The organism is Burkholderia anthina (genome assembly GCF_902498995.1).
Taxonomy (GTDB): Bacteria; Pseudomonadota; Gammaproteobacteria; order Burkholderiales; family Burkholderiaceae; genus Burkholderia; species Burkholderia anthina.
The window spans coordinates 1-56,694 of sequence record NZ_CABVLY010000034.1; the positions used below are offsets into that span (position 1 = coordinate 1).

Consider the following 56,694-nt stretch of genomic DNA (forward strand, 5'->3'; position numbering starts at 1 on the left):
GGCAGGCCGCGACGAGCGCGGCCGCATCGGCTTCCAGGGCCAGATCGGCGTCGAGCACGGCCGCGCGGCGGCCCAGCGCGGCGACGTCGGCGACGAGGGCGTCGGCGGCCGCACGCGGCGTGCCGGGGCTGCGCTGCAGTGCGACGTCCCAGCCGCGCCGGGCGAATGCCGTCGCGAGTGCCCGACCGATCGACGCGGCGTCGGCCGCGCTGCCCAGCGCGCCTGCGACGAGCGCGATGCGCGGGGGCGACGTATCGGCTGAAACGGTCATTTACAATGCCGGGATGAACCCGAAAGCTCACGAACCCGCTAGTTTACCTGCTCCTGGCCCTGACGCGCTTGCGCAGTCCGAAACCCTTGCCGCGCAATTGCGCGACGAGATCGCGGCGGCGGGCGGCTGGCTGCCGTTCGACCGCTTCATGGAGCGCGCGCTGTACGCGCCCGGTCTCGGCTATTACAGCGGCGGTGCGCGCAAGTTCGGGCGCCGCGCCGACGACGGCAGCGACTTCGTGACGGCCCCCGAGCTGTCGCCGCTGTTCGCGCAGACGCTCGCGAATTCCGTCGCCCAGGCGCTCGCGGCGAGCGGCACGCGCAGCGTGATGGAATTCGGCGCGGGCACCGGCAAGCTCGCGGCCGGCCTGCTCGCGGCGCTCGACGCGCTCGGCGTCGCGCTCGACGAATACCGGATCGTCGACCTGTCGGGCGAACTGCGCGAGCGGCAGCGCGACACGATCGCGGCCGCGGCCCCGGCGCTGGCGGACAAGGTGCGCTGGCTCGACGCGCTGCCCGAGCGTTTCGACGGCGTCGTGATCGGCAACGAGGTGCTCGACGCGATGCCGGTGCGGCTGTTCGCGAAGGCGGGCGATGCGTGGCTCGAGCGCGGCGTCGCGCTCGACGCGCGGCACGCGTTCGTGTTCGACGACCGGCCTGCCGGGCCGGCCGGCCTGCCGCCGGTGCTCGCGACGCTCGACGTCGACGACGGCTACGTGACCGAGACGCACGAAGCCGCGCAGGCGTTCACGCGCACCGTGTGCACGATGCTCGCGCGCGGCGCGGTGCTGCTCGTCGACTACGGCTTTCCCGCGCACGAGTACTACCACCCGCAGCGCGACCGCGGCACGCTCATGTGCCACTACCGGCACCACGCGCACGACGACCCGTTCCTCTACCCGGGCCTGCAGGACATCACCGCGCACGTCGAATTCACCGGCATCTACGAGGCGGGCGTCGGCGCCGGCGCGGATCTGCTCGGCTATACGTCGCAGGCGCGCTTCCTGCTGAACGCGGGCATTACCGACGCGCTGGCCGCGATCGACCCGTCCGACATCCACGGCTTCCTGCCGGCCGCGAACGCGGTGCAGAAGCTGATCTCGGAGGCCGAGATGGGCGAGCTGTTCAAGGTGATCGCGTTCTCGCGCGGCATCGACGGCACGCTCGACGCGTTCGCGCGCGGCGACCGCTCGCACGCGCTCTGACGGAGGGCCGCATGCTGCGCTGGCTGATGACGTCGTTCGTCGCGGTGATGATCCTGACGCGCTGCTGGCCGTGGCTCGGCAAGCTCGGCATCGGGCGGATGCCGGGCGACGTCACGCTGACGCTCGGCGGGCGGCGTTATCCGTTCCCGTTCATGTCGACGCTGGTGCTGACGATGCTGGTGGCGATGGTGGCGCGGCTGCTCTGAGCCGCGTCGAAGCAGGCGGCGCGCGCAGGCAGGCCGCGGCGCCCGCGATGGCGCTGCGCGTTACAGTTCGATTTCGCCGAGGATCCGGTGCGCGAGCGCCTTCGCCTCGTCGAACGCCTCTTCCTCGCTCGGGCTCGTCGAGTGGACGTCGTAGCGCATGTTCTCCGTCTCGTCGCCGTCGTCCCGGGCGAGGATCACATAGCCCTGGAACTGCCCGTTGCCCGCGTGCTGCGTATGCGCCTTGGCCGTGTAGATGCCTTTGGTGAACGTGTTCGTGTCCATCGTGCCTCTCCCGCAAAAGGACACTTCATCGTAGCACTGCGGCGCAGCATGTACAGCGCCGCTAATCGGTGACCGATCAGCGCGCCGTCATCGTTCCGTCACCGTTCGAGCAGCGCGACGACTTCGTCGAGCGTCGGCGCGTGCGCGCCCGTGTGCCGGCACGCGGCGGCTCCCGCGGCGAGCGCGAACGCGAGATGTTCGGGCCACGTGCGTTGCGGCGCGGCCATCAGGCTGAACAGCATGCCGCCGATCGACGCGTCGCCGGCGCCGACGGTGTCGACCACTTCGACGCGCGGCGGGCTGGCCTCGTGCACGCCGCCGTCCGCGTAGAGCGTCGCGGCCTGCGCGCCGCGCGTGACGAGCACGGCCGCCCGCGGATTCAGCGCGCGCACCGCTTCGACCGCGTCCGGGCCGTCGCCGCCGAACAGGTGGCGCAGATCCTCGTCGGATACCTTGACCAGATCGGCGAGGGCCGCCATCTTCTCGAGCGTCGGCCGGTACGCGGCCGTCATCAGGTTCCGGTAGTTCGGATCGAAGCTGATCTTCACGCCGCGCGCGTGCAAGTCCTCCGCGAGCGCGACGAGCGTGCCCGCGAGCGGTTCGCGCACGAGGCTGATGCAGCCGAAATGCGCCCATTTCACGTGCTCGGTCCAGCCGGCCGGCAGCCGCGCCGGGTCGAACGCGAGGTCCGCGCTCGCGTCGCCGATGAAGAAGTACGCGGGCGGCCGCGTCTCGTGGACGATCGCGAGCAGCGGTGCGCGAGGCACGCGCTGCAGGAAGCGCAGGTCGAGCCCGGCCGCTTCGCTGGTGCGCCACAGCACGTCGGAGAAGCAGTCCTCGCCGATCGAGCCCGCGAGCGCGCTCGGCATGCCGAGCCGCGCGACCGCGCGCGCGACGTTCCAGCCGGCGCCGCCCGGCACCGACGTCCACTGCGCGTCGCCCGCGCGCACCATGTCGGTCAGGATGTCGCCCGCCGACACGAAAGCCGGAAATGCGCCGCCGCTCATTGCGTCGACTCGCTGCGCGCCGCCATGCGCGCGAGGGTCCCGAGCACGTCGTAGCACGCGCCCATCGTGTGATAGTCGGTCTTGCCGGCCGGGCTCTTCTCGTCGCTGTACTTGCGGTTGTCGCACGTGAGGATCCGGTACCATGCGCCGTAGCGGTGATCGACGAAATGCGCCCAGCTGTAGCGCCAGATCTCGTCGTACCAGTCCCAGAAGCGTTCGCTGCCGGTGCGCGCGCCGAGCATCGCGGCGGCCGCGAAGGTTTCCGCCTGCACCCAGAAATACTTGTTGTGGTCGCAGACGGTGAAATCGGGGCCGAAACCGTAGCAGAGGCCGCCGTGATCGGCGTCCCACGCGTGCGTGAGCGCGGCGTCGAACAGCTCGGCCGCGCGCGGCACGAGCCAGTCGAGCGGGCGGTGCCGCTCGAGGATCAGCAGCAGCTTCGCCCATTCGGTCTGGTGGCCGGGCTGGAAGCCCCATGGACGGAAGATGTTCGAGCTGTCTTCCTTGTTGTAGTCCCAGTCGACCGACCAGTCCGCGTGGTAGTGCTCCCACACGAGGCCGCCGGACAGCGCGGCCTGGCGCTGCGTGATGTGGGTCGCGAGCTTTTCCGCGCGGTCGAGGTAGGTGACGTGCCCGGTCGCCTCGTAGGCCGCGAGCAGCGCTTCCGTCATGTGCATGTTCGCGTTCTGGCCGCGGTACGACGACACGATCCAGTTCGGCGTCGCGTCGTCCGCGTAGAGGCCCGCGGCCGCATCCCAGAAGCGGTGTTCGGCGAGCTCGTAGGTCGACGCGATCAGCGCGCGCGCTTCGTCGATGCCGGCCATCGTCGCGTGCGCGGCGGCCAGCAGCACGAACGCGAGCCCGTAGCAGTGGCGCGTGCCGTCGAGCGTCGCGCGCTTCGCGCCGTCGCGCCAGTCGAGCTCCCAGTCGTAGCCCTGCAGCGCGTCGTCCCAGTGCGCGTCGCGCAAGAAGCGCAGGCCGTGGCGCGCGTAGTCGAGATGGCGCGGATCGCCGAAATGCCGGTACGCCATCGCGTAGTTGAAGACGAACCGGCAACTGCTGACCAGATGCCGCGACGTGCGGTTGTAGATGCTGCCGTCGTCGCGGAAGTAGTGGTAGAAGCCGCCCGTCGGGTCGAACGCGTTCGGCGCGTAGAAGCGCAGCGTGTCCTCGACGTGCGACAGCAGGAACGACGGATCGCGGAAGTTCCCGACGAACGGCGCGGCTTGCGCGTGGGTGGCCGGCGTGGCCGAGCAGGATTGGACCGGGGGCATGTTCATGATTCGGTGACCGTGGCGGTATCGAGCGCCGGTGAGCCGGCGGGCTGACTGCTGGCCCGCACGATCAGCGCGACGGGCAGGGAGATCTCGGTGCGCTCGGGCGATTCGGCGAGCAGCAGTTCGACGCCGCGGCGGCCGAGCGCTTCCTTGTCGACGGCGAGCGTCGTGAGCGGCGGATTCGCATGCGCGGCGGCCGGAATGTCGTCGAAGCCGACGAGCGCGATGTCTTCCGGAATCCGCACGCCGCGCGCGATGCACACGCGCTGCGCGGCCAGCGCGGCGGCGTCGTTGTACGCGAATACGGCGTCCGGGCGCGGGCCCGGCGCGTCGAGCAGTTGCTGCATCGCGCGCGCGGCGCCCGTGTCGGGGTCGAGCCCGGCGTCGATCGTCACTTCGTAGGCCGGGTCGAACAGCCGGCCGGCCTCGAAGAACGCGCGCCGGTAGCCGATCGCGCGCTGCGCGAGGCTGTAGTGCGCGCCCGGGCCGCCGATGAACGCGATCCGCGAGCGGCCGGTGGCGAGCAGGTGGCGCATCGCGAGCGCCGCGCCCGTCGCGTTGTCGATGTTCACCGAGCGCAGGCCGGGCGCCCACAGGTCGATCAGCACGAGCGGGCGGCCGGTCGCGGCGAGCGCCTCGATCGTCTCGGGTTCGATGAAGCCGGCCACCGCGATCGCGTCGGGCGCGTGCGGGCGCATCTGGCGCAGCACGTCGTCGTTCGGGCCGACCGTGAGCAGCGTCGGCACGATGCCGCGCTCGCGGCACGCGTCCTCGACGCCGTGCAGCACGTGCGAGAAGAACGGGCTGGCGGGAAAGCGGTTGTGCTGGCGGTGCAGCAGGAAGGTGAGCCGGCGAATCCGGGGCCGCAGCTGGGCCGGGTCGTAGCCGAGCCGCTGCGCGATCTCGACGACGCGCGCCCGCGTGGCCTCGGACAGGCCCGGCTGGTTTTTCAGCGCGCGCGAGACGGTGCCGATCGAGACCTCTGCCGCCCGCGCTACGTCGCGAATGGTGGTGCCCATCGTTCGGGATCCGGTTTGTTTAGGATGAAGGCGATTGTATAGTAAAAAACATCGCGTAATTCGGGCCGGATAACCGGGGAATACCCGAAAATAACCGGATTTTAGGCGCTAATCTGCGAAAACGCCGTTACTAAAAATACTAAACAAAACGCGAAAAAGGCAAGGTGATCGCGACGAAGAGACGGGTGGGGCGTGGCGGAGCGTTGGCGGTGTTCGGGGAACGGTGCTCGGAGAACGGAGAACGGGGGCGGCCGACACGGATCGGCGCACCGGTCGCCGTCTGGCCGCCGGCGGGAAACGAGCCGACGCCCGGCTCTGGCCGCAACGCCGTGGGCCGATGGCCGGCGGGCCGCGCGGGCCGGCGCTCAAGCGTTGCCGGGCGCGGCCCGTCGTTCAGGCCGCCGCCGCGCGCGGCGATCCGTCGCGATCGCGCAGCGCGGCGCGGCCCTCGTCGAGATCGACGAGCGCGAGCCCGCCCGGCTGCTGTTTCGCGCGCCGTTTGGCGAGCGCCGCGACCGATGCGATCTCGTCGCTGCCGTAGCGCATCGCGCGGTGCGCGCCGGCCGGCACGCCGACCGCGCCGATCGCCATCGTCACGAAGCCGAAGAATGCGGGATTGCCGTGGCGGTCCTCGCCGCTCAGTCCGCCCGCCTGCCGGTCGGCCTGCGTGTAGAAGCGCTGCGCGCCGTCGTTGAAGCGCGCGATCGCGTCTGCCGCGCGCGCGTGCCAGTCGTCGCGCTGGAACAGCACGAGGAAATCGTCGCCGCCCACGTGCCCGAGAAAGTCGCGCTGCGGATCGCACACGCCGGCCAGCACCGTCGCCGCGAACTTCAGCACTTCGTCGCCCTGCCAGTAGCCGTACTGGTCGTTGAACGGCTTGAACTGGTTCAGGTCGACGTAGCACGCGTGGAAGCCGGCGTCGCGTGCCAGCAGGCGGTCGATATGCGCGCTGATCGGGATGTTGCCGGGCAGGAACGTCAGCGGATTCGCGTAACGCGCGGCCTCGATGCGCATTTCGGTCACTGCGCGCACGAGGCTCTCGCCGGTGCCGAGCCCGACGTAGCGGCCGTGTTCGGTGATCACGAAGCCGTCCGCGAGATAGCGCTGGTCGTGGCTCGCGAGCAGCAGCGCGAGCTGCTCGACCGTCGTCGCGTTGTCGATCATCAGCGGCGTGTCGTTCGCGAACTGCAGGCACGGCTTTTTGCCGAATACCTCGCGGTGATACGGCAGCGCGAAGCGGTCGATGAAGCCGCGCCGGTTCACGAGTGCGACGGGCCGCCCGCGTTCGACGAGCGCGACCGCATGCAGCTCGGGCATCCGGTTGAACAGGTCGAGTGCGTCGTTGCTGGTCGCGTCGCGCGGCAGCGCCGGCGCGGGGACCAGCATCTTCGCGGCGATCGTGCCGGCCGGCCGCGCGGTGCGGGTCGCGCCGGGAAACACCGCGATGTGCGGCGTGCCGATCGCGTCGCGCGCGGCCGGCGCGACGAACCGCGACGGCTGCGCATCGGGCCGCCCGAGCAGGAAACCCTGCACGCAGCGGATCCCCATGTCGCGCACGACGATCAGGTCGCACGCGTTCTCGATCCCTTCCGCGATCAGCTGCGCGCCGCTGGCCTGCGCGAAGTGCTGCATCGCGCGAACCGCTTCGAACTTCAGCGGATCGCGCGCGATGTCGTGGATGAAGAAGCGGTCGATCTTCACGACGTCGGGGCGCAGGCGCAGCCACAGGCTCATGCTGGCGTTCGCGGTGCCGTAGTCGTCGAGCGCGAACTGGATGCCCGTGTCGCGCAGCGACGCGACGGCCGGCTCGATGCGCGCGACGTCCGGCATCGCGGTCTGCTCGGTCAGCTCGATCACGATGCGCTCGGCGCCGATCCGCGCGCGGCCGAGCAGCAGCCGTACGCGGTCGCGTTCCTGCGCGAGCAGCAGGATCGTGTCGGCACTGAAGTTGAGGAACAGCTTGCCGTCGCAGTCGAGCGCCGCGAACGCGTCGAGGCAGGCGAGCGCGGCCGCCTGCTCGAGTGCGACCGTCGTGCCGTCGCGGGCGGCCTGCGCGAACAGGGCGGCGGGCGGCTCGAGATCGGTGCCGCGCGGGCCGCGGATCAACCCTTCGTAACCGACGACCCTGCCCGAACCGAGATCGACGATCGGCTGGAAGACGGCGGCGAGCGCGCGTTCGGCGATCAGGCGTGCGGTCGGGGTGGCGGTGGAGCCGGAATGGGGCGCGGGCATGGGCAGGGCTGCCGAAGCGACGGGACGCCCGACTTTAACGGCAGCGCGCGCGAAGAATTAAATGAAGATTTTGTGACGGCGGGGTGACATCGGCCGGTGCGAGCGCTGGGGTGTGCCGTTGAAAGGCGGGAGGCGGAAAGCGGACGGAGGACAAAAAGCACCAAGGGCGCGGCCGCCACGCCCTCGTCAGATCAACGCTTGCCCGCGTTCAGCGCTCCGCTTCCGCGGGCGGCGCCGGCCGCCCCATCGCGGCCGTCCTGCTCGCCGCTCAGGTCGCGCGCGCCCCAGCGCTGCGCGAGCGCCGCGCACGCCATCAGCTGGATCTGGTGGAACAGCATCAGCGGCAGCACGATCGCGCCGACCGCCTGCGCCGAGAAGATCACCTTCGCCATCGGCACGCCGGCCGCGAGGCTCTTCTTCGACCCGCAGAAGATGATCGTGATCTGGTCGGCGCGGTTGAAGCCGAGCCGCTTGCTGACGAACGTGGTCAGCACCAGCGCGATCACGAGCAGCACGACGTTGACGACCAGCAGGCCGCCGAGCGCGCGCGCCGGAATCTGGTGCCACAACCCCTGGTTCACGGCTTCGCTGAACGCGACATAGACGACGAGCAGGATCGAGCCCTGGTCGACGAAGCGCAGCACGCCGCGATTGCGCTCGATCCAGCCGCCGATCACGGGCCGCAGCAGCTGGCCGGCGATGAACGGCACGAGCAGCTGCATCACGATGCTGCCGACGGTGCTCCACGGCGAGGCGGCCGCGCCCGACTGCGACGTGATCATCAGCCCGACGAGCGCCGGCGTCACGAAGATGCCGAGCAGGCTCGACGCGGACGCGGCACACACGGCGGCCGGCACGTTGCCCTTCGCGATCGACGTGAACGCGATCGACGACTGGACCGTCGACGGCAGCGTGCACAGGAACAGCACGCCCGCATACAGCGTCGGCGTGACGAGCGGCTGCAGCACGGGTTTCAGCACGAGGCCGAGCACCGGGAACAGCGCGAACGTGCTGAGCAGCACGACCGCATGCAGCCGCCAGTGCGTCGCGCCCGCGACGACGGCTTCGCGCGACAGCTTCGCGCCGTGCAGGAAGAACAGCAGGCCGACGGCGATGTTGGTCGCCCAGTTGAACGCGTGGGCGGCCGGGCCGCGGCACGGCAGCAGGCTCGCGAGCACGACGGTGCCGACGAGCGCGAGCGTGAAATTGTCGGGAAGGAAACGGGGACGGGCCATCTGGAACTCGATTCGGAAACGGTGCGCGCGCACCGCGCGCGCGAATGCCGCTATTGTCCCGGCGGATCATTCAATACACAAATTCATTGTGTGAATCGATTAATGAATCAGGTGCATATCGGGGCGCCTGTTCGCACAGGCCGCCGGTGCGCGCAACGGCAGAAGAATGTTCTGTCACGATCGCCCCCGGAAGTGAAAAAACCTAGCAGTAACATGGTGTTACACCGATGCCCGCGACATAACACTTTTTGGCTCGACACCGTTTCGGGCCGCTCATAAATTACTGCTGAAAGGCTTGCGTTGGCCGGGAACAGTCGGCAGCGCACCGCAACAGGCACTGAATGTGATGACGGAACGGGTGAAACTGAAGGTCGGACGATGGGTGGCAGGCGCGCTGTGCGCGCTGCTGATGCCGCTCGCGCTCGCCCAGCCGCCGCATGGCGGCGGCCGTGCGTTCGGCGGCCACGGTTTCGGCGGCGGCGACATGCGCGCGTACGGCCAGCCGGCCGGCGGCGCGCAGGTCTGGCGCCGCGCGGTGCCGCCGGGCGGCGCCCGTGCCGGCGGCGTGAGCGGCTACGGTTCGCGCTGGGGCCTGCGCCCGACGCCGTCCTACGGCCACTACGCCGCACAAAGCCCGTATCGCCCGATCAGCGCCGATTCGCGCCAGATGCCGCGCCCGCCGGGCGGCGGCAACGTGCCGCTGCGCGCCGGCTCGATCCGCGCCGACGTCGCGCGCTACAACGAGGAGCGCGGCGGCCGTCCGATGCCGCCGCCCCGCTCGCAGGAAGAGCCTGCGCACTCGCCGTTTTTCTCCCCGTTCTACCGAAACTGAGCGCCCCGCGCGCTCGTCCCCCCGCCGGCTGATGCGAATTCGCCACAGTCGCGCATAGATTTCCGCTGATTTTCCCGCCGCATTGCGCTATCTTTCGCGCCCGGCCCGCGCACGCCAGGCGGCCATCCCGCCGCGTGCCCGCACCGCGCGGGGCCGCCGCGCCGCGTCGGGCCATGCAGGAATTCCGCGAAGTTAATGCTGCCGCTATACCCGCAATAAGTGTGCGCAATTTTGACCGGACAAATGATCCGTAAAGATGGCTGCGCCCCATACGACGCTAGCACTCGGCTCCAAAAAACAACGCTCGCGCCACTTATCGACAATTCGACAAAACCTGGAGATCCCATGAAAGCATTCGCTCGCCGTGCGTCCCGCACGTCCGTCAAGCTGATCGCCGCAGCCGCCTGCGTGGCGGCCACCGCACCCGTCCATGCGCAGTCGAGCGTGTCGCTCTACGGTCAGGTCGACGAATGGGTCGGCGCCACCAAGTTCCCGGGCGGCGATCGCGCATGGAACGTGGGCGGCGGCGGGATGTCGACGTCGTACTGGGGCATGCACGGCGCCGAGGATCTGGGTGGCGGCTACAAGGCGATCTTCACGCTGGAAAGCTTCTTCCGCGCACAGAACGGCCAGTACGGCCGCTTCCAGGGCGACACGTTCTTCGCGCGCAACGCGTATGTCGGCATCAGCTCGCCGTACGGCACGGTGACGGCAGGCCGTCTGACGACGCACCTGTTCCTGTCGACGATCCTGTTCAACCCGTTCTACGATTCGTACACCTTCTCGCCGATGGTGTACCACGTGTTCCTCGGCCTCGGGACGTACCCGACCTATCCGAGCGACCAGGGTGCGGTCGGCGATTCGGGCTGGAACAACGCGCTGTCGTACACGTCGCCTTCGTTCGGCGGCCTGAATTTCGGCGCGATGTATGCGCTCGGCAACCAGGCGGGCGACAACCGCTCGAAGAAGTGGAGCGCGCAGTTCAACTATGCAAACGGTCCGTTCGCGGCAACGGCCGTCTACCAGTACGTGAACTTCAACAACGGCCCGCAGGATCTGAGCGCGCTGGTGGCCGGCATGAAGAGCCAGGGCATCGCGCTGGTCGGTGCAACCTACGACCTGAAGGTCGTGAAGCTGTTCGGCCAGTACATGTACACGAAGAACGACCAGGTGGCGGGCAGCTGGCACGTGAACACCGCGCAGGGCGGCGTGTCGGTGCCGCTCGGCGTCGGCAACGCGATGGCGTCGTACGCGTACTCGCGCGACGCGGGCGGCCTCGACCAGACTCGCCAGACCTGGGCCGTCGGCTACGACTATCCGCTGTCCAAGCGCACGGACGTCTACGCGGCGTACATGAACGACCACATCAGCGGCCTGTCGAGCGGCAACACGTTCGGCGCCGGCATCCGCGCGAAGTTCTGACGATTCGTTCGCCGCACGCGCGCTTCGCGCGTCCGGCCTGACGGTTTTCCGCCTCCAAGACGGCGCCGCCATCCGCGGCGCCGTTTTGCCTTTGTTGACCTTTTTATTTCCTCGCCTTTGTTACCCTATCTCGTAATTGCATGATTCCCAGGAATTGCGAGCTAGTTCGATGGATACCCTCGTCAGCATGAATGTGTTTCGCTACGTCGTCGAAGTGGGCAGCTTCGTCGGCGCGGCCGAGCGCATGCAGATGTCGGCCGCGATGGCGAGCAAGCACGTGATGCATCTCGAGCAGCAGCTCGGCGCGCGGCTGCTGCATCGCACGACACGACGTGTCGCGCCGACCGAGGCGGGACGCGAATACTATGAGCGCCTCGTGCAGGCGCTGTCGGAACTCGACGAAGCCGGGCAGGCGGTCGGCGCCGCGAGCGTCGTGCCGCAGGGCCGATTGCGCGTGACGTCGCTGTCCGCGTTCGGCTTGCGGCACGTGATGCAGGCGGTCACCGATTACGCGGGCCGCTTCCCCGACGTGACCGTCGACATGACGCTGTCCGATCGCGTGGTCGACCTCATCGAGGAAGGCTACGACGTCGCGGTGCGCGCGGCGCCGAACGGCTTGAAGTCGTCGTCGCTGGTCGCGCGGCAGATCGCGACCGCGCACATCCTGCTGGTCGCGTCGCCCGAGTATCTCGAGAAGCACGGCACGCCCCAGACGATCGCCGATCTCGCGCATCACAACTACCTGCGTCGCGATTCGAATTCGACGATGCTCGATTCGCTCGTGATCGATGCGGCCGCCGCGTCGCGCGTGAACCTGAACGGCAACCTGATCGTGAACCATCTCGAAGGGCTGCGCGCGGCCGTGCTCGCGGGCGCGGGCATCGCGCTGCTCGGCACCGAGGTGGTCGGCGACGACATCGAGTCGGGCCGGCTCGTGCCGGTGCTGCTCGATTCGGTGCCGCCGCACGAAGCGCCGATCTACGCGGTGTACGCGAGCCGCCGTCACGTGTCCGCGAAGGTGCGTTCGTTCGTCGACTTCCTCGCCGCGCGTTTCGAAGGGCAGTCGCTGTGCCCGTCGATCGAATCGCGCCTGCGCGTGCTGCCGATCACGCGGATCAAGCGCGCGGGCTGACCGGCGGCTGCCGCGCCGCGAGCGGGCATGAAAAAAGCGCGAGCCATTGCGGTTCGCGCTTTTTTGTTTTGTCGGGCCGCATGCGCGGCGGCGGCGGAACAACCCGCCGCCATCTCTGCGTCAGCGCGGGATCCCGAGCCGCGCCTTCGCGTCGTCGTATTCGCGCTTCAGCCGCTCGACGAGCGCGCCGACGCTCGGCAGGTCGTCCATCAGGCCGACGCCCTGGCCGGCACCCCAGATGTCCTTCCACGCCTTCGTCTTGTCGCCGCCGAAATTCATCTTCGACTTGTCGGATTCCGGCAGGGCGTCCGGATCGAGACCGGCTTTCTCGATGCTCTCGCGGATGTAGTTGCCGTGCACGCCGGTGAAGAGGTTCGTATAGATGATGTCGGACGATTTCGCGTTGACGATCGCGTGCTTGTAGTCCTCGACCGCGTGTGCTTCCTGCGTCGCGATGAAGCGCGTGCCCATGTACGCGAGGTCGGCGCCCATCGCCTGCGCGGCGAGGATCGAGCCGCCGTTCGCGATCGAGCCGGACAGTACGATCGGGCCGTCGAACATCTTGCGCACTTCGCCGACGAGCGCGAACGGCGAGGTCGTGCCCGCGTGGCCGCCGGCACCGGCGGCCACCAGGATCAGCCCGTCGACGCCGGCCTCGAGCGCCTTCTGCGCATGGCGCAGGTTGATCACGTCGTGCAGCACGATGCCGCCGTAGCTGTGCACCGCGTCGACGATCTCGCGCGCCGGTGCGCGCAGGCTCGTGATGAAGATCGGCACCTTGTGCTCGACGCACACCCGCACGTCATGCTCGAGCCGTACGTTGGACTGGTGGACGATCTGGTTGACCGCGATCGGGCCGATCACCGCGTCCGGGTGCTTCGCCTTGTGGTCGGCGAGCTCGGACTGGATCTGCGTGAGCCATTCGTCCAGCAGTTCGGCCGGACGGGCGTTGAGCGCGGGGAACGAACCGACGATGCCCGCCTTGCACTGCGCGAGCACGAGTTCGGGATAGCTGACGATGAACATCGGCGACGCGATGACGGGCAGCGTCAGGTTCTGCAGGACGGCGGGCAATGCCATGTGTTGTCTCCAGTCTCGAGGGGCGGCCGGAAGCGGCGCGGTCGCGCCGACGCCGGCTTCATGCTTGGCGATCGAACGGTATATCGAGTGTAGCTGCGCGACGGCACGTCCATATTAATACGAACGGTCGTGCGATTCTACGCGAGCTTAACAAAATGCGCGGCGTGGCGACAATCGAGGGAGTGTTCTCTTTCTAGGTTTTCGGCTATCTACCGCGCGCTGAACGGGGTCGGGCGCTCCTACAATAATCGCCATAACAAACCAACGAGAAACAAACCATGTCGTTTGAGGCGTTTGCACCGTTTCGCGTGACGGTGCAGGACACCGACATCTTCGGTGTCAAAGGAGGCGCGGGGCCGCCGCTTCTGCTGCTGCACGGCTATCCGCAGACCCACATGATCTGGCATCGCGTCGCCGCGACGCTGGCCAACCATTTCACGGTGATCGCGACCGACTTGCGCGGCTACGGCGCGTCGGGCAAGCCGCCGAGCGACGCGCGGCATGCGCCTTATTCGAAACGCGCGATGGCGGCCGACCAGGTCGCCGTGATGCGGCATTTCGGCTTCGGGCAATTCCACGTGTGCGCGCACGATCGCGGCGCGCGCGTGGCGCACCGGCTCGCGCTCGATCACCCGGCGGCCGTCGAGCGGATGATGCTGCTCGACATCGCGCCGACGCTCGCGATGTACGAGCAAACCGACCGCGCGTTCGCGACCGCGTATTTCCACTGGTTCTTCCTGATCCAGCCGGAGCCGCTGCCCGAATCGCTGATCGAAGGCCGTACCGACGCGTACATCGAGCGCGTGATGGGCAACCGTTCGGCCGGGCTCGCGCCGTTCGCGCCGGAAGCGCTCGCCGCCTATCGCGCCGCGCTCGCGCAGCCGGGCGCCGTGCATGCGATGTGCGAGGACTACCGCGCGTCGGCGACGATCGATCTCGAACACGACCGCGCGGATCTCGAGCGCGGCAACAAGCTCGCGTGTCCGCTGCGCGTGCTGTGGGGCGCGAACGGGATCGTCGGCCGGTGCTTCGATCCGCTCGACGAATGGCGGCGGGTCGCGCGCGATGTGAGCGGCCGCGCGCTCGAGTGCGGGCACTACATTCCGGAAGAGGCGCCCGTCGCGCTGATCGACGAACTGCTCGCGTTCTTCGAGGCGCGCGACGCGGCCGCGTAAGCGGCGCCGGCGGCGCGGCGTGTTCCGTGCGTGCGGCGTTCAGCGGTGCGCGGCGTCGCCGTCGGCGAGGGGCGGCAGGCGGCGCGGCACGGGTGTCGATTTCACGATCGCCGTGCTCGTTTCCGCCCGCTCGGTCACCTTCGCGAGGATGTCGTCGAGGTGTTCGATCGTGCGCAGGTAGAGCCGGCAGATGAAACAGTCGTCGCCGGTCACCTTGTCGCATTCGACGAATTCCGGAATCCGGCGCAACACTTCCTCGACCAGATGCAGCTGCCCCGGCAGCGGTTTCACGCGGACGATCGCCTGCAGCGTGTAGCCGAGCGCGCGCGGATCGAGCTCGACGGTGAAGCCGGCGATCACGCCTTGCGCCTCGAGCCGCCGTACGCGCTCGGCGGTGGCGGGCGCCGACAGCCCGATCTGCCGCGCGAGTTCGCTGGTCGCGATGCGCGCGTCCTCGGCGAGTGCGGCGAGGATCGCGCGGTCGGTTGCGTCGAGCGACGCGACGGCAGGCGGGGGAAGGCGTTTTGGCATGATCGCTTTGCTTTCGAAGGTGAATCGGCTATTTCACTTTAGTTTAGCCGTGGAAGCGCGGAAGGCAAGTTTCTAGAATCGAAGTCATTCTCTCTCGTCAAACGGAGTCCATGATGGCCTCGAACGAAACCCGCCGCGGCGCCGCCGAGATGGTCGTCGCGATGATGATGTCCGGCACGATCGGCTGGCTCGTGATGTCGTCGCAGCAGCCGCTCACCAATGTCGTGTTCTTCCGCTGCCTGTTCGGGGCGGCGACGCTCGCGATCGTCTGCGCGGCGCTCGGCTTCCTGCGCCGCTCGCTGTTCTCGCCGCGCATGCTCGCGCTCGCGACGCTCGGCAGCGTCGCGATCGTCGCGAACTGGCTGCTGCTGTTCGCCGCGTATTCGCGCGCGTCGATCTCGATGGCGACCGCCGTCTACAACACGCAGCCGTTCATGCTCGTCGCGCTCGGCGCGATCGTGTTCCGCGAACGGATCGGCGCGTCGACGATCGCGTGGCTCGCGCTCGCCTTCGTCGGTCTCGTGTGCGTGGTGCGCGTCGAGCCGGCCGTGCTCGCGGTGCCGGGCGAATATCTCGAAGGCGTCGCGCTGTCGCTCGGGGCCGCATTCCTGTACGCGGTGTCGTCGATCGTCACGAAGCATCTGAAGGGCACGCCGCCGCACCTGCTCGCGCTGCTGCAGGCCGGCCTCGGCATCGTGCTGCTCGCGCCGTTCGCGCACTTCGGCACGTTGCCCGCGACGCCCGCGCAGTGGCTCGATCTCGTCGTGCTCGGCGTCGTGAACACGGGGCTGATGTACGTGCTGCTGTACGGCGCGATCCAGAAGCTGCCGGTCGCGATGACGGGCGCACTGTCGTTCGTCTATCCGGTCGTCGCGATCATCGTCGATCACGTCGCGTTCGGGCAGACGCTCGCGTGGACGCAGGTGTTCGGCGCGCTCCTGATCCTGCTCGCGGCGGCCGGCGTGAACCTCGGCTGGCGCATCGTGCCCGCGCGTCGCGCGGCGGTCCGCAACTGAAACGCGCGTGCGGTTCGGTTTGCCGCTACGGGTCGCCGCCAAGGCTCGCCGGCACGGTGTGTCGGGGCGGCGGCCGGGCAGGGCGATTGCGCGCGGGGGGCCTGCGCGCATGCGTGAAAAATGCCGTAAGAAGTTGTAGGGAAACACCCGATGCGACGCTGCAGCGTCGCTCGTATGATGCGGGCTGTGACGTTGATCACGTTCACAGGATTCCGATCTCGATGCCGTTCGCCCGTGAGGCTGAACGGCTTTTTTTTATGCGCCGCTTCCCGCGAGCAGGCGCCGCCGCGCATCGAGACGCGCGAGCAGCGTGCGCCTCGCATCGTCGTCCGACGCCCGCCAGCCCTTGATTTCGTCGCGCGTGCGCAGGCAGCCCGCGCACCAGTCGGTACGCGGGTCGATCCTGCATACGTTCGTGCACGGCGATGCGACCGTGCCGGCCGTTACCGGTGCGTCGCTCATGCGTCGTTGCGCAGCGCGACGTCCGCGACCGGCGCGCCCGTCAGCGACACGAGTTCGGCCGGCGACAGGTTGAACACCGCATGCGGATGGCCGGCGGCCGCCCACAGGCTGTCGAGCTCGAGCAGGTCGGCATCGATCAGCACGACCGGTTCGACCAGATGACCGATCGGGCACACGCCGCCGATCGCATAGCCGGTGTTGTCGCGCACGAACTTCGCATCCGCGCGGCCGACCGCGCCGACCTGGGCGGCGACTTTCTTCTCGTCGACACGGTTCACGCCGCTCGCGACGACGAGCACCGGCGCGCCGTCCGACTCACGGCGAAACAGGATCGATTTCGCGATCTGCGCGACCGAGCAGCCGAGCCCGGCCGCGGCCTCGGCCGAGGTCTTGCCGGTTTCGGCGAGCATCACGATGCCTTTCGCGTGGCCGCGCTCGCGCAGCAGCAGCGCGACGCGTCGCGCGGAATCGGGGAGGGAGTCGAATGAAGCGGGTGTCGTCATGGGGGCAGTCCGTGAAAGTCGAAGTCAGACGCAGCTCGCGGCGTCGGCCGCGCTCCGGGCCTTGGCGAGCAGCGCGCGGCCGGCGCGCGACACGTTCGCGCGGCCGATCGCGTTCGAGATGAAGTCGCCGGCGGCGACGACTTGCGCGAGATCGATGCCGGTATCGATGCCGAGGCCCTGCATCAGGTACAGCACGTCCTCGGTCGCGACGTTGCCGGTCGCGCCCTTCGCATACGGGCAGCCGCCGAGGCCGGCCACCGATGCGTGGAAGATTTCGATCCCTTCGAACAGCGCCGCATAGATGTTCGCGAGCGCCTGGCCGTAGGTATCGTGGAAGTGGCCCGACAGGCGTTCGCGCGGGAACACGCGCGTGACGGCGGACAGCACTTCGCGCGTGCGCTTCGGCGTGCCGACGCCGATCGTGTCGGCGATGTCGATCTCGTCGCAGCCGAGCGCGGCGAACCGTTCGACGACGTCGACCACCGACGCGACCGGCACCTCGCCCTGGTACGGGCAGCCGAGCGTGCACGACACGCTGCCGCGCAGTCGCACGCCGGCATCCTTCGCGGCCTTCGCGACGGGCTCGAAGCGCGCGATGCTCTCGGCGATGCTGCAGTTGATGTTCCGTTGCGAGAACGCCTCGCTTGCCGCACCGAAGATCACCACTTCGTCGGCGCGTGCGGCGAGCGCATTCTCGACGCCCTTCAGGTTCGGCGTGAGCACCGAATACACGGTGCCCGCGCGGCGCTCGATGCCGGCCATCACGTCGGCGCCGTCGGCCATCTGCGGCACCCATTTCGGCGACACGAACGACGCGGCCTCGATATTGCGGAAGCCGGCGTGCGACAGGCGGTCGACGAGCGCGATCTTCACGTCGGTCGGCACGAAGGTCTTTTCGTTCTGCAGCCCGTCGCGCGGGCCGACTTCGACGATCTTGACGGCGGTGGGGAACGTCATGGTTGTCTCCGGTTTCATGTAGGACGAATTCAGTAGCCGCGCGCGTAGTCGACGACACCGCCGATGCGCTCGCCGCGCGCCAGTGCGCGGATCTTGCCGGCGATCTGGTCGACGGCTTCGTCGCGCAGCGTGTCGGCCGAGCTGTGCGGGGTGATCGTGATGCGCGGCGCGTGCCAGAACGGATGATCGGCCGGCAGCGGCTCGTGCTGGAACACGTCGAGCGTCGCGGCGGCGATCTGGCCGCTCGCGAGCGCGTCGAGCAGGTCGGCTTCGACGAGGTGCGCGCCGCGCGCGACGTTCACCACGTATGCGCCCGGTGCGAGCCGTGCGAAGGTGTGTGCCGACAGGATTCCGTCGGTGTCGCGCGTGCTCGGCAGCAGGTTCACGAGCACCTTCGCACCGTCGAGGCACGCGTCGAGCGCGCCGTCGCCCGCGAAGGTTTCGATCCCGTCGAGCTGCTTCGGGCTGCGGCTGTAGCCGCGCACCGGCAGGCCGAGCGCCGCGAGCGCCTGCGCGACCTGCGCGCCGAGCACGCCGAGGCCGAGCACGGCGACGGTGAAGCCCGCGCGCGGATGCGGCGCGAGCACCTGCCAGCGGCGCTCGCGCTGCAGCGTTTCGTATTCGTCGAAGCGGCGCAGGTAGCGCAGCACGGCATGCGCCACGTATTCGATCATCTGCTGCGCCATGCCGGAATCCTCGAGGCGCACCAGCGGCACGTCGCGCGGCAGCGTGCCGGGCTGTTCGCGCTCGAGCGCGAGCAGCGCGTCGACGCCCGCGCCGAGGTTGAAGATCGCGCGCAAGCCGTCGCGCGGCGTGAAGAACGCGCGCGGCGCCCGCCATACGAGCGCGTAATCGGCGGGGGCCGTGTCGCCCGGCTGCCACGCGCGCAACTCGGCCTCGGGCAATGCGTGCGCGATCGCGTCGCGCCACGCGGCGGCTTCCTGGTGCGGCGAATGGAACAGGATCTTCATGCGCTTACTTCGCGAACAACTGGCCGATGTCGGCGAACGCCTTGAATTCCAGCGCGTTGCCGCACGGGTCGAGAAAGAACATCGTCGCCTGCTCGCCGACCTCGCCCTTGAAGCGGATGTGCGGCTCGATCACGAAGCGCGTGTGCGCGGCCTGCAGTTTTTCGGCGAGCGCATGCCACTCGTCCATCGACAGCACGACGCCGAAATGGCGCACGGGCACGTCGTCGCCGTCGACCGGATTGACCGCGCTGGCGCCGGTTTCGTCCGGCGCGAGGTGCGCGACGAGCTGGTGGCCGAAGAAATCGAAGTCGACCCAGTGTTCCGAGCTGCGGCCTTCGGGGCATCCGAGCAGGCCGCCGTAGAATGCGCGCGCGTCGACGAGGCTCGACACGGGAAAGGCGAGATGGAACGGGCGCAGCGCGCCGGCGGGCGTAGCGGACATCGGGCGTCTCCTGTCGACCGGAACCGGCGCGGCAGCGCCCGGCCCGATCCGATGCATGGCAAGCGGGAAGCCCACATTCTACGGTCTCGCGGCGCGTTGCGCCGTCATGACGCCGCCGGCCCGTGCGGCATGGGCCGCGCGCGCGGCGAGCGGTGCAAAAGCAAAGCACAAAATATTGGTTCGGCCGCCGTGCCCGCCGCGCCACAATCGAAGCCCGTCTCCAAGCAAAGCAAGCGAGGGCAATCATGCGCGCATGCAGCAAATCGGCGTGGCCGCCGCGGCTCGTGACCGTTCCGGGCCTGCACGGCAGCGAAGGCGCTCACTGGCAGACCTGGCTGGAGCGGCAGTTCCCGCGCTCGCTGCGGGTCGAGCAGGCCGACTGGGATGCGCCCGACCTCGCGGGCTGGGCGCAGTCGGTCCGTGCACTGCTCGAGCGCGAGCGCGGCCCGTTCGTGCTCGCCGCGCACAGCTTCGGCTGCCTCGCGGCCGCGCATGCGCTCGCGCAATGGCCGCACGTGGCCGACGTCGCGGGCGTGCTGCTCGTCGCGCCTGCCAGCCCGAAGAAATTCACGTTTGCCGGGCCGTTCGACGCCCGCCGGCTCGCGGTGCCGTCGATCGTGATCGGCAGCGAAACCGATCCGTGGATGCCGCTGGCCGATGCGCGCACGCTCGCGCAGCGGCTCGGCAGCGCGTTCGTGAACCTCGGCGACGCGGGACACATCAATACCGCGGCCGGCTTCGGGCCATGGCCGCGCGCGAAATACTTCGTCGACACGCTGGTGCATTGCGCGGCGCCGCTGCGCTTTCGCGAAGCGGACGAGAACGTCGACGCCGCGCGCGTCGATCGCGCACTCGCGTACGCGATCTGACGCCGATCGGCGCGCGCGGCGCGGCTCGCACCGCGCAACGTCGCGCCGCCGTGCTTACGATGCGGACACGGGCCGCACCGCGGCCGGATCCGAGTAGCTCGGCCGGCCGTTCTCGATGTGGCCCGCGAAGCGGCGCGAGAACGTGCCGTTCGCACCGTCGCTCACCGTGACGTCATACCAGTGGTGGCTCGACGTGAGCGTCCACTGCTCGACGTGCTCGTTGCCGCCGTGCAGCGTCACCTGGCGGGCCGGTGCGCCGTACGCGTTGTCGGTCAGCGTCAGCGTGACGTGGCCCGCGCCATGGTTGCGCAGCTTCAGGTACAGGTTGCCGTTCGCGATGTCGTAGCCGGCCTTCGCTTCGGGCTGCGCCTGGTTGCGGCGGCGCGCGGTCGCGGCCGACACGTTGCCCGCGAACATCCGCACGAAGCCGTTCGGGCCATACACCGAGAACGCATACACGCCGTTTGTTGCCGTCAGGTCGAAATCCGCATGCAGCACGCGGCGCGCGCCGACCGTGTAGCGCCACGGGCCGTCGGTGCGGTTCGTCGAATACACGTGGAAGTGCGCGCCCTGGTTGCCGCGGTTCGCGAACTCGATGCGCAGCGTGTTGCCGCCGTCGATGCTCGCGTTCACGTGCAGTTCGTACGGCAGCGCACGCGCGGGCCGCACGCCGGGCTCCTGCGGCTCGACCGGCGACGGCGTCGCGGGCACGGTCGGCGCGGGCTGCGACGTGCACTGCTGGTCCGCGATCGAGCGGTACTGGCTCGTGTCGGGCAGCGTCGGGAACGTCGCGTCGGACGAGCGGAAGTCGAACGCGGCGGTGAGGTCGCCGCAGACGGTGCGGCGCCACGGCGTGATGTTCGGCTCGTCGATGCCGAAGCGCTCGCCGATGAAGCGGATCACCGACGTGTGGTCGAACACCTGCGAGCACACGAAGCCGCCCTTCGACCACGGCGACACGACCGTCATCGGCACGCGCGGCCCGAGGCCGTACGGCAGCCCGTCGGCCGTGTAGCTGCCGCCGCGCCCGGGGTTCACGACCGTGTGCAGCTCGCCGTCGGTCGTCACGGTCGACACGCCCTGCGCGGCCGACGTCGGCGGCTGCGGCGGCACGACGTGATCGAAGAAGCCGTCGTTTTCGTCGTACATGATGAACAGCACCGTCTTCGCCCACACGTCCGGATTCGACGTGAGCGCGTCGAGGATCTGCGACGTGTAGTTCGCGCCGTACGCGGGCGTGTATTTCGGATGCTCGGAGAACGCGGCGGGCGGGCACAGCCACGACACCTGCGGCAGCCGGTCGTTGATCACGTCGTCCTTCAGGTTGTCGAGCGTGCGCACCGTCTGCGCGCGCTGGTACAGCGACGAGCCCGGCTTCGCGTTGATGAAGTTCGTGAAGTTCTGCAGGATGTTCGTGCCGTAGTTGCCGTTGTACGGATCGTCGCCGGTCGTGCCCTGCTGGTAGATCTGCCACGACACGCCGTGCGCCTCGAGGCGCTCCGGGAAGGTCGTCCACGACAGCAGCTGGTACGCGGGCGGCACGTCGCCGTCGACGTAGTCGCTGTTGTCGAGCAGCGGGCCGCCGAACTTGCCGGTCGGGTCGACCGTGCCCGTCATCAGGTACGAACGGTTCGGGTGCGTCGGCCCCGGCAGCGAGCAGAAGTAGTTGTCGCACACGGTGAACGCATCGGCGAGCGCGTAGTGGAACGGAATGTCCTCGCGCACGTGATAGCCCATCGTCATGTCGGTCTTGTTCGCGGGCCACTGATCGTAGCGGCCGGCGTCGATCGCCGCGTGCGTCTTGTACCAGGAGTGATCGAGGTCGCCCACGCACTGCGCGCTCGTCGTCAGCGTGTTCAGGCGGAACGGCAGCACCGGCTTGGCCGGATCCGCTTTCGACGGCTGATACCACACCGGCTGGCCGCTCGGCAGCGGAATCGGGAAGCGGTCGTTGTAGCCGCGCACGCCGCGCAGGTGTCCGAAGTAATGATCGAACGAGCGGTTTTCCTGCATGAACACGACGATGTGCTGGACATCGCGGATCGTGCCGGTGCCGCGCGCGGCGGGAATCGCGAGCGCGCGGCGGATCGATTCGGGGAAGGCGTTGAGCGCGACGGCGGCGCCCGCCGACTGTGCGACGGTGTGCAGGAAACGGCGGCGGCTGGATGACGTCATGTTATTTCACCTCGGTTCTGCGATCGGGGGGACGGAAACACGGATCAGTGCGGCGACGATGCGACGTCGGGCGCGGCCGCGGTCGTCGCGGACTTCGCGTCGTCGTCGTCATCGGGCGGGTAATGGATGACGGGCGGTGCGAGCGGTGCGGCATCGGACGCGGCGGCGTTCGCGCCTGCGTCGTTGTTGAACGCGCTCGCGGAGCCGGACGATGCATGTGCCTGTTGCGGGGTGTCGGCCGCCTGCGCGTCGTGCGACGCATCATCGCTGCAGGCGGCGGTGACGACAGCGGCACACAGGGCGACGACGAGGGCAACGCGATGCATGACTTCTCTCCAGGCGGGCTGACGGGAAACGTTTTCGAGTATGCCGATGCCGTGCGACGTTTCGGTGAATCGTTTGCGACCCCGGTGTGATCGCAAAATGCTTTCGCAAGCCTGACCAAATGCTTTCGTTCGGGCCGCGTGCATCACGAGCGGAATTTGCCGGCGGATGCGGCACGCATCGACATCGAGCGCGGCTGGGGCGTGCAGCGCAGCGGGCCGTCGCGGCGCGATCCGGCCGCCGCGGCGATCGTGCACGCGCGCGCGGCCGGCCGATCGAAGCGCAGGCGACGACGAAACCGGGCGACGGGGCGTGCGCGATCTGTCGATCATGCTCGACAAGGTCGCGATGCGCGCGCGCCTGAGCGCGCGTCAGCGGCGCGGCGTCCTGCGTCGCACTTCGCTGCGCAGCCAGTCGAGCCACGTGCGGATCGCCGCATCGTGCGGATGATCGGGGCGCCACACCACGTAGTGCGCATACACGTCGGTCACGCGCACCGTCGATACGCGCACGAGCGTGCCGGCCGCGAGTTCGGGCTCGATCAGCGAGCGGCGTGCGAGCGCGACGCCGCGTCCTTTCAGCGTCGCGTCGATCAGCGCGTTCGCATCGGTGAAGCGCGGCGCGCGCGAGGATTCGGTGAGGTCGAGCCGCGCGGCCTGGAGCCACGGCTCCCACGGTTGCGCGGGATGGCGCAGCAGCGTCGCGCGAACCAGATCGGCCGGCACGCGTGGCGCGATGCCGTCGCGATTGCGGTAGGCGGGGCTCGCGACCGGAAAGACCGTCTCGTTCATCAGCTTCTCGACGACGACGCCCGGCCACGTGCCGGGCCCGTAGCGCAGCGCGACGTCGATGCGGTCGCGCTTGCGCAGCGGCGCGAGTGCCGCGTCCGGATGCAGCGCGATCGCGATGTGCGGATGCACGGCCGTGAAACGCGGCAGGCGCGGCGCGAGCCAGCGCTCGGCGACGCTGGGCAGCACGCTCACGTTCAGCGTGACGTCGCAGGTGCGCGGGCGATTGCGCCCGGCGAGCGCCGGCTCGAATGCGCGCTCGAGCACGCTCAGGCCCTGGCGCACCTGCAGCACGAGCGCATGCGCGGCATGCGTCGGCGTCGCGCCGTTGCGCTCGCGCGTGAACAGCGGATAGCCGAGCCGCGCTTCGAGCGTGCGGATGTGCTGGCTGATCGCGCCTTGCGTGAGCGCGAGTTCGTCGGCGGCACGCGTGAAGCTCTGCAGCCGCACGGCGGCTTCGAACGCACGCAGCGTCTGTAGCGGGGGGAGATGGATACGTCGCATCACGCATTAGTATCACTCATGCCCGAGCACGACAATTCATCGTTTGCGGCGGCGGGCCCTGCGTTCCTACACTCGGTTCCGTCTTTCAACAGGTCCGCCGGGCAACGCCATCATGAACGCATATCGTCTCTATCTTTCGCCGGGCGCATGTTCGCTCGCCGCCCACATCGCGCTCGAGGAAACCGGCGCGCCGTTCGACGTCGAGATCGTGTCCGTGCGCGAGCAGCAGAATCTCGACGCACGCTATCTCGCGATCAACCCGAAGGCGCGCGTGCCCGTGCTCGCGATTCCCGGCGAGCCGCGCGTGCTGACCGAAACGCCCGCGATCCTCACGTATCTCGCGCGTCGTCATCCGGACGCGCGACTGCTGCCGCTCGACGATCCGCTGCGCGAGGCGCGCTGCCACGAATGGCTCGCATGGCTGGTCGGCTGGGTGCACGGCGTCGGCTACGGCACGCTGTGGCGGCCGGGGCGCTTCATCGGCGATCCGGCGCTGCACGGCGCGATCAGCGAACACGGGCGCGGGCTGATCGATGCGGCGAACGCGTCGATCGAAGCCGCGCTCGCCGACGGCCGCACATGGGCCGAGCCGGGCGGCCATTCGATCGTCGATCCGTTCCTGCTCGTGCTGTATCGCTGGGGCGTCGCGATCGGGCTCGACATGACGAAGCATCCCGCGTGGAGCGCGCATGCGCGGCGCGAGGCCGAACGGCCGGCCGCGCGGCGGGCGCTGGCGCGGGAGCAAGGCTGACGACGCGAACCGCGGCCGTGCGGCGGCAGGCCCGTTTCGTTCAACGGTTCGTTCGGATAACGAAGTTCGGACATGTCCAATTGTCATGTCGCACTCAATTCTATTGAATGAGAACCATTCTCATCAATGGAGTGGAGTGAATCACATGAACCGTTGCATCCTGTCGAGCGTGACGCCGCCGCGTCGCGCGACTGCATCCGTCGCATTCGCGATGATGACCTGTGCCGCCGCACCGGCGTCCGCGGAAGAGGGCGAGCCGCGGCGCGCGCCGCACCTGAGCCCGATCGTCGTTCACGAAAACCGCGACGCCGGTTCGCGCGTCGACCGGTCGGGCTCCGCCAAATATGCGACGCCGCTGCTCGACGTGCCGCAGACGATCACCGTCGTGCCGCGCGCGGTGCTCGACGAACAGCAGGCGCTGAGCCTGCGCGAAGCATTGTCGAACGTCGCGGGCATCACGTTCAACGCGGGGGAGGGCGGCGGCGGATCGGGCGACATGTTCAATATCCGCGGCTTCGGCGCGAACGCGAACCTGCAGCTCGACGGGCTGCGCGACAGCGCGCAGAACAATCGCAGCGACCTGTTCAACGTCGAGGCGGTCGAGGTGATGAAGGGCCCGAACTCGGTGTTCGGCGGCGCCGGCACGACGGGCGGCTCGGTGAACCTGGTCAGCAAGACGCCGAAGGCTGGCGCGTTCACGGAGGCCGGCACGACGCTCGGCACGTCCGACTACCGGCGCGTGACGCTCGACGCGAACCGGCCGCTGCCCGGCACCGCCGGCCGTGCGGCGTTCCGCCTGAACGCGATGGCGCACGTCAACGACGTGCCGGGCCGCGACGACATTCGCCGGCGGCGCTGGGGTGTCGCGCCGTCGCTCGCGTTCGGGCTCGGCACGCCGACGCGCGTCACGCTCGGCTATTTTCACCAGTACGACAACAACCTGCCCGACTACGGGCTGCCGGCGCGCGACGGCCAGGTGCTGACAGGCGTGTCGCGCGACAGCTATTTCGGCTGGCGCAATCTCGATCGCGAACGCATCACGTCGGACGCCTTCACCGTGAAGGTCGAACACGACGTGTCGCCCGGCCTGAAGGTGCAGAACCTGAGCCGCTATGCGCATCTGAATCGCGACACCGTGATTTCCGCATCGCACGTGAACCGGCAGGGGTTGCCGCCGGGGCGCTACAAGCCGGCAGGCCCGCAGGGCTACGGCCGCGATGTGTCGACGGCGATGTGGGCGAACCAGACGAACGTCACGAGCGCGTTCGATACGTTCGGCGTCGGGCACTCGCTCGTCACGGGCTTCGAGATCTCGCGCGAAACGTACGGCCGCACGACCTATTCGTATGGAATCAACCGGTTCTACCCGGCCGACGGTTTCCCGCTCGCCGCGCCGTCCGGCATATGGCGAGGCCCGACGCAGCGCCAGGACAGCGCACGCAACGACACCGCGCTCGTCGTGAAGGCGCTGTACGCGTTCGACACGATCTCGTTCGGCCGCTATTGGGACGTCGACGTCGGGCTGCGGCACGACTGGATCGACGGCCGGGCGGAAGGTGCGTCGGTCGGGCAGCCCGCCGAGCGCGCGGACAGCGCCGACCGTCACCTGAGCACGCGCGCGGCGCTCGTGTTCAAGCCGACCGATAACGGCCGCGCGTATTTCGCGTACGGCACGTCGTTCAATCCGTCCGCCGAATTTCTCGTCACTACCGGCTCGGGTGTGAGCGCGGCGACCGGCGCGCTCGCGCCCGAGAAGAACGAGAGCTTCGAGCTCGGCGCCAAATGGGAGGGGCTGGCGGGCGTCGCGCTGAACGGCGCACTGTTCCAGACCGAAAAGAAGAATGCGCGCGAACGCATGGCCGACGGCAGCTATGCGCTCGCGGGCCGGCAGCGCGTGCGCGGCATCGAGCTCGGTGCCGCCGGCAAGGTCACGCCGCGGTGGGACGTGTTCGCGAACTACACGTACCTGGCGAGCGTCACGCTCAGTTCGCCGTCCACGCCTCGCCGCGACGGGCAGGCGCTCGGCAACACGCCGCGCCACGCGTTTAACCTGTGGACGACCTACCGGTTGCCGGCGGGCTGGACGGTGGGTTACGGTTCGCACTTCGTCGGCCGGCGCAACGTGACATCGCAGGGCGACGGCAAGCTCGGCGCGTACTGGGTGCACAACCTGATGGCCGGCTACGACGTGAGCCGCCGGCTGCGCTTCCAGCTGAACGTCGACAACCTGTTCGATCGTGCGTATGTCGAGCGCGTGCGGCAGGTGTCGGGAAGCGAATCGCGCTCGTCGGCCGTCGAGCTCGGCGACGGCCGGTCGGCGATGCTGTCGGCCGTGTACAAGTTCTGAACCAGGGCGCGCACGGCGGCCGCCTGCGCCGCTATCGCGCGAACAGCGGATAGGTCGCGCCCGCGATCAACGCCGCCGCGAGCCAGACCACGCTCCACGAACTCACGGCGAGCAGCGGCGGAATCGCGAGCGGCGTCGCGAACAGTCCGAGATACACGATCGTGTTCGCCATCCCGAGCGCGGTGCCCGCGTGGTTCGCGCCGGCGAGCGTGGCGAGTTCGGTGTACGCGACGCCGTGCCATGCCGACACGCAGATGCCGGCGAACACGAGAATCGCGACGATCGCGGCGAGCGGCACGTGCGGGCTGCCGGCCGTGGCGGCCGCAAGCAGCGCGAACGCGCCGGCCGCCACGCATACCGACCCGCGCAGGTACGCGCGCCGGTTGCCGTGCCGGTCGGTATGGCGGCCGCTCCATACGCGCATCGCCATCGCGCCGAGTTGCAGCGTGACCATCGCCGTGCTGATGCCCGCGAGGCCGAGCCGGCCGAAATCGTGCAGGAACACGGTCGCGAACGTGAGCACCGCGAATTGCGGCGCGCAGAGCGCACCGATGCCGAGCACGATGCGCCAGACGGCGCCGCTTGCCAGCGGATTGCGCGCGTGCCGTGCCGGCGGTTGCGGTGCGGCAGGGCGGTTCGTTGCGACGCGCACGGGTTGCGCCGCGGCCGGCGCGTCAGGCGGCTCGTGCAGCCAGCGCCACGTCAGCACGGCCGATCCGGCGCACAGCAGCATCAGTGCGCCATATACCGCGGCGAAGCCCGCGTGCGACGCGAGCGACGGCAACAGCGCCGCGCCGACGCCGCCGCCGAGCGGCACGGCCGTCTGGCGGATGCTCATCGCGAGCCCGCGTTCGCGCTCGCCGAACCAGCGCATCACCGCGCGTCCGCTCGAACCGTTCACGCTGCCGCCGAGCAGGCCGACGCAGCACATCGCGACGACGACGCGCATGAGCGGCGGCACCGCGTGCGCGGTCGGGACGATCGTGGTGACCATCAGCGCCAGCATCGCGGCGGTGGCGACGAGGCCGGCGAGCAGCACGCGGCGGTCGCCGAAGCGGTCGGCGGCCATGCCCCACGGCAGCTCGGACAGCGCGACGCCGAAGCCGAGCGCGCCCAGCACGAGGCCGAGCGCACCGTTGTCGAGGTGATAGGCCGAGCGCATCCAGACGGCGGTGGTCGGGATGCCGGCCGCGGCGGCGGAAAAGCTCATGTTCGCGGCGACGCCGGCTGCGAGCACGCGCCAGCGATGGGCCGGCCCGCGCGCGTCGCGCGCGGCCGGAGACGGAGAGGCGAGGCAGGAGGTATCCATGGCGACGGAGTCCGGTGGAAATTGACATCGCCAGTGTGGCGACCTACATTCATCCTGAAAATCGGAAAGTTTTTGATGAATCGTTCGATAAAACGGGATGATCGAGATGTCCGGACATGACAATGACCACGGCGCGGCGGCCGACGCCGCACTGGCCCGGCCGAACTTCGACGTGGCCGCGTTGCGCAGCCTCGTTGCGGGCGTGGATCTCGGCAGCTTCGCGAAGGCGGCCGATCGCGTTGCGCGCTCGTCGTCGGCGGTGAGCGCGCAGATCCGCAAGCTCGAGGAACAGGCCGGCACGCCGCTGTTCGTGAAGGCCGGGCGCGGGCTCGCGCTGACCGACGCCGGCGATGCGATGCTGCGCTATGCGCGGCGGATGATCGCGCTGAACGACGAGGCGGCCGCGGCCGTGCGCGGCGTGAATCTCGACGGCTGGGTGCGGGTCGGCCTGCAGGAGGATTTCGGCGAGGCGATCCTGCCCGACGTGCTCGGGCGTTTCGCGCGCGCGCATCCGAAGGTGAGGATCGAGGCGCGCGTCGCGCGCAATGCCGATCTGCTCGACCGGCTCGACGCGAACCAGCTCGACCTCGCGCTCGTGTGGGGCGACCCGGCGTCTGCGGCGCTGTTGACGCGGGCCGGCATCGACAGCGACGTGATCGCGCAGGTGCCGATGCAGTGGATCGCGGCGGCGGGCGCGGGCGGCTTCGGCATGCCGGACGGCGGCCCCCACGCGGATGCGGCGGACGACCGCGACACGGGCATTCGTGCCGTGCGCGCGTCGGGCGAGCCGCTGCCGCTCGTCGTGTTCGACCGGCCGTGCCGCTTCTTCGGTGCAGCCACCGACGCGCTCGACCGCGCGGGCGTGCCGTGGCGCGTCGCGTTCACGACGCCGAGCCTGGCCGGGCTGTGGGCCGCGGCGGCGGCCGGCCTCGGGCTGACGGTGCGCTCGCACTACGGATTGCCGGCGTCGGTGCGGGTGCTCGACGCGGCGTCGCTCGGGCTGCCGGCGCTGCCGAGCCTGCCGTTGATGCTGCTGCGGCGCGCGTCGTCGGTCACGCCGAGCGTCGAGCGGCTCGCGCGGATCGTCACGCAGGCGGTGCGGGATGCGACGGGGGAGGCGGTGGCGCTCGCGGCGTGATCCCGCGTCGGCAAGCACGCAAGTGTCCTTAGGCTGGACGTTTGGTCTATTGGAGCAACGGGGTGAATGTCGTGACAATGGTGAGTCACTCAATGGAGCCCATCATGCAAGTTGCCACCGTCCCCGAAGCCACGATCGATCTCCAGCGGCTTCTCGATGCCGCGATCGCTGGCGAACGCGTCGTCATCACGCAGATCGGCAAGCAGTCGGTCCGGCTTGTCCCGCTCGAGCCCATCCATCAGTTCGGTGCTCTCAAGGGAGAGATATGGATTGCCGATGATTTCGACGCACCACTTTCCGCCGAAGAGCTGGCTGAGTTCGAAGGGAAATAATGCGGTTGCTGGTCGATACGCACATCTTTCTGTGGATGTGGGGCGATGATCCGAAACTGAGCGTTCGCGCGCGCAGACTGATCACCGCTGCCGATGCCGTGTTCGTCAGCAGCGCGAGCATCTGGGAAGTGGCGATCAAGGCCGGGAAGGGAAAGCTGGATGTCGACGTGGATCGCCTAGTCGACAAGCTGAGGACCAGCAAGTACCGCGAGCTACCGGTCCGGGCCATGCACGGCGCTGCCGTGCGTCATCTGCCGCATCATCATGGCGACCCGTTCGACCGGCTGCTCGTCGCGCAGGCGTGGTGCGAACCGTTGCTGCTCGTTACGGCTGACAGCCACCTTGCGCAGTATGGCGAGACCCGAATCCTGACAGTCTGAAACAGTTTCTGGAGCGAAGTCCTAAGCCGTTGCGATAGCCGGTGTCGATGCCTCGAGCGCTGTCCAGAGTCGGGCGAGCCTCTCCCGCAACGCGTCGCTCGCCGGCACGAACGGCAGCCGCAACCCATCCTCGCACCACCCCTGCGCCGCCAGCACCGCCTTCACCGGCGCCGGATTCGGCTCCGCGAACAGCGCCGCGACGAGCGGCTGCAGTGCGACCGACAGCCGCCGCGCGTCGGCGAGCCGGCCGTCGCGCAGCAGCGCATGGATGCGCACATGCCATTCGGGCAGCACGTGCGCGCTGCTCGCGATCGCGCCGTGCGCACCGGCACACAGCGCCGCGAAGTTCTGGTTGTCGTCGCCGGAGAAAATCGCGAGCGGCGTGTCGTGCACGAGCCGGCTCATCCGGTCGAGCGTGCCGCCGCACTCCTTGATGCCCGCGACGCGCGGATCGCGCGCGAGTGCCTGCAGCGTCTCGAGTTCGACGTTCACGCCCGTGCGGTACGGGATGTTGTAGACGAGCACGGGCAGATCGGCCGCGTCGACGATCGCCTCGACGTGGCGGCGGATGCCGTCCTGTGTCGGCCGCACGTAGACGGGCGGCGTGACGAGCAGCCCGTCGGGCCGCAGCGCGGCGAGTTCGCGCGCGCGGGCGGCCGCGAAGTGCGTTGCGCTCGCGGTGAGCCCGACGACGATCGGGCGCCCGGGCGCCGCGTCGCGCAGCGTCGCGAACACGGCGTCCTGTTCGCGTGCGTCGAGCAGCACGCCTTCACCGGTCGTCGCGCCCGCGACGAAGCCCGCGATGCCCGCGGCCGCATAGTGACGGGCGAGTCGCGCGAGCGCGCCGTGATCGACTTCGCCGTGGTGGAACGGCGTGATGATCGGCAGCCAGATACCTTCGAAACGTGTGTGCATGCAAAACCTCATGGTGGAAACGGAGTGGGAAGGAACCGTTCCGCCGGCGGAGTGCCGGAGCGAGGCGTGCGAGCAAGGAGAAAGAAACGACCTGCGGGCATCCCGTCCGGCATTCGCCTGACGGGACGCGACGTCCCCGTCAGTCGAGGCGTCGTTTTTTGAGTTTCAGCCCGGCCGCGCGCGCACCTGCCGCGACGGCGGCGAGGATCGAGGGCGAGCGCAGGGCAGCGGACATGGATGAACCGGGAAAAGGGCTGAACGGCGATCTTAACACCGGATCCGGCGCATACGCGAGCGGTGCGCGCCGTTTAGCAGGATTCGAGATTTGCTTTGCATGACAGATTGGAAAGCGCGCCGCGCCCGGCCGCTAGAATGCCCGCTTACGTTTCGATGACAGCGCGTACGCGTGCCGTCACGCACATTCACCACCACTGAACGGGGCATATCACGATGGCAAGCATCAAGGGGATCGGCCGCTGGCTGCACACGGGCACGGCGGCGGCGCTGGTCGTGGCGGCGACGGCCGCGCACGCGGACACGTCGATCCTGAACGTGTCGTACGACGTGACGCGCGAGCTGTACAAGGACATCAACACGAGCTTCGCCGCCGCCTACAAGCAGCAGACCGGCGAAACGGTGACGATCAAGCAGTCGCACGGCGCGTCGAGCGCGCAGGCGCTGTCGGTGCTGCAGGGGTTGCAGGCCGACGTCGTGACGATGAACCAGCCGAACGACATCGACCTGCTCGCCGAGCGCGGCCAGTTGCTGCCGAAGGACTGGCGCGCGCGCTTCCCCGACGCCAGCTCGCCGTACTCGACGACGATGGTGTTCCTCGTGCGCAAGGGCAACCCGAAGGCGATCAAGGACTGGAGCGATCTCGCGAAGCCGGGCGTGCAGGTGATCATCGCGAACCCGAAGACGTCGGGTAACGGCCGCTACGCGTATCTCGCCGCGTGGGGCTACCAGAAGCAGAAGGGCGCGACCGACCAGCAGGCGCTCGACTTCGAGAAGGCGGTCTTCCGCAACGTGCCGGTGCTCGACTCCGGCGGCCGCGGCGCGACGACGACGTTCACGCAGCGCGGCATCGGCGACGTGCTCGTCACGTTCGAGAACGAAGTCGCGCTGATGGATACGGGGGCGTCGGGCGCGGAATTCGATGCCGTGTATCCGTCGGCGAGCATCCTCGCGGAGCCGCCGGTGGCCGTGGTCGACAAGGTCGTCGACAAGAAGGGCACGCGCAAGGTCGCGCAGGCGTATCTCGACTACCTGTACACGCCGCAGGCGCAGGAGATCATCGCGCAGCACCATCTGCGCCCGCGTGACGCGAACGTACTGAAGAAGCATGCGGCCGAGTTCAAGCCGCTGAAGACGTTCAGCGTCGAGCAGGTTTTCGGAAGCTGGGCGAACGCGCAGAAGACCCACTTCGCCGACGGCGGCACGTTCGACCGCGTGATCGTCGACCGGAAGTAAGCCGGCGCGGCGCGCGCCGCGCGCATGCCGGCAGGAAGACTGCGAAACCGGCCGCTCGTGCGGCCGGTTTTTTTTCGGGGTTGCGCGGCGGACGGCGGCTACGCATCGGCGCGCATTCCCGGCCGCCGCCGCGCGTGCTACGCTCATCGCCTCCCTGCTTCAGGCGTCGCGCGATGAACGTCGATCCGTCCTCCCCGGCTTCCCGCGGCCGTGGCCGCAAGATCTGGTCGGGCACGCGCCCCGTGATCGCATACGGGATGCCGCCGCTCGGCTGGCGCGACCTCTATCACCGGGCGCTGACGGTGAGCTGGCCCGTGTTCTTCCTGTCGCTCGCGATGCTGTTCCTGCTGCTCAACGGCGGCTTCGCGACGCTCTACCTGCTCGGCCATGCGCCGATCGCGAACCAGTCGCCGGCCGGATTCGGCGGCGCGTTCTTCTTCAGCGTCGAAACGCTCGCCACCGTCGGCTATGGCGACATGCATCCGCAGACCGTCTATGCGCACCTCGTCGCGACGTTCGAGATCTTCGCCGGGATGTCGGGCATCGCGCTGGCGACCGGCCTCGTGTTCGCGCGGTTTTCGCGGCCACAGGCGAAGATCCTGTTCGCGCGCTACGCGATCGTGCGGCCGCTGAACGGGCGCATGACGCTGATGGTGCGCGCCGCGAATGCGCGCCAGAACGTGATCGCCGAAGCGCAGGCGAAGCTGCGGCTGATGCGCGTCGAAGGCTCGCACGAGGGCTATACGCTGCGCAAGATCCACGACCTGCCGCTCGTGCGCAGCGAGCATCCGATCTTCCTGCTCGGCTGGAACCTGATGCACGTGATCGACGAAGCGAGCCCGCTGTTCGGCGAGACGCCCGAATCGCTCGCCACGCGCGACGCGTCGCTGCTGATCACGATCGAGGGCTCCGACGAGACGACCGCGCAGGTCATGCAGGCGCGCTACGCATGGGCGCATGCGGACATCCGCTGGCATCACCGCTATGTCGACCTGATGCACGACGAAGGCGGCATCACGCACATCGACTACACGCATTTTCACGAAGTCGTGCCGGTCGAGGCCGATACCGACGAACGCGGTTCGCCGGGGGCGGTGGTCGACGCCGGCGCGGCGGCGCAGGCGCCCGGGCCGGCTGCATGACGCTGCCGGTCGGCGCGCCCCGGCATTGGCAGCCGGGCGCGGCCGCCGTCACCGCATGCCGCGCCGTTCACGCGTCACGCATGCAGCAGGCGCGCCGCTTCGCGCTGTTCGACGGCGACCGCGCGGCGATAGCCGTCGCGGTCCTCGGCGCGCGCGACATAGTCGCCGAGCACGCCTTCGTGCGGCAGCAGGTGCGCGTCGAACGCGATCTTCAGCGTGCTGGCGAGCAGCAGGTCGGCCGCGGTGAAGCGGTCGCCGACGAGCCAGCGGCTATGGGCGAGCGCCTGCGCGAGCGCACGCTGCACGCGCGTGATGTTGCCCCAGCCGAACGCGACCGGATTGCCCGACGCGCCGGTGAATTTCTCGGCCATCGCGGGCTCGAGGCAGGTGGGCGTGAAGAACATCCACTGCAGGAAGCGGCCGCGCAGCGGGTCGTCGGGCGCGATGCCGAGCCGGGCGCCGGGACAGCAATCGGCGAGATAGAGCAGCACGGCGCCGGATTCGGCGAACGGTTCGCCGCCGTCGTCGAGCGCGGGCAGCTTGGCCATCGGATTGACCTGGACGAACGCGTCGCTGCCCTGTTCGTGCGACCGCAGGTCGATCGGCACGAGCTCGTAGACGGCGCCGATTTCCTCCAGCATCCACAGCGCCCGGAATGCCCGGGTTTTCGGCCAGTAGTAGAGCTTCATCGCGCCTCCGCGTCGGGTGTGCGTGTCGGTTCGGTGGATGTTCAAGCGTACCCGAGCGGGAGCGGTTCGGACAGGGGCCGGCGGCAGAGTGACGCGCGGCGGGGCATGCGGATCGACGATGAATCTCGCGCAAAGCCCGTGTGCGCGGTAGGTCATGAAGTAACTAGTTATAAATTAACTAGTCATGAATTGGCCGCTCAGGGTTTGCTCGAAACGGGATACCTCTACACTGTCCCGCCGACGTTGCCGTGGTGTCGCAACCGGTCGCACGCGCAATCGACGCCGCCCTTCGACATGCGGCAAAACGAGGAGGCCGGACCGCCGCATACCCGGCTGCACGATCATTGAAGTCGAACTCGAAGCGACGCGCTCGCGCCCGGTGAATCAGGCGCCGCGATCATACGCAGAATACGGATCGATTGCATACGGACAAGGGCCAGGAATGGCGAACGACGATCGCATCAGAATCATTCCCCGAAGAACGCCGGAGTCGGCGGCGATGCGTGCCGACCTCAAGCGGACGATGACCATCACCGCGCGGCTCAACCGCCTGACCTTCGACGATGCGGACGAAGTCCGTCGATTGTTCGGTGAACTGATCGGAAAGCCAATGGACGACGGGTTTCTCTTGATCCCGCCGTTCTACGCGACAGGCGGCGCCGATACCCGGATCGGCCGCAACGTCTTCATCAACCAGAACTGCACGTTCTACGATCTCGGCGGCCTCGACATCGGCGACGACGTGATGATCGGGCCGAACGTCAGTCTCATTACGTCCGGACATCCGGTCGAACCTTCGCGCCGGCGCGACTGCGTCGTGGCCCGGCCGATCGTGATCGGAAGAAACGTGTGGGTCGGCGCGGGCGCGACGATCATCGGCGGCGTGACGGTCGGCGAGAATTCGGTGGTCGCCGCGGGTTCTGTCGTGACCCGCGACGTTCCTCCGGATACGCTCGTCGGCGGAAACCCGGCGCAGATCATCCGGTCGATTGCGGAGTGAGATCGTTCGCGGCGGCCGGCGCGAACGATCGCCGCTGCAGGACGGATGTGGACAACCTGCCCTTCCGCTCACTCGAAATGCTGTGCAGCCGAACGGTGAGCACTCGGCCGGAGGCCGAATCGGCATGGCTTTCCGGCATTGGGTGAGCATCATGGGGCAGACGCGGAAATCGACTTGGCCGGTTCGCCGGCGGCGAATCTTCACGCAATTTCCGTTGTGGATAACCCGGCATCGAAACCACTCGACACGCTGTGCGTTCGACAGGTGAGGGTGACCGAATGCAGCCGGATACGAGGCAAGGGGTGTGGACAACCGGGGTGCACAACGACGAAAAATGCTGTGCTTCCGAATGGTGAGTGTCGAAGCCCGATGGCCCGCAGGGCTTGTCCGGCGCGGATTTCCGCGCCCTCCGCGAGAATCCGGAGCGCCGCGCATTCTAACGGCTCGTGCGGATTCGCGATAGGTTCGGGTGGAGGTCGCGGTGCGGATATCCGGTCCCGGAAGCGACTCGACGCGCTGTGTATTTCAGCGGTGAGCACAAGTGCCTGATCGAACCACGCGTCCGCTTCCTGTCCGTTGGCACCACCCGAAGCGCCGCGCATTCTAACCGCACTCGCGCATGCGTGTTCCGTTCCGATGGGGATCCCCGGCTTCCCAGGCAACTCGGCACGCTGTGCATTTCATGGGTGAGTGTGAGCGCGCGTTCGGCCGGGAGCCAGTCCCGGCGCGGCTGACGGCAAGATTCGCGACGTGCCGGGTTGCTCGTCGCTCGGGCCTGCCACGCTCGAATCGGCGCCCTTGTCCGATCGAATGCTTGATGCTCACCATTGGGATGCACAGCATTTCGAGTTGCCGCGGGTCGGTCGATTCGTCCCCCTTGACTGGCGCGCGCGTGCGACCCAATGCCAACGCTCACCATTCAAATGCACAGCATTTGGCGTTGTCGTGGATCGGGCTATCCACAACTCGATCGGCATTCTCCCGAGATTGTGCGCCGACGCTCACCATCGAAATTCACAGTGTTTCGAGTGGCTCGGGATCGAGCTATCCACAATCGGATCGATGCCATCCTGCAAGCGCGTGCCGATGACTCATCACTAAATTCCCGGCGTTAGCGGGTAGGCGATGTCGAGTCCGGGCGGCATACGCATGGTGGACAAGGGGCGTTGCCGGTATGCGCCCGAACGGCGAGAACGACCGTCGTATCGACGAAACGGGGATGAATCCATGTGGATATCTCTCGCCGGCATTCAGTCGTCGCGCTGTGAATTTCAGTGGTGAGCCTCGGCCCCCGAGCGAACGGAGGTATCGATTGCGGTGTGGAAATCCCGGCCCGACGCCAGTCGAAACCCTGTGCAACCGAAAGGTGAGGGTGCGCATCCGATTGCCCGGGTAGTCCGCGGATGTGGACATCCCGCATCTCCGGCCAGTCGGAACGCTGTGCATTTCATCGGTGAGCGTGCTTGCCGTCCGTCGCTCAAACCCTTGCCGCACGGGGCGCCAGCGCCGGCCACCCAGTCGCCCGGCGCGCCGCTCGCCCGCTGCGCATCCTCGCCGTTTCAAGGCCATTCATCCGCGCGCCCCGGCACGTCATCAACCGCCCGCCAATACCCCGCGCGAAAACTTTCTCAAATCCGGCCTAAAACCTGCGCAGTTTTTCTCGCTATCTCCGCACCCGAGCAAGATGAGAAAAAACTTTCTCGCCTCTCCGCGAAAAAATAGAGCCATCCAGCTGCCTCCGGCCGGCGTCGCCCGACGCCCCCGCGCAGCCCAGAACAGCACAATCCGGAGACATCCCCATGACCGCTCGCCTGCCCGTCGACGGCACGCCCGCACTATCCGACTACCGCCTGACCGACAACCTGACCGCCACGCGCGGCCGGATCTTCCTGACCGGCACGCAGGCGCTGGTTCGCCTGCTGCTGATGCAGCGCGCGTCCGACACCGCACAAGGGCTGAACACGGCCGGCTTCGTCAGCGGCTATCGCGGCTCGCCGCTCGGGATGGTCGACCAGCAGCTGTGGAAGGCGAAGAAACTGCTCGACGGCAGCGGCGTGCGCTTCCTGCCCGCGATCAACGAGGAACTCGGCGGTACCGCGGTACTCGGCACGCAGCGCGTCGAGGCCGATCCGGAGCGCACCGTCGATGGCGTATATGCGATGTGGTACGGCAAGGGCCCCGGCGTCGACCGCGCGGGCGATGCGCTCAAGCACGGCAACGCATACGGTTCGTCGCCGCACGGCGGCGTGCTGGTGGTGGCGGGCGACGACCACGGCTGCGTGTCGTCGTCGATGCCGCACCAGAGCGACTTCGCGATGATGGCGTGGCACATGCCGGTCGTGAACCCGTCGAACATCGCGGACATGCTCGAATTCGGCCTGTACGGCTGGGCGTTGTCGCGCTACTCGGGCGCATGGGTCGGCTTCAAGGCGATCTCGGAGACCGTCGAGTCGGGCTCGACCGTCGATCTCGACGCGCTGCAGACGCACTGGCCCGCGCCCGCGGGCTTCACGCCGCCGCCGGGCGGCCTGCACAACCGCTGGCCGGACCTGCCGAGCCTCACGATCGAGGCGCGCCTCGCCGCGAAGCTCGACGCGGTGCGCCATTTCGCGCGCACCCACAGCATCGACAAGTGGATCGCGCCGGGCGCGCAGGCGAACGTCGGCATCGTCACCTGCGGCAAGGCGCACCTCGACCTGATGGAGGCGCTGCGCCGCCTGGATCTGACGGTCGCCGATCTCGATGCGGCCGGCGTGCGGATCTACAAGGTCGGCCTGTCGTATCCGCTCGAGATGACGCGCATCGAGACCTTCGTCGACGGGCTCGCCGAGGTGCTGGTGATCGAGGAGAAGGGCCCCGTCATCGAGCAGCAGATCAAGGACTACCTGTACAACCGCGCGGACGGCGCGCGCCCGCGTGTGCTCGGCAAGCACGATGCGGCTGGCGCGTGCCTGCTGTCCGAGCTCGGCGAACTGCGCCCGTCGCGGATCCTGCCGGTGTTCGCCGACTGGCTCGCGCGCCACAAGCCGGCGCTCGATCGCCGCGAGCGCGTGGTCGATCTCGTCGCGCCGCAGATCCTGTCTAACGAAGCCGACGCGGTGAAGCGCACGCCGTACTTCTGCTCGGGCTGCCCGCACAACACGTCGACGAAGGTGCCGGAAGGCTCGATCGCGCAGGCCGGCATCGGCTGCCACTTCATGGCGTCGTGGATGGAGCGCGACACGACCGGCCTGATCCAGATGGGCGGCGAGGGCGTCGACTGGGCCGCGCACGCGATGTTCACCCACACGAAGCACGTGTTCCAGAATCTCGGCGACGGCACCTACTTCCACTCGGGCATTCTCGCGATCCGCCAGGCGGTCGCCGCGAAAGCGAACATCACGTACAAGATCCTCTACAACGACGCGGTCGCGATGACGGGCGGCCAGCCGGTCGACGGCAGCATCTCGGTGCCGCAGATCGCGCGGCAGGTCGAGGCGGAAGGCGTGTCGCGGTTCGTCGTGGTGTCCGACGAACCGCAGAAGTACGACGGCCATCACGGGCTGTTTCCCGCCGGCACGACGTTCCATCACCGCGGCGAGCTCGACACGGTGCAGCGCGCGCTGCGCGAAACGCCGGGCGTCACCGTGCTGATCTACGACCAGACCTGTGCGGCCGAGAAGCGCCGCCGCCGCAAGAAAGGCGAGTTCCCCGACCCGGACAAGCGCCTGTTCATCAACGACGCCGTGTGCGAAGGCTGCGGCGACTGCGGCGTGCAGTCGAACTGCCTGTCGGTCGAGCCGCTCGAGACGCCGCTCGGCCGCAAGCGCCGCATCGACCAGTCGTCGTGCAACAAGGACTACTCGTGCGTGAACGGCTTCTGCCCGAGCTTCGTGACGGTCGAAGGCGCGGCGCTGAAGAAGGCCGCGGGCGCGGCATTCGACGAGGCGGCGCTCGCCGTGCGCGTCGACGCGCTGCCGGTGCCCGCGACGCATCTCGACGCGGCGCCGTACGACATGCTCGTGACGGGCGTGGGCGGCACGGGTGTCGTGACGGTCGGCGCGCTGATCAGCATGGCCGCGCACCTCGAAGGCAAGAGCGCGTCGGTGCTCGACTTCATGGGCTTCGCGCAGAAGGGCGGCTCGGTGCTGTCGTTCGTGCGGATCGCGTCGAGCGACCGGTGGCTGAACCAGGTGCGAATCGACACGCAGCAGGCCGACGTGCTGCTCGCGTGCGACATGGTCGTCGGCGCGAGCGCCGAGGCGCTGCAGACGGTGCGTCACCAGCGTTCGCGGATCGTCGTCAATACGCACCGGATTCCGAACGCATCGTTCGTGCAGAACCCCGACGCGGACCTGCATGCGGACGCCCTGCTCGAAAAGATGCATCACGCGGCCGGCGACGGCTACCTGTCGAGCTGCGATGCGCAGGCGCTCGCCGCGAAATTCCTCGGCGACCCGATCGGCGCGAACATCCTGATGCTCGGCTACGCATGGCAGCTCGGCCTCGTGCCGGTGTCGCTCGCCGCGATGATGCGCGCGATCGAGCTGAACAACGTCGCGGTGCCGATGAACAAGCTCGCGTTCTCGATCGGCCGGATGGCGGCCGGCGACGCGGCAGGCCTCGACGCCTTGTGGAATGCGCGTCACGCGGTGGCCGCGCAGGCGGCATCGCAGACGCTCGCCGAGCTGATCGCCGATCGCGAGGCGCGTCTCGATGCCTACGGCGGCGCGCGTTACGTCGAACGCTACCGTGCGCTCGTGAACGCGGCGCGCGCGAAAGGCGACGAGGCGCTGACGCGCGCGGTCGCGACGACGTTCTACCGGCTGCTTGCGGTGAAGGACGAATACGAAGTCGCGCGGCTGTACGCGGATGGCACGTTCCGCACCGCGCTCGAAGCGCAGTTCGAAGGCGTGCCGGGGCAGGACTATCGCGTGAAGTTCAACCTCGCACCGCCGACCGTCGCGAAGGCGGGCAGCGACGGCAGCGTGCCGAAGAAACGCGTGTTCGGCCAGTGGATGTGGCCGGTGCTCGGCACGCTCGCGCGCGTGCGCAGCCTGCGCGGCACGTGGCTCGATCCGTTCGGCCGCACGGTCGAGCGCAGGATGGAGCGTGCGCTCGCGGACGACTACGAGACGACGCTCGCGCGCGCGCTCGCCGTGACGAATGCCGGCAATGCGGCGCAGGTCGCGCAACTGGCCGACCTGCACGCCCGCGTGCGCGGCTTCGGTCACGTGAAGGTGCGCAATCTCGCCGGCGTGAAGCGTGCGGAGCGCGAACTCGCGCTGCAGCTCGGCATCGACGCGGCGACCAGCGCGGCCGTGCAGCACGCCGTCGACGAGATGAAGGGCGCGGGGATGCTGAAGGGGATTCCGGTCGTCGTCGCGAAGTAACGCGAACGCGCGGCGGATGTGAAAACGGCGACGCTCGCGCGTCGCCGTTTTTATGGCCGGCCGGGCAGCGGCCCCGCGTGCGCCGTGCTCAGACGATGCCTTTCTTGCGCGTCGACAGCGCCGTCTCCGACAGGTCGATCTCGCGGATCAGCTTCGTCAGCGTCTCGTCCGAAATCTTGCTTTCGCTGCGCAGCCGGTACAGCACCGAACGTTCCGCGCGCACGGCCGCGATCCGCATCTGGAGTTCCATCGTTTCGGCCTGCTTCGCTTCCGCGCGCGGCGTGGGGCCGTCCTCGGCGAGTGCGGCGAGGCGGCGGCGGTACTGGTCCATCACGCGTGCGGAGATGTCGGCGCAGCGGGCAGCGCCCGATTCGTCGAGATCGGCCGAGATCGCGTCGTGCGACGCATCGATCGCGCGGATCGCGGCCTGCGCGGACGCCGCGCGGGCGGTGCGTTCTTCGTCGGCGAGCGGGTTGCGCGTCGAGCGCACGCCGCGCAGCAGCAGCGGCAGGCCGATCACCGCGACGATCAGCGAACCGAGGATCACGGCCGACGCGACGAAGATCGCGGTGTCGCGCCCGGGCAGCGGCGCGCCGTCGGACAGCGCGACGGGTATCGACAGCACGCCCGCGAGCGTGACCGCGCCGCGCACGCCGCCGACCGTCATCACCGCGATCGTGCGGATGCCGGCCATCGTGCCGGCGAGGCCCTGGCGTGCCGCGCGGCGGCTCGCGATCCAGCGCAGCAGCCACACCCACGTGAAGCGGATCGCATACAGCGCGAGCATCATCGCGCACACGTTGAAGATCATCCGGCCGACGAGCGCGTCGCTCGTGTGGTGCGCATCGACCAGCGCGCGGCCGATGATGTGCGGCAACTGCAGCCCCAGCATGATGAACACCATGCCGTTGAACACGAACTCGATCATCGCCCACGTACTTTCGGCACGCACGCGCGACGCGACCGTGCTTTTACGCGAGAAGCTCGTGTAGTTCATCATCATCCCGGCCGACACGGCCGCGAGCACGCCCGACAGGTCGAGGTGCTCGGCGAACAGATAGGCGGCGAACGGCACGAGCAGCGTCATCACGATGCCCGGGGCCGGATCGCCTTCCTGCTCGGCGTTCAGGAAGCGCGTCGACAGCGCGCTGAACACCCACGACACGACCGCCCCCGTCGCGAGCCCGCCGGCCGCGACGATCACGAACGTGACCGACGCTTCGCGCAGCGAGAACATGCCGGTGAGTGCGGCCGCGATCGCGAACTTCAGCGCGACGAGGCCGGACGCGTCGTTCATCAGCGCCTCGCCTTCGAGGATGTGCATCAGTTGCGGCGGGATGCGGCCCTTGCCGGCGATCCCCGACAGCGCGACCGCATCGGTCGGCGACAGCACGGCCGCGAGCGCGAACGCGATCGGCAGCGGCAACTCGGGTATCAGCCAGTGCGCGAAGTACCCCACTGCGAGTACCGTCATGAACACGAGCCCGAACGCGAGCATCAGGATCGCGCGGCGCTGCAGGTACAGCTCGCGCTTCGGAATCCGCCAGCCGTCCGCGAACAGCAGCGGCGGGATGAACAGCAGCATGAAGATTTCGGGGTCGAACGTGACGTGCAGGTTGAGCTTCGGCCACGCGAGCATCGCGCCGAACGCGATCTGCATCAGCGGCAGCGGCAGCCGCAACGGCAGCAGGCGCGTGATCGCACCGGACAGCGCGACGGTGAGCAACAAAATCAGGACGGTGAAGACGATTTCCATCGATACGGCAAGTGTGGAGAATGAAACGATCGTACGGAGTGTAGCGTGACAGCGTGACGGATGCGCTCGAGTGCGCCGGTGCGTACGCACGGAAATGGTGCATCGCGCGTACGCCACGATGGTGCGACGGGGCTGCGCGCGAGCGCGGCGCACGCGTTCACGGCTTGCACGGAGCTTGCTTGATGCTTGTCTGCCGTCCGGCACGGGCCGGGCAACCGAGGGTTACACCATGACATTGCGCGCGCCGTTTCGAACGCTTGCCGCATTCGACTGCATCACGAGGAGGAAGGTATGACGATCGAGCAACAGGAGCGTCCGGCCGCCGCGTCGCCGTACCGTTTCGAGCGGGAGATGAGCTCCGGCTTCGAGCGTCTGGCGACGCAGTATCGCGACCTGACGCTCACGACCGTGTTCCAGCCGATCTTCAGCCTGCCGCACCAGCGCGCGGTGGGCTACGAGGCGCTGTTGCGCGCCCATGACGGGCTCGACCGCGCGGTGTCGCCGCTCGACGTGTTCGGCGAGGCCGCGCGCCGGGGCGAGCTGCTGCAGCTCGACCGGCTCGCGCAGGCGCTGCATCTCGAGAACTTCGGGCTGCTCGGCGCCGAGCGCGAGTGGCTGTTCCTCAACGTGCATCCGGAGGTGCTGACCGATCCGTTCCAGGCCGCCGCGCTGCTCGCGAACCTGAAGCGCCTCGGCATGCCGCCGCGCCGCGTGGTGCTCGAAGTGCTCGAACAGCGCGCGGACGACGTCGAGCGGCTTGCCGACGCCGTGCGCGAATTCCGCGCGCAGGGCTTCCTGATCGCGCTCGACGATTTCGGCGCCGGTCACTCGAACCTCGAGCGGATCTGGCAACTGAATCCGGACATCGTGAAGCTCGACCGGATCATGCTGTCCCACGCGGCGCACCGCACCGGGCTCACCGCGATCCTGCACGGGCTCGTCACGCTGCTGCACGAGGCCGGCAAGCTCGTGCTCGTCGAAGGGATCGAGACCGAGCACGACGCGCAGATCGCGCTGTCGTGCGAGGCCGATTTCGTGCAGGGCTACTATTTCGGCCGCCCGGCGCCCGGGCTGCCCGATAGCGCGGCGGCGACCGGCTGCATCGGCGAGCTGACCGAGCGCTTCCGTCTGCAGACCGAAGCGCGCGAGCGGCGCGACGCGCAGCGGCTCGCGCCGTACCTGCGCGCATTCGAGCGCGCGGCCGAGCGGCTGGCGGCCGGCGAGCCGCTCGACGAAGTGTGCTGGAACTTCCTCGCGCTCGACGATGCCGCCCGCTGCTTCCTGCTCGACGCGCGGGGCCGCCAGTCGGGCCGCAACGTCGTGCTGCGCGCGGATCGTGCGCTTGCCGAGGCGCGCTTCTCGCCGCTTGCGGATGCGCAGGGTGCGAACTGGCTGCGCCGGCCGTATTTCCGCACGGCGATCGCCGAGCCGGGGCGCGTGCAGGTGACGCGCCCGTACCTGTCGATCAACGAGGCGCAGCCGTGCGTGACGCTGTCGGCGGCCCTGCGCATCGGCGATGCGCAGCACGTGCTGTGCGGCGATATCGACTGGGGCGACGAGGAGGCCGACGGCGCATAGCGCGGGCGTCGTGCTGGCGCCGTTCACGCCGCTCGGCTAGGATGCGCGAATTGTCCTGACGATTCGCGAGCCGACCATGAACCGAACCGCCGCTTCCTCCGTGCTCCTCGAAGTGATCGCCACGACCGTCGGCGATGCGAAGGCCGCCGCCCGCGCGGGCGCCGACCGGCTCGAGCTCGTCACCGCGATCAGCGAAGGCGGGCTCACGCCGGGCATCGGCCTGATCGAGGCCGTCGTGGCCGCCGTGCCGATTCCCGTCAACGTGATCGTGCGCCCGCACAGCCGCTCGTTCGTCTACGACGCCGACGATCTGCGCGTGATCGAGCGCGACGTGCGCGCGGCCGTTGCGGCTGGCGCGAACGGTGTCGTGTTCGGGGCGCTCGATGCGCGCGGCGACGTCGATCTCGACGCGCTCGCGCGCATCGCGGCCGCCGCGAACGGGCGCGACCTGACGTTCCATCGCGCGTTCGACGTGTCGCGGGATCTGAATGCCGCGTTCGACGCGCTGCTGCGCGTGCCGGCCGTCACGTCGGTGCTGACCTCCGGCGGCCATCCGTCGGTGCTCGACGCGGCCGCGACGATCACGCGCCTGGTACGGCAGGCAGCCGGCTCGACGTGCACGGTGTTGGCCGGCTCGGGGCTCACGGTCGACGCGGTCGGCGATTTCGTGCTCGCCACCGGCGTACGCGCGGTGCATTTCGGTTCGGGCGTGCGGCCGCGCGGCGAGGTGCTGGCGCCCGTGGACGAACAACTGGTCGGGCGCGTGCGGGCAGCACTCGACGGCGCGGCGGCGCACGTGTGACGCGCAGCGCAACCCGGTCCAGACGGCCGGACGAAAAAAAGCCGGGGCATGCCCCGGCTTTTTCGTCTGCACGCCAAACGCAATACGCGATACAAGCGCTTACGCGTTCTCCGCCAGCCCGTCCGCCTGGCTCGCGCGGATGCCGAGGCGTTCGAACAGCGCGCGGTCGCGCTGCGTCTGCGGGTTGCTCGTCGTCAGCAGCTGATCGCCGTAGAACATCGAGTTCGCGCCCGCGAGGAAGCACATCGCCTGCATCGCGTCGTCGAGCTGCTCGCGGCCGGCCGACAGGCGCACGACGGCCTTCGGCATCGTGATGCGCGCAACCGCGATCGTGCGCACGAACTCGAACGGGTCGAGCGGCGCGGTGCCTTCGAGCGGTGTGCCTTCGATCGCGACGAGGTTGTTGATCGGCACCGATTCCGGGTACGGGTTCAGGTTTGCGAGCTGCGAGATCAGGCCCGCGCGTTCGCGGCGCGATTCGCCCATCCCGATGATGCCGCCGCAGCACACGTTGATGCCCGCGTCACGCACGCGGTCGAGCGTGTCGAGGCGATCCTGGTACGTGCGCGTCGAGATCACCTGGCCGTAGAACTCCGGCGACGTGTCGAGGTTGTGGTTGTAGTAGTCGAGGCCGGCGTTCGCGAGCTGCTGCGCCTGCTCGTCCTCGAGCATGCCGAGCGTCATGCAGGTTTCGAGGCCCAGCTCCTTCACGCCGCGCACCATCTCGGTCAGCGCCGGCATGTGACGCTCCTTCGGATTACGCCACGCCGCACCCATGCAGAAGCGGCTCGCGCCGTTCGCCTTGGCCGCGCGCGCGGCGTCGAGCACCGTATCGACGTCCATCAGCTTCTCGGCCTTCAGGCCCGTGTCGTGATGCGACGACTGCGAGCAGTAGCCGCAATCTTCCTCGCAGCCGCCCGTCTTGATCGACAGCAGCGTCGACAGCTGCACCGCGTTCGCGTCGAAGTGCTCGCGGTGCACCTGCTGCGCGCGGAACATCAGGTCGTTGAACGGCAGCGCGAACAGCGCGACGACGTCCGCGACGCGCCAGCGCTGCGGCGCCGGTGCGGCCACGGGGATCGCGTCGGGTTGCACGGCGGCGGTCTGGGCTTGGGTCATGGTGGTTTTCCTGTCGTGGATTCGTGGATTCGGGGATGGGGGGGCGTCAATGCTGCGCGTGGCGCAGCGTATCGACGAGCGCGGCGATGTCGAGCATTGCCGCGGCGGATTCGGGGGCGGCCGGGCTCATGTGCGGAATGCGGCCAAGCAGCGGCGCGCGGTGCTCGCGCGCGAGCCAGTCGCGGATCGTCGCGACGTTCTCGTCGGCGTACGACATGGCCGGATCGACGTGGTTCGCGACCCAGCCCGCGAGCGTGAGGCCGCGCTGGCGAATCGCGTCGGCGGTCAGCAGCGCGTGGCTGATGCAGCCGAGCCGCACGCCGACGACGAGCACGACGGGCAGGCCGAGCGCGACCGCGAGATCGGCCGTGTCCTGCGTATCGTTGAGCGGCACGCGAAAGCCGCCGACGCCTTCGACGACGACGATATCCGCGCGCGTCAGCGCTTCGCGATGGCTCGCGACGATCGTGCCGATGTCGAGCGTCACACCTTCCTGCGCGGCGACGATGTGCGGGGCCGCGGGCGCCTTCAGCAGGAACGGCGTGCGCAGGTCGGGCGGCAGCACGACGTTCGCGGCCGCATCGAGCTGGTCCGCGTCTTCGTTGCGCCACACGCCGTCGCGTTCATATGCGCCGGCCGCGACGGGTTTCAGCGCGGCCGCGCGCAAGCCGTGGCGCGCGAAGCCATGCAGCAATGCGGCCGAGACGAAGGTCTTGCCGATCTCGGTGTCGGTGCCGGTGACGAACAGGGACAGGGGGGCGTTCATGCTGCCTGCCCGCTGGCTTCGGTGAGCGCGGTTGCGAGCCGCGCGAGATCGTCGAACGAATGCGCGGCCGACAGCGAGATGCGCAGCCGCGACGTGCCGGCCGGCACCGTCGGCGGCCGGATCGCGGGCACCCACAGGCCGTGCGCGTCGAGCGAGCGCATCGCGGCGAGCGTCGCGTCGTTGCTGCCGATCACGAGCGGCTGCACGGCGGTGTGCGAATCGACCGGCTGCCAGCGCGTCGTGCGCAGCAGCGCGCGCGTGCGCTCGATCAGCGCGGCCAGGTGCGTGCGCCGTGCGTCGCCTTCGTCGCCGCCGATCACCTTCAGGCTCGCCGATACCGCATGCGCGACGGCCGGCGGCGCGGCCGTCGTGAAGATGTAGCTGCGCGCGCGCTGGATCATCCATTCGATCACGGTTTCGTGCGCGATGACGAACGCGCCCGCGACGCCGGCGGCCTTGCCGAGCGTGCCGACGTACACGAGGTTCGGCGAGCGCAGCGCGGCGGCCGCGAGCGCGCCGCGCCCCTGCGGGCCGAGCACGCCGAAGCCGTGCGCGTCGTCGACGACGAGCCATGCGCCGTGGCGCTCCGCCAGCGCGACGAGTTCGGCGAGCGGCGCGATGTCGCCGTCCATGCTGAACACGGTATCGCTGACGATCAGTTTCGTTTGCGCATCGGACGCTTCGAGCAGCGCGGCGAGCGCGGCCGTGTCCGCATGCGGGTAGACCTGCACGTTCGCACGCGACAGCCGGATCCCGTCGATCAGCGACGCGTGGTTCAGCGCGTCGGAGAAGATCGTCGCGTGCTTGGCCGTCAGCGCGGTCATCGCGGCGAGGTTCGCCATGTAGCCGGTGCTGAAGTACAGCGCGCGCGGCGCATCGGAGAAGCCGCCGGCGAAGCCGGCGAGCTCGTCCTCGAGCGTCGCGTGCGCGCGCGAATGGCCGCCGAGCAGATGCGAGCCGCCGCTGCCGGAGCCATAGCGCTGCGCGCCTTCGGCGAACGCGGCGACGAGCGCCGGGTGCGCGGCGAGGCCGAGGTAGTCGTTGCTCGCGAAGCCGATGATGTCGCGGCCGTCGACGCGCATGTGCGCGTCGCACGCGGTGTCGGCGGTGCGGCGCACGCGGCGCAGCCCTTGCGCGTCGAGCTCGGCGAGGCCGCGCTGCAGCGTGTCGAGCAGGGGGGGCGTTGCCTCCCGCCGGGCCGCCCCAAGGGAGGCAGCCGCCCCCTCGGGGGGCAGCGAACGAAGTGAGCGTGGGGGCTGTTGTGTCGTCATGTTGCCTCCGCGAGCGTCGCGTCGAGCGTGTCGCGCGTGCGTTGCGCGAGCCACGCGATGTCGTCGTCGCTCATCACGTACGGCGGCATCAGGTACACGGTCGTGCCGATCGGGCGCAGCAGCAGTTCGCGTTCGAGCGCCCGTTCGAAGAAGCGCCGCGAGAAGCCGCGTGCCGCATCGCCGTCGAGCGCGACGTCGAACGCGAACAGCGTGCCGCGTTCGCGCAGGTGGCGTACCTGCGGGTGCGCATCGAGCGGCGCGAGTGCGGCGCGCAGCGCCGCCGATTTGCGCGTGTTGGCCGCGAGCACGTCGTCGCGGGCGAACAGGTCGAGCGTTGCGACCGCCGCGCGGCACGCGAGCGGGTTGCCGGTGTACGAATGCGAGTGCAGGAAGCCGCGCGTCATGTCGTCGTCGTAGAACGCCGCGTACACGTCGTCGCGCGTGAGCACGAGCGACAGCGGCAGATAACCGCCGCTGATCCCTTTCGACAGGCACAGGAAATCGGGCCAGACGCCGGCCTGCTCGCATGCGAAGAAGGTGCCGGAGCGGCCGCAGCCGACCGCGATCTCGTCGGCGATCAGGTGCACGCCGAATTCGTCGCACAGCGCGCGCAGCCCGCGCACGTACGACGGATCGTGCATCGCCATGCCGGCCGCGCACTGCACGAGCGGCTCGACGATCAGCGCGGCGATCCGGTCGGCGCGTTCGGCGAACAGGCGCCGCACGTCGTCGAGCGCGCGGCCTGCGACGTCGGCGGCCGTCTCGCCCGGCAGCGCGCCGCGCGCGTCGGGCGACGCGACCACGTGCGCATGGCGGATCAGCGGGTCGTACGCATCCTTGAACAGCGCGACGTCGGTCACGCCGAGCGCGCCGATGGTCTCGCCGTGATAGCTGTTCGCGACGCACACGAATTCGCGCTTGTCCGCGTGGCCGCGGTTGCGCCACGCGTGGAAGCTCATCTTCAGCGCGATCTCGACGGCCGATGCGCCGTCCGACGCGAAGAACGCATGCCCGAGCGTGCGCGCGGTGAGCGCGTGCAGCCGCTCGGCGAGCTCGATCGCCGGCTCGTGCGTGCAGCCCGCGAGCATCGCGTGCTCGAGCGTGTCGAGCTGGTCCTTCAGCGCCGCGTTGATGTCCGGGTTCGCATGGCCGAACAGGTTCACCCACCACGAGCTGATCGCGTCGAAGTAGCGGCGCCCGTCGCGGTCGTATAGCCATACGCCCGCGCCGCGCGCGACGGGAATGAGCGGCAGGCGCTCGTGGTGCTTCATCTGGGTACAGGGATGCCAGACCGCGCGCAGGCTGCGCGCGACCCAGTCGTCGGTGGCTGGCGTACTCAAGGCTACTCCGGGGGGTAAAACGGCGGCGGGTATCGAACGCGATACCGCGCGGCGACGGACGAAAACGCGCTGAGATTAGCGTGTTCCGCCGCCCGTTGCACTACCGGTTACAAACGCCGCAAAGCCTTGCCGGGCGGGAGTTCGGCGCAGATCGCGGGCGCTCGGAACGGTACGCGCCAGATGTCCCGAAATGACCGCAGATGACGACGTTCGAGTGATACCCCCCGACAGAAAAAAATCGTGGAGCAGGCGGGCGGCCGACGGTGAAAAATCGGGGTGGGAAGGGAAAAGGGGGAGCGGAGCAGGGCGGAATGCGTGTTGCGATGGACGGACAGTGCGCTGAATCAGGCGCCGCAGCCGTTCGGGAAGGGCGATGAGGCTGGCCCGTGCAAGTCGCCGTAGGAGGCTCGCGGGCGGCTCACCTGACACCGGGCGCGCGCGAACGTCGTCGCGAGTGGAAAACGGGCGTTCGCGAAACGGAGAAAGGGGGGATGCGGAAAAGGCGCGCGCCTGGAGGCCGTCGCGCGTCCCGTATCCGTATCAGCGCGAAGCCAGCGCGCGCGTATCGGCGTCGTGCTGCGGATTGCCGTCGCCGTTGTCGGCCGTCTGCGTCGCGTTCGCGTTCCACACGACGCGCTCGTTGACCGCATACAGCCGGCATGCGCCCGCGCCCTGTTTCGTGCAGTTGTCGAGCGCGAGCGCCATCGGGTCGTCGCCGCCTTCGGCCCACGACCAGGCGCCTTCGGCCGACACCGCGAACGCGCGGCTCGGATGCTGGCTCAGGAAGTGGCGATAGCCTTCGCGGCCGGCTTCGTCGAGGAACGGCACCGCGTCGACGGCATCGATCGACGCGTAGCCGGTCGCATTCGGTTCGTGCGGGTTGGCGACCGCGTAGCGCACCGACGTCGGCAGGTTCAGTTCGGCAAGGAACGCATGCACGGCCGGCCACCACACGGGCACGCCGTCGCGATCGACGATCAGCCGGTGCGCATCGTCCTTGTAGCGGCCGTAATCGATGAATTGCGCCTGCGTGCCGTGCGACACGTACGCGTCGTGCATTTGCGCGACGAGCGCCGGCGTCCACACCGAATCGTTGTCGCCGTACAGCCACAGCGAACGCACGGCCGTATGCGCGCCGTACTGGTCGAACGCGTCGACCAGATTGCGCTGCCAGCCGTCGCAGAGATCCTGGCGCAGCCCGCCGGAGAAATTGATGATGCCGCGCACGCCGGGCGCTGCCTCGGTGCCGTACGCGACCGACACGAGGCCGCCGTGCGACGTGCCCGCGACGACGATGCGCGACGGGTCGATGTACGACTGGCGAGACATGTAGCGGATCGTCGTGGCGACGTCGGCGGCCTGGGCGAGGCCGTTCTTCTCGACGTTGCAGCCTTCCTGCTGATACGTGCCGCCCGAACCGGCGAAGCCCTGGCGGTTCGGCGCGATGACCGCGTAGCCGCGGCGCACGAATTCGCGCGCGAACGCGACCGGACGGCTGCGCGGCTGCAGATGCAGATCGCCGGTGTTCTTGCCGTGGTTGAAGACGACGAGCGGGAACGGGCCGGGGCCGTTCGGCTTGAACAGCGTGGCCTCGAGCATGACGGAGCCCGACGCATCGGCCGGAATGCTGATGATCTGTTCGTTGAGGTTCGCGGCGACCTGCGGGAGACCCGAATCGCCGTAGTCGAAACGCTCGGCATGGGCGAGCGATCCGTTTGCCGCGGATGCGTCGGCATTTGCGTTCGGCAGCGTACCGGCCTGAGCGGCCGACAGCGCACAGGCCGCCATCCATCCCACCAATACTTTGCTGAACGCCATTCGTAAGCCCTGCCATGCAACATGACCAATCTGACGGCCATCGTAGCCCGACAAATTCGGGTTGTGCAATGCGGGAATTACCCGGCGTCTGACACAGCAACTATTTGTCAGCGTTCACTTACTTCGCCGTCGACATAGCGCCAGAAACCCTGCTCGTCGCGCTCGAAACGGCTGGTTTCATGAAGCCGGTATGCGCGTCCGCCGACCTTGTAGCGGGCCACGAATTCGACCTCCGCGTGCCGTTCGTCGAGCGGCGCATGACGCTTGACGGCGAGGCCGAGCCAGCGCGGTGCGTCGGGCGCATCGGGGTCGGCATCGAGATCGGCCGGGCAGGTGCGCGCGGCCCAGGTCGCGCGCAGGTAGCCGGTCGCGCCGAGCACGTACGCGCTGTACCGCGAGCGCATCAATTCGAGCGCGGTGGGGGCGGCTTCGCCGCCGTCGATGAAGCGGCCGCAGCAGGCCGCATAGCGCGGGGCCGGCGCTTTGCCGGCGGGCGCGGGGGACGCGCCGCCGCACGGGCACGCGTCAGGTCGGTTCGAAGTCATGCGAATCGTGAATTAACGACGCCGGGTTGTGAATCCGGCTTACCAGCTCAACTCGACGCCGTCGTACTGGAAGAATCGGCCGTTGGCCTGCGAGATGTCCGCGCCGGCTTCGGCGATCACGCGGCGCATGCCGGTCACGCTCGTTTCCGGATCGATCGCGGCCTGCGAGCCGCCCATGTCGGTGCGCACCCAGCCCGGATGCAGCGAGATGCACGCGGCGTGGCGCGTCTGCAGCGACGCGATGCGCAGCACGTCGTTCAGCGCGGCCTTGCTCGCGCGATACAGCCAGCCGGTCGTGCCGGTCGCCTCGGCGATGCTGCCCATCCGGCTCGACATGACGGCCAGCACGCCGCGCGCGTCCTCGACGAGCGGCAGCAGGATCGGCAGCAACTGCATCGGCCCGCGCACGTTCGTATGCATGACCGCGTCGAAATCCTCGGCGACGATCGTTTCGACGCCTTCGGTGCGCGGCCCGTAGACGCCGGACACGACCACCGCCGCGTCGAGCCGTTCGCCGTCGAGCTTCCAGCCGAGCGCCGCGATCTGCTCGGGCTGCGCGATGTCGAGTGCATGCGCGTGCGCGCCGAGCTCGCGCAGCGCGGCGAGCGACGCGTCGTCGCGCGCGGTGGCGATCACGTTCCAGCCGTCGCGCCGGTATTGCCGGACGAATTCGCGCCCCAGGCCGCGCGACGCGCCGACGATCAGTACGGTTTTCATGTTCGCCGCTCCTTTTCGTTGCACCGCCGAGGCGGCGGTGCCGGTGTCAGATCAGTTCGTGCCCGCGGGGATCGCCACGCCCGGGCATGCGGCGTTGACTGCCGGAAGCGGGCGGCGCATCGCGCCGCACCGGCGTCCGCGCCGGTTACTTCGCGTCGCCGCACGGCTTCAGCGTATCGGCGACCGCCTGCGCGACGCCGTCGAGCCGTGCCGCGTCCGCGGCGACCATGTCGTTGTCGGGCGCATGCTGGCCGCGCGCGGTGAGCGCCGCGACGCAGCGCCGGTAGGTCGCATCGAGCGCGTCGAAGCGCGACACGGCCATCCCGAGGTTGCGCATGCGCCCGTCGTGCACGCCGTACACGAGCCCGTGCACGGTGAGCGACTGGCCGCGCGCCCACGCGTCGTTGACGATCGTCGTGCGGCACACGTTGACGACCTGCTCGATCGAATTCAGTTCGATCAGGCGGCGATAGCGCGCTTCGCCGACCGGCCATTCGTCGAGCAGCGCCGCGTGACGCTCGCGCACGTCCTGCACGTGGTGCAGCCAGTTGTCGGCGAGGCCGACGCGCCGGTTGTGCAGCGCCGCGTTCACGCCCGAGCAGCCGTAGTGGCCGACGACCATGATGTGCTTCACGCGCAGGATGTCGACCGCGAACTGGATCACCGACAGGCAGTTCAGGTCGCTGTGCACGACGACGTTCGCGATGTTACGGTGAACGAACACTTCGCCCGGCGGCAGGCCGATGATCTGGTTCGCGGGCACGCGCGAATCCGAGCAGCCGATCCACAGATATTCCGGCGCTTGCTGGTCGGCCAGACGCGCGAAGAAATCCGGATCGTCGGCGAGCTGGCGCTTGACCCAGGCGTCGTTGTTGTCGAACAGGTGAGAAAGCGGATTGTCTTGGATATTCATCGGTGTGGATTCCGTTGGCGGAAATCGGGGCGATAACGGGTTCGAGGTGCTCGGGCGTCAGGCGGCGCGCTGCGCGTCGCCTTCGCCGTCACGGGCGTCCGTCGCGTCGAAGCGCGCGGGATAGCGCACACGAAAGCGTATCGATACGTCGTACGGGTAAAAATCGGGCAACTCGCCCTGCAGCAGCTTGTCCTTGCTCGCCTGCCACAGCGCGGGTTCGAAAAAGTCCGCGTGATGCTTCATGAACACCGAGCGCACGCGCGGGTCGCCGAGCAGGAACGGTCCGTAGGTTTCCGGAAAGATGTCGTGCGGGCCGACGGTATACCACGGTTCGCCGGACAGTTCGTCTTCTTCGTTGCGCGGCGGCGGCACGCGCCGCACGTTGCAGTCGGTCAGGTATTCGATTTCGTCGTAGTCGTAGAACACGACGCGGCCGTGGCGCGTGACGCCGAAATTCTTGTACAGCATGTCGCCGGGGAAGATGTTGGCCTTCATCAATTCCTTCACCGCGTTGCCGTACTCCTTCACGCCGTGCTCGATGTCCTCGTCGGTGCCGTTCTGCAGGAACAGGTTCAGCGGCGTCATCCGGCGCTCGATGTACAGGTGCCTGATCACGAGGTTGCCGTCCTCGTATTCGAGCAGCGACGGCACTTCCTTCTCCAGTTCGCGCACGAGCGCATGGTCGAGCCGCGCGATCGGCAGCGCGACGCTCGAATATTCGAGCGTGTCGGCCATCCGCCCGAGGCGGTCGTGACGCTTCACGAGCTGGTACTTCTCCATGATCTGCGCGCGCGTCGTTTCCTTCGGCGGCGGGAAGTGATCCTTGATGATCTTGAACACGTACGGGAACGACGGCAGCGTGAACACGAGCATCACGAGGCCCTTGATCCCGGGCGCGATGATGAAGCGGTCGCTCGAGTGCGACAGATGGTGCAGCAGGTCGCGGTAGAACAGGTTCTTGCCCTGCTTCTGCAGCCCGACCGACGTGTAGATCTCGGCCTTCGGCTTGCCCGGCATGATCGTGCAGAGGAAATCCACGTACGCGGACGGCACGCCCATGTCGACGAGGAAATACGAGTGCGAGAAGCTGAAGACGATCTGCAGCTGGTCGCGGCGCAGCAGCACGGAGTCGAGCGCGAGCACGCCCGGCCGCACGTGCCGGATCGGCACCGCGAACGGCAGCACGCGATCGGCGTTGATGATGCGGCCGACGATGTACGCGCTCTTGTTGCGGAAGAACAGCGACGACAGCACGTGGATCTGGAAATTCGGCGCTGCTTCGAACTGGCCGAATTCGTCGGTGATCGCCTGCATCACGCAGCCGATGTCGCGCGCGAGATCCTCGAACGGCGGCTCCAGCTGGAAGTTCGTGACGATGCGCTCGAGCGTGGCCGCGAGCCCGTCGGTGGCCGGGTAGTACGCGCGGTAGGTCGGCTTCGCGGCAGGCTCGTCGTTCTCGAGATATTCGGTCGAGATCGCGGGCCGCACGAAGATGAAATCGTTGCTGAAATACGAGCGGTGCAGGATCTTGCAGCACACCGAATTGAAGAACGTTTCCGCGCATTCGGGCTGCCGGTGCGACGTGAGCAGGCCGATGTAGTGCAGCTTGATCTGCTGCCAGACCTCGTCGTCGATGTCTTCCGCGTCGTATTCGTCCTGCAGCACCTCGACGCATTCCTTCACGCGATCGTCGTACGACGTGATCCGCTCGCGCGCCAGCCGCTGCAGTCCGTGCCAGTCGGTGCGCTCGTATAGCGTCTTCGCTTCGACGGCAGCCTCCCGGAAGATCCGGTAGTGGCGGTCGAAGTATTCGAGCATCGTCTGGGCGACGTCGAAACCGATCTGCGACGACAGCAGCTTGGGGAAGTGATTCATTGCGTGCAGGCTCGTTCAAGAGGGGCTGTAAGCAGTCGCCATTTTAGCGCCCAAGTCGGCGATTCAATGACTTTCGCGGTGCGGCACCGAGCGTCGTCAATGTGCAGGTTATTCGCCGTTGAGTGCCGTTCGGTGCATCTTCGCGTAAAGATACGGGTACTGAACCGATTCTGGCACGAACTTTTTTTGACCGGCGAGCGCGTGCCGGGCACGCGTTTCGCACGACGGCGATAGAATCGACGCGATGCCCGCGGCGGCGCTTTCGCATCCGCATCGGCAACCGTACTGCAACGATAACGACGAGACGCCCCACCGATGAACGCACTGGAACACCAACTCGACTATCCCTTCGCCGACACGCTGCCCGCCGCGGGCGACACGTTCGAGGTCGCGCCCGGCGTGCGCTGGCTGCGCATGCCGCTGCCGTTCTCGCTCGACCACATCAATCTCTGGCTGCTGCGCGACGAGATCGACGGGCAGGCCGGCTGGACGGTCGTCGACTGCGGGATCTCGTCGGACGCGATCCGCACGCACTGGGAACAGATCTTCGACCGGCATCTCGACGGGCTGCCGGTGCTGCGCGTGCTGGTCACGCACTGCCACCCCGATCACTTCGGTCTCGCGAACTGGCTGTGCGAGGGCGGCGACAAGGGCCGCTGGAACGTGCGGCTGTGGATGACGCTCGGCGAATACATGTTCGGCTGCCTGATGGCGGCCGGCAACGGCTCGAACGCGGGCGGCGCGGCCGCGGCCGATCACTTCGCGCGTCACGGGCTGACCGATCCCGTCGCGCTCGACAAGCTGCGCAGCCGCCGCAGCTACTACGCGGATCTCGTGCCGGCCGTGCCGCCGCGCTACCGGCGCCTGCGCGAAGGCGATACGGTGAAGATCGGCGCACGCACGTGGCGCGTCGTCACCGGCTACGGCCATTCGCCCGAGCATTGCGCCCTCCACAGCGAAGCGGACGGCGTGCTGATCTCCGGCGACATGGTGCTGCCGCGTATTTCGACGAACGTGTCCGTGTTCGATCTCGAACCGGAAGCGAACCCGCTCGCGCTGTATCTGGAATCGCTCGGCCGCTACGAGACGATGGCGCCCGACACGCTCGTGCTGCCGTCGCACGGCAAGCCGTTCCGCGGCGTGCGCACGCGCATCGCGCAACTGCGCGCCCACCACGACGCGCGGCTCGACGAAGTGCGTGTCGCGTGCGCGGAGAAGCCGGCGAGCGCGGCCGACATCGTGCCGATCATGTTCCGCCGCCGCGAGCTCGACATCCACCAGATGACGTTCGCGCTCGGCGAGGCGCTCGCGCACCTGAACCTGCTGTGGCTCGCGGGCGAACTCGTGCGCGAGCAGGGCGAAGACGGCGTGATTCGCTACGCGCGGGCCTGACTTCCCCGGTCGCCGTTGTTTCCTCCCCGATTGCCATACGA

General features: G+C 68.7%; 49 protein-coding genes and 1 pseudogene. 20 read left to right on the forward strand and 30 right to left on the reverse strand.

Features of this window, described 5'->3' with window-relative positions; all coding sequences use genetic code 11:
- A pseudogene (locus BME24068_RS30850) lies at window positions 1–271 on the reverse strand (short-chain dehydrogenase); the annotation flags it as partial.
- A gap of 13 nt (window positions 272–284) precedes the next feature.
- Here BME24068_RS30850 and BME24068_RS30855 point away from each other — a divergent pair.
- The gene (locus tag BME24068_RS30855) at window positions 285–1,475 is read left to right on the forward strand and encodes a class I SAM-dependent methyltransferase (RefSeq protein WP_174928322.1); all 1,191 of its coding nucleotides are present in this window, start codon (window positions 285–287) and stop codon (window positions 1,473–1,475) included.
- Window positions 1,476–1,486: 11 nt separating this feature from the next.
- A complete protein-coding gene (locus tag BME24068_RS30860) occupies window positions 1,487–1,681 on the forward strand; it encodes a DUF2905 domain-containing protein (protein ID WP_096508286.1) in 195 nt (64 codons plus the stop codon).
- A 60-nt stretch (window positions 1,682–1,741) separates the two neighbouring features.
- Here BME24068_RS30860 and BME24068_RS30865 read toward each other — a convergent pair whose 3' ends face one another.
- The 6 genes from BME24068_RS30865 to BME24068_RS30890 all read right to left on the reverse strand — a co-directional run bounded on the left by BME24068_RS30865 (window position 1,742) and on the right by BME24068_RS30890 (window position 8,733).
- Window positions 1,742–1,963 (reverse strand): hypothetical protein, encoded by a 222-nt coding sequence (locus tag BME24068_RS30865; protein ID WP_096508285.1) that lies wholly within the window; start codon window positions 1,961–1,963, stop codon window positions 1,742–1,744.
- Window positions 1,964–2,061: 98 nt separating this feature from the next.
- Window positions 2,062–2,970 (reverse strand): carbohydrate kinase family protein, encoded by a 909-nt coding sequence (locus BME24068_RS30870; protein WP_174928323.1) that lies wholly within the window; start codon window positions 2,968–2,970, stop codon window positions 2,062–2,064.
- Window positions 2,967–4,250 carry an AGE family epimerase/isomerase gene (locus BME24068_RS30875; RefSeq protein WP_096508283.1) on the reverse strand — a complete coding sequence of 428 codons (1,284 nt, stop codon included), beginning with the start codon at window positions 4,248–4,250 and terminating at the stop codon, window positions 2,967–2,969. Before BME24068_RS30875 ends, BME24068_RS30870 begins: the two co-directional genes overlap by 4 nt.
- Entirely contained in the window at window positions 4,247–5,266 is a 1,020-nt protein-coding gene (locus tag BME24068_RS30880; RefSeq protein WP_174928324.1) for a LacI family DNA-binding transcriptional regulator, read from the reverse strand. The genes BME24068_RS30875 and BME24068_RS30880 overlap by 4 nt, the downstream gene beginning before the upstream one ends.
- 393 nt (window positions 5,267–5,659) lie before the next feature.
- Window positions 5,660–7,498: an EAL domain-containing protein gene (locus BME24068_RS30885; RefSeq protein ID WP_174928325.1), complete on the reverse strand. Its 1,839-nt coding sequence runs from the start codon at window positions 7,496–7,498 to the stop codon at window positions 5,660–5,662.
- Between the two features lie 191 nt (window positions 7,499–7,689).
- Complete coding sequence (locus BME24068_RS30890; protein WP_096508280.1) at window positions 7,690–8,733, reverse strand: bile acid:sodium symporter family protein; 1,044 nt, start codon at window positions 8,731–8,733, stop codon at window positions 7,690–7,692.
- 346 nt (window positions 8,734–9,079) lie between these two features.
- Between BME24068_RS30890 and BME24068_RS30895 the strand changes: the two genes are divergently transcribed.
- From BME24068_RS30895 to BME24068_RS30905, 3 genes are all read left to right on the forward strand, one after another.
- Window positions 9,080–9,565, forward strand: a complete 486-nt coding sequence (locus tag BME24068_RS30895; protein WP_174928326.1) for a peptide-binding protein — start codon at window positions 9,080–9,082, stop codon at window positions 9,563–9,565.
- 345 nt (window positions 9,566–9,910) lie between these two features.
- The gene (locus BME24068_RS30900) at window positions 9,911–10,987 is read left to right on the forward strand and encodes a porin (protein WP_096508278.1); all 1,077 of its coding nucleotides are present in this window, start codon (window positions 9,911–9,913) and stop codon (window positions 10,985–10,987) included.
- 169 nt (window positions 10,988–11,156) lie between these two features.
- Window positions 11,157–12,119, forward strand: a complete 963-nt coding sequence (locus BME24068_RS30905; protein ID WP_096508277.1) for a LysR family transcriptional regulator — start codon at window positions 11,157–11,159, stop codon at window positions 12,117–12,119.
- Window positions 12,120–12,239: 120 nt separating this feature from the next.
- Here the strand turns inward: BME24068_RS30905 and BME24068_RS30910 are convergent, their stop codons facing one another.
- Window positions 12,240–13,199, reverse strand: a complete 960-nt coding sequence (locus BME24068_RS30910; protein ID WP_174928327.1) for an NAD(P)H-dependent flavin oxidoreductase — start codon at window positions 13,197–13,199, stop codon at window positions 12,240–12,242.
- A 278-nt stretch (window positions 13,200–13,477) separates the two neighbouring features.
- Between BME24068_RS30910 and BME24068_RS30915 the strand changes: the two genes are divergently transcribed.
- Complete coding sequence (locus BME24068_RS30915; protein WP_174928328.1) at window positions 13,478–14,374, forward strand: alpha/beta fold hydrolase; 897 nt, start codon at window positions 13,478–13,480, stop codon at window positions 14,372–14,374.
- A gap of 39 nt (window positions 14,375–14,413) precedes the next feature.
- On the opposite strand, the gene BME24068_RS30920 is transcribed toward BME24068_RS30915, so the two are convergent.
- Window positions 14,414–14,905 carry an Lrp/AsnC family transcriptional regulator gene (locus BME24068_RS30920; RefSeq protein WP_174928329.1) on the reverse strand — a complete coding sequence of 164 codons (492 nt, stop codon included), beginning with the start codon at window positions 14,903–14,905 and terminating at the stop codon, window positions 14,414–14,416.
- 113 nt (window positions 14,906–15,018) lie between these two features.
- On the opposite strand from BME24068_RS30920, the gene BME24068_RS30925 reads away from it, so the two are divergent.
- Window positions 15,019–15,921 (forward strand): DMT family transporter, encoded by a 903-nt coding sequence (locus BME24068_RS30925; protein ID WP_096508273.1) that lies wholly within the window; start codon window positions 15,019–15,021, stop codon window positions 15,919–15,921.
- Between the two features lie 255 nt (window positions 15,922–16,176).
- Here the strand turns inward: BME24068_RS30925 and BME24068_RS30930 are convergent, their stop codons facing one another.
- The 5 genes from BME24068_RS30930 to BME24068_RS30950 are packed head-to-tail and all read right to left on the reverse strand — an operon-like array spanning window position 16,177 to window position 19,256.
- Complete coding sequence (locus BME24068_RS30930) at window positions 16,177–16,383, reverse strand: DUF1289 domain-containing protein (protein WP_174928330.1); 207 nt, start codon at window positions 16,381–16,383, stop codon at window positions 16,177–16,179.
- On the reverse strand, window positions 16,380–16,886 hold the full coding sequence (locus BME24068_RS30935; protein WP_096508271.1) for a YbaK/EbsC family protein: 507 nt from the start codon (window positions 16,884–16,886) through the stop codon (window positions 16,380–16,382). Before BME24068_RS30935 ends, BME24068_RS30930 begins: the two co-directional genes overlap by 4 nt.
- A gap of 24 nt (window positions 16,887–16,910) precedes the next feature.
- The gene (locus BME24068_RS30940; RefSeq protein WP_174928331.1) at window positions 16,911–17,843 is read right to left on the reverse strand and encodes a hydroxymethylglutaryl-CoA lyase; all 933 of its coding nucleotides are present in this window, start codon (window positions 17,841–17,843) and stop codon (window positions 16,911–16,913) included.
- A 29-nt stretch (window positions 17,844–17,872) separates the two neighbouring features.
- A complete protein-coding gene (locus BME24068_RS30945) occupies window positions 17,873–18,814 on the reverse strand; it encodes a 2-hydroxyacid dehydrogenase (RefSeq protein ID WP_174928332.1) in 942 nt (313 codons plus the stop codon).
- A 4-nt stretch (window positions 18,815–18,818) separates the two neighbouring features.
- The gene (locus tag BME24068_RS30950) at window positions 18,819–19,256 is read right to left on the reverse strand and encodes a VOC family protein (RefSeq protein WP_162826258.1); all 438 of its coding nucleotides are present in this window, start codon (window positions 19,254–19,256) and stop codon (window positions 18,819–18,821) included.
- Window positions 19,257–19,501: 245 nt separating this feature from the next.
- Between BME24068_RS30950 and BME24068_RS30955 the strand changes: the two genes are divergently transcribed.
- Complete coding sequence (locus BME24068_RS30955) at window positions 19,502–20,125, forward strand: RBBP9/YdeN family alpha/beta hydrolase (protein ID WP_096508268.1); 624 nt, start codon at window positions 19,502–19,504, stop codon at window positions 20,123–20,125.
- A 54-nt stretch (window positions 20,126–20,179) separates the two neighbouring features.
- On the opposite strand, the gene BME24068_RS30960 is transcribed toward BME24068_RS30955, so the two are convergent.
- The 3 genes from BME24068_RS30960 to BME24068_RS30970 form a co-directional block, all read right to left on the reverse strand.
- Window positions 20,180–22,300, reverse strand: coding sequence for a phosphocholine-specific phospholipase C (locus BME24068_RS30960; protein ID WP_174928333.1), 2,121 nt, complete (start codon window positions 22,298–22,300; stop codon window positions 20,180–20,182).
- Window positions 22,301–22,344: 44 nt separating this feature from the next.
- Window positions 22,345–22,626, reverse strand: coding sequence for a hypothetical protein (locus BME24068_RS30965; RefSeq protein WP_096508266.1), 282 nt, complete (start codon window positions 22,624–22,626; stop codon window positions 22,345–22,347).
- A 369-nt stretch (window positions 22,627–22,995) separates the two neighbouring features.
- Window positions 22,996–23,916, reverse strand: coding sequence for a LysR substrate-binding domain-containing protein (locus BME24068_RS30970; protein WP_174928355.1), 921 nt, complete (start codon window positions 23,914–23,916; stop codon window positions 22,996–22,998).
- A gap of 112 nt (window positions 23,917–24,028) precedes the next feature.
- Here BME24068_RS30970 and BME24068_RS30975 point away from each other — a divergent pair, with 112 nt between their 5' ends.
- Both BME24068_RS30975 and BME24068_RS30980 read left to right on the forward strand, forming a co-directional pair.
- The gene (locus BME24068_RS30975) at window positions 24,029–24,667 is read left to right on the forward strand and encodes a glutathione S-transferase family protein (RefSeq protein ID WP_096508264.1); all 639 of its coding nucleotides are present in this window, start codon (window positions 24,029–24,031) and stop codon (window positions 24,665–24,667) included.
- Window positions 24,668–24,812: 145 nt separating this feature from the next.
- The gene (locus tag BME24068_RS30980) at window positions 24,813–27,014 is read left to right on the forward strand and encodes a TonB-dependent receptor (protein WP_174928334.1); all 2,202 of its coding nucleotides are present in this window, start codon (window positions 24,813–24,815) and stop codon (window positions 27,012–27,014) included.
- 31 nt (window positions 27,015–27,045) lie between these two features.
- Here the strand turns inward: BME24068_RS30980 and BME24068_RS30985 are convergent, their stop codons facing one another.
- Complete coding sequence (locus BME24068_RS30985; protein WP_174928335.1) at window positions 27,046–28,323, reverse strand: MFS transporter; 1,278 nt, start codon at window positions 28,321–28,323, stop codon at window positions 27,046–27,048.
- Between the two features lie 106 nt (window positions 28,324–28,429).
- On the opposite strand from BME24068_RS30985, the gene BME24068_RS30990 reads away from it, so the two are divergent.
- The 3 genes from BME24068_RS30990 (at window position 28,430) to BME24068_RS31000 (ending at window position 30,173) form a co-directional block, all read left to right on the forward strand.
- On the forward strand, window positions 28,430–29,461 hold the full coding sequence (locus BME24068_RS30990; RefSeq protein ID WP_174928356.1) for a LysR substrate-binding domain-containing protein: 1,032 nt from the start codon (window positions 28,430–28,432) through the stop codon (window positions 29,459–29,461).
- 104 nt (window positions 29,462–29,565) lie between these two features.
- Window positions 29,566–29,793, forward strand: coding sequence for a type II toxin-antitoxin system Phd/YefM family antitoxin (locus BME24068_RS30995; protein ID WP_239007775.1), 228 nt, complete (start codon window positions 29,566–29,568; stop codon window positions 29,791–29,793).
- A complete protein-coding gene (locus tag BME24068_RS31000) occupies window positions 29,793–30,173 on the forward strand; it encodes a type II toxin-antitoxin system VapC family toxin (protein ID WP_174928337.1) in 381 nt (126 codons plus the stop codon). Before BME24068_RS30995 ends, BME24068_RS31000 begins: the two co-directional genes overlap by 1 nt.
- A gap of 21 nt (window positions 30,174–30,194) precedes the next feature.
- Here BME24068_RS31000 and dapA read toward each other — a convergent pair whose 3' ends face one another.
- Window positions 30,195–31,088 carry a 4-hydroxy-tetrahydrodipicolinate synthase gene (gene dapA, locus BME24068_RS31005; protein WP_174928338.1) on the reverse strand — a complete coding sequence of 298 codons (894 nt, stop codon included), beginning with the start codon at window positions 31,086–31,088 and terminating at the stop codon, window positions 30,195–30,197.
- Between the two features lie 450 nt (window positions 31,089–31,538).
- Between dapA and BME24068_RS31010 the strand changes: the two genes are divergently transcribed.
- Window positions 31,539–32,558 (forward strand): sulfate ABC transporter substrate-binding protein, encoded by a 1,020-nt coding sequence (locus tag BME24068_RS31010; RefSeq protein ID WP_096508258.1) that lies wholly within the window; start codon window positions 31,539–31,541, stop codon window positions 32,556–32,558.
- 173 nt (window positions 32,559–32,731) lie between these two features.
- On the forward strand, window positions 32,732–33,700 hold the full coding sequence (locus BME24068_RS31015) for an ion channel (protein ID WP_174928339.1): 969 nt from the start codon (window positions 32,732–32,734) through the stop codon (window positions 33,698–33,700).
- Between the two features lie 74 nt (window positions 33,701–33,774).
- On the opposite strand, the gene BME24068_RS31020 is transcribed toward BME24068_RS31015, so the two are convergent.
- Complete coding sequence (locus BME24068_RS31020) at window positions 33,775–34,389, reverse strand: glutathione S-transferase family protein (RefSeq protein WP_174928340.1); 615 nt, start codon at window positions 34,387–34,389, stop codon at window positions 33,775–33,777.
- Between the two features lie 442 nt (window positions 34,390–34,831).
- On the opposite strand from BME24068_RS31020, the gene BME24068_RS31025 reads away from it, so the two are divergent.
- The gene (locus BME24068_RS31025) at window positions 34,832–35,389 is read left to right on the forward strand and encodes a sugar O-acetyltransferase (RefSeq protein ID WP_174928341.1); all 558 of its coding nucleotides are present in this window, start codon (window positions 34,832–34,834) and stop codon (window positions 35,387–35,389) included.
- A gap of 1,799 nt (window positions 35,390–37,188) precedes the next feature.
- Window positions 37,189–40,761: an indolepyruvate ferredoxin oxidoreductase family protein gene (locus BME24068_RS31030; protein WP_174928342.1), complete on the forward strand. Its 3,573-nt coding sequence runs from the start codon at window positions 37,189–37,191 to the stop codon at window positions 40,759–40,761.
- Between the two features lie 88 nt (window positions 40,762–40,849).
- Here BME24068_RS31030 and BME24068_RS31035 read toward each other — a convergent pair whose 3' ends face one another.
- On the reverse strand, window positions 40,850–42,517 hold the full coding sequence (locus BME24068_RS31035) for a Na+/H+ antiporter (protein ID WP_096508255.1): 1,668 nt from the start codon (window positions 42,515–42,517) through the stop codon (window positions 40,850–40,852).
- 291 nt (window positions 42,518–42,808) lie between these two features.
- Between BME24068_RS31035 and BME24068_RS31040 the strand changes: the two genes are divergently transcribed.
- Both BME24068_RS31040 and BME24068_RS31045 read left to right on the forward strand, forming a co-directional pair.
- A complete protein-coding gene (locus BME24068_RS31040) occupies window positions 42,809–44,095 on the forward strand; it encodes a sensor domain-containing phosphodiesterase (RefSeq protein ID WP_174928343.1) in 1,287 nt (428 codons plus the stop codon).
- A gap of 76 nt (window positions 44,096–44,171) precedes the next feature.
- Window positions 44,172–44,897 (forward strand): copper homeostasis protein CutC, encoded by a 726-nt coding sequence (locus tag BME24068_RS31045; protein WP_174928344.1) that lies wholly within the window; start codon window positions 44,172–44,174, stop codon window positions 44,895–44,897.
- Between the two features lie 99 nt (window positions 44,898–44,996).
- On the opposite strand, the gene bioB is transcribed toward BME24068_RS31045, so the two are convergent.
- The 9 genes from bioB to aceK form a co-directional block, all read right to left on the reverse strand.
- Window positions 44,997–46,016, reverse strand: coding sequence for a biotin synthase BioB (gene bioB, locus BME24068_RS31050; RefSeq protein WP_174928345.1), 1,020 nt, complete (start codon window positions 46,014–46,016; stop codon window positions 44,997–44,999).
- Window positions 46,017–46,062: 46 nt separating this feature from the next.
- Window positions 46,063–46,782: a dethiobiotin synthase gene (gene bioD, locus BME24068_RS31055; RefSeq protein ID WP_174928346.1), complete on the reverse strand. Its 720-nt coding sequence runs from the start codon at window positions 46,780–46,782 to the stop codon at window positions 46,063–46,065.
- Window positions 46,779–48,053: an 8-amino-7-oxononanoate synthase gene (gene bioF, locus BME24068_RS31060; RefSeq protein ID WP_239007774.1), complete on the reverse strand. Its 1,275-nt coding sequence runs from the start codon at window positions 48,051–48,053 to the stop codon at window positions 46,779–46,781. Before bioF ends, bioD begins: the two co-directional genes overlap by 4 nt.
- Window positions 48,050–49,393, reverse strand: coding sequence for an adenosylmethionine--8-amino-7-oxononanoate transaminase (gene bioA, locus BME24068_RS31065; protein ID WP_174928347.1), 1,344 nt, complete (start codon window positions 49,391–49,393; stop codon window positions 48,050–48,052). Before bioA ends, bioF begins: the two co-directional genes overlap by 4 nt.
- Before the next feature lie 540 nt (window positions 49,394–49,933).
- Window positions 49,934–51,211 carry a dienelactone hydrolase family protein gene (locus BME24068_RS31070; protein ID WP_096508248.1) on the reverse strand — a complete coding sequence of 426 codons (1,278 nt, stop codon included), beginning with the start codon at window positions 51,209–51,211 and terminating at the stop codon, window positions 49,934–49,936.
- A gap of 107 nt (window positions 51,212–51,318) precedes the next feature.
- On the reverse strand, window positions 51,319–51,756 hold the full coding sequence (locus BME24068_RS31075; protein WP_096508247.1) for a YchJ family protein: 438 nt from the start codon (window positions 51,754–51,756) through the stop codon (window positions 51,319–51,321).
- Between the two features lie 39 nt (window positions 51,757–51,795).
- Window positions 51,796–52,473 (reverse strand): SDR family oxidoreductase, encoded by a 678-nt coding sequence (locus BME24068_RS31080; protein ID WP_096508246.1) that lies wholly within the window; start codon window positions 52,471–52,473, stop codon window positions 51,796–51,798.
- Between the two features lie 145 nt (window positions 52,474–52,618).
- The gene (gene can, locus BME24068_RS31085) at window positions 52,619–53,386 is read right to left on the reverse strand and encodes a carbonate dehydratase (protein ID WP_174928348.1); all 768 of its coding nucleotides are present in this window, start codon (window positions 53,384–53,386) and stop codon (window positions 52,619–52,621) included.
- 57 nt (window positions 53,387–53,443) lie between these two features.
- Complete coding sequence (gene aceK / locus BME24068_RS31090) at window positions 53,444–55,261, reverse strand: bifunctional isocitrate dehydrogenase kinase/phosphatase (protein WP_096508244.1); 1,818 nt, start codon at window positions 55,259–55,261, stop codon at window positions 53,444–53,446.
- A gap of 315 nt (window positions 55,262–55,576) precedes the next feature.
- Here aceK and BME24068_RS31095 point away from each other — a divergent pair, with 315 nt between their 5' ends.
- Window positions 55,577–56,653 (forward strand): MBL fold metallo-hydrolase, encoded by a 1,077-nt coding sequence (locus BME24068_RS31095; RefSeq protein ID WP_174928349.1) that lies wholly within the window; start codon window positions 55,577–55,579, stop codon window positions 56,651–56,653.
- Window positions 56,654–56,694: the final 41 nt, after the last annotated feature.

Coding starts and splice junctions, on each gene's coding strand:
- BME24068_RS30855 (WP_174928322.1), top strand. CDS start 285: ATGAACCCGAAAGCTCACGAACCCGCTAGTTTACCTGCTCCTGGCCCT.
- BME24068_RS30860 (WP_096508286.1), top strand. CDS start 1,487: ATGCTGCGCTGGCTGATGACGTCGTTCGTCGCGGTGATGATCCTGACG.
- BME24068_RS30865 (WP_096508285.1), bottom strand. CDS start 1,963: ATGGACACGAACACGTTCACCAAAGGCATCTACACGGCCAAGGCGCAT.
- BME24068_RS30870 (WP_174928323.1), bottom strand. CDS start 2,970: ATGAGCGGCGGCGCATTTCCGGCTTTCGTGTCGGCGGGCGACATCCTG.
- BME24068_RS30875 (WP_096508283.1), bottom strand. CDS start 4,250: ATGAACATGCCCCCGGTCCAATCCTGCTCGGCCACGCCGGCCACCCAC.
- BME24068_RS30880 (WP_174928324.1), bottom strand. CDS start 5,266: ATGGGCACCACCATTCGCGACGTAGCGCGGGCGGCAGAGGTCTCGATC.
- BME24068_RS30885 (WP_174928325.1), bottom strand. CDS start 7,498: ATGCCCGCGCCCCATTCCGGCTCCACCGCCACCCCGACCGCACGCCTG.
- BME24068_RS30890 (WP_096508280.1), bottom strand. CDS start 8,733: ATGGCCCGTCCCCGTTTCCTTCCCGACAATTTCACGCTCGCGCTCGTC.
- BME24068_RS30895 (WP_174928326.1), top strand. CDS start 9,080: ATGACGGAACGGGTGAAACTGAAGGTCGGACGATGGGTGGCAGGCGCG.
- BME24068_RS30900 (WP_096508278.1), top strand. CDS start 9,911: ATGAAAGCATTCGCTCGCCGTGCGTCCCGCACGTCCGTCAAGCTGATC.
- BME24068_RS30905 (WP_096508277.1), top strand. CDS start 11,157: ATGGATACCCTCGTCAGCATGAATGTGTTTCGCTACGTCGTCGAAGTG.
- BME24068_RS30910 (WP_174928327.1), bottom strand. CDS start 13,199: ATGGCATTGCCCGCCGTCCTGCAGAACCTGACGCTGCCCGTCATCGCG.
- BME24068_RS30915 (WP_174928328.1), top strand. CDS start 13,478: ATGTCGTTTGAGGCGTTTGCACCGTTTCGCGTGACGGTGCAGGACACC.
- BME24068_RS30920 (WP_174928329.1), bottom strand. CDS start 14,905: ATGCCAAAACGCCTTCCCCCGCCTGCCGTCGCGTCGCTCGACGCAACC.
- BME24068_RS30925 (WP_096508273.1), top strand. CDS start 15,019: ATGGCCTCGAACGAAACCCGCCGCGGCGCCGCCGAGATGGTCGTCGCG.
- BME24068_RS30930 (WP_174928330.1), bottom strand. CDS start 16,383: ATGAGCGACGCACCGGTAACGGCCGGCACGGTCGCATCGCCGTGCACG.
- BME24068_RS30935 (WP_096508271.1), bottom strand. CDS start 16,886: ATGACGACACCCGCTTCATTCGACTCCCTCCCCGATTCCGCGCGACGC.
- BME24068_RS30940 (WP_174928331.1), bottom strand. CDS start 17,843: ATGACGTTCCCCACCGCCGTCAAGATCGTCGAAGTCGGCCCGCGCGAC.
- BME24068_RS30945 (WP_174928332.1), bottom strand. CDS start 18,814: ATGAAGATCCTGTTCCATTCGCCGCACCAGGAAGCCGCCGCGTGGCGC.
- BME24068_RS30950 (WP_162826258.1), bottom strand. CDS start 19,256: ATGTCCGCTACGCCCGCCGGCGCGCTGCGCCCGTTCCATCTCGCCTTT.
- BME24068_RS30955 (WP_096508268.1), top strand. CDS start 19,502: ATGCGCGCATGCAGCAAATCGGCGTGGCCGCCGCGGCTCGTGACCGTT.
- BME24068_RS30960 (WP_174928333.1), bottom strand. CDS start 22,300: ATGACGTCATCCAGCCGCCGCCGTTTCCTGCACACCGTCGCACAGTCG.
- BME24068_RS30965 (WP_096508266.1), bottom strand. CDS start 22,626: ATGCATCGCGTTGCCCTCGTCGTCGCCCTGTGTGCCGCTGTCGTCACC.
- BME24068_RS30970 (WP_174928355.1), bottom strand. CDS start 23,916: ATGCGACGTATCCATCTCCCCCCGCTACAGACGCTGCGTGCGTTCGAA.
- BME24068_RS30975 (WP_096508264.1), top strand. CDS start 24,029: ATGAACGCATATCGTCTCTATCTTTCGCCGGGCGCATGTTCGCTCGCC.
- BME24068_RS30980 (WP_174928334.1), top strand. CDS start 24,813: ATGAACCGTTGCATCCTGTCGAGCGTGACGCCGCCGCGTCGCGCGACT.
- BME24068_RS30985 (WP_174928335.1), bottom strand. CDS start 28,323: ATGGATACCTCCTGCCTCGCCTCTCCGTCTCCGGCCGCGCGCGACGCG.
- BME24068_RS30990 (WP_174928356.1), top strand. CDS start 28,430: ATGTCCGGACATGACAATGACCACGGCGCGGCGGCCGACGCCGCACTG.
- BME24068_RS30995 (WP_239007775.1), top strand. CDS start 29,566: ATGCAAGTTGCCACCGTCCCCGAAGCCACGATCGATCTCCAGCGGCTT.
- BME24068_RS31000 (WP_174928337.1), top strand. CDS start 29,793: ATGCGGTTGCTGGTCGATACGCACATCTTTCTGTGGATGTGGGGCGAT.
- dapA (WP_174928338.1), bottom strand. CDS start 31,088: ATGCACACACGTTTCGAAGGTATCTGGCTGCCGATCATCACGCCGTTC.
- BME24068_RS31010 (WP_096508258.1), top strand. CDS start 31,539: ATGGCAAGCATCAAGGGGATCGGCCGCTGGCTGCACACGGGCACGGCG.
- BME24068_RS31015 (WP_174928339.1), top strand. CDS start 32,732: ATGAACGTCGATCCGTCCTCCCCGGCTTCCCGCGGCCGTGGCCGCAAG.
- BME24068_RS31020 (WP_174928340.1), bottom strand. CDS start 34,389: ATGAAGCTCTACTACTGGCCGAAAACCCGGGCATTCCGGGCGCTGTGG.
- BME24068_RS31025 (WP_174928341.1), top strand. CDS start 34,832: ATGGCGAACGACGATCGCATCAGAATCATTCCCCGAAGAACGCCGGAG.
- BME24068_RS31030 (WP_174928342.1), top strand. CDS start 37,189: ATGACCGCTCGCCTGCCCGTCGACGGCACGCCCGCACTATCCGACTAC.
- BME24068_RS31035 (WP_096508255.1), bottom strand. CDS start 42,517: ATGGAAATCGTCTTCACCGTCCTGATTTTGTTGCTCACCGTCGCGCTG.
- BME24068_RS31040 (WP_174928343.1), top strand. CDS start 42,809: ATGACGATCGAGCAACAGGAGCGTCCGGCCGCCGCGTCGCCGTACCGT.
- BME24068_RS31045 (WP_174928344.1), top strand. CDS start 44,172: ATGAACCGAACCGCCGCTTCCTCCGTGCTCCTCGAAGTGATCGCCACG.
- bioB (WP_174928345.1), bottom strand. CDS start 46,016: ATGACCCAAGCCCAGACCGCCGCCGTGCAACCCGACGCGATCCCCGTG.
- bioD (WP_174928346.1), bottom strand. CDS start 46,782: ATGAACGCCCCCCTGTCCCTGTTCGTCACCGGCACCGACACCGAGATC.
- bioF (WP_239007774.1), bottom strand. CDS start 48,053: ATGACGACACAACAGCCCCCACGCTCACTTCGTTCGCTGCCCCCCGAG.
- BME24068_RS31070 (WP_096508248.1), bottom strand. CDS start 51,211: ATGGCGTTCAGCAAAGTATTGGTGGGATGGATGGCGGCCTGTGCGCTG.
- BME24068_RS31075 (WP_096508247.1), bottom strand. CDS start 51,756: ATGACTTCGAACCGACCTGACGCGTGCCCGTGCGGCGGCGCGTCCCCC.
- BME24068_RS31080 (WP_096508246.1), bottom strand. CDS start 52,473: ATGAAAACCGTACTGATCGTCGGCGCGTCGCGCGGCCTGGGGCGCGAA.
- can (WP_174928348.1), bottom strand. CDS start 53,386: ATGAATATCCAAGACAATCCGCTTTCTCACCTGTTCGACAACAACGAC.
- aceK (WP_096508244.1), bottom strand. CDS start 55,261: ATGAATCACTTCCCCAAGCTGCTGTCGTCGCAGATCGGTTTCGACGTC.
- BME24068_RS31095 (WP_174928349.1), top strand. CDS start 55,577: ATGAACGCACTGGAACACCAACTCGACTATCCCTTCGCCGACACGCTG.